The organism is Pseudomonas sp. SK3(2021), assembly GCF_016772375.1.
Classification (GTDB): domain Bacteria; phylum Pseudomonadota; class Gammaproteobacteria; order Pseudomonadales; family Pseudomonadaceae; genus Aquipseudomonas; species Aquipseudomonas chlororaphis_I.
The window spans coordinates 1,460,097-1,517,485 of record NZ_CP061943.1 but is presented as its reverse complement, the minus strand read 5'-3'; the positions used below and the strand labels follow the sequence as shown (position 1 = coordinate 1,517,485).

Sequence of the window (57,389 nt, the reverse complement as noted above, 5' to 3'; positions counted from 1 at the left end):
CGCTGGCGGGCGAAACGCCGGATCTCACCTTCGTATTCGTCGATCGGGTGCCCGGTCAGGTACAGGCCGAGGGTATCTTTCTCCCCTTTCAGGCGCTCCTTGAGGGTCAGTTCCTTGGCCTTGCGATGATTGGCGTAGACATCCGCATCCTCTTCGACGAAGACCCCGCCGAACAGGTCGGCGTGGCCACTGTCGGCGGTTCGCGCGGTCTGCTCGGCCGCCTTGACCGCTTCCTCCAGGGCCGATAACAGCACCGCGCGGTTGCGGTCGATGTTGGCCTGGTAGGCCTTGAGCTCGTCGTGGAAGTAGGGCCCCAGGCGATCCAGGGCACCACTGCGAATCAACGCATCGAGGGTACGCTTGTTGATGCGCTTGAGGTCGACCCGACTGCAGAAGTCGAACAGGTCCTTGAACGGGCCGCCTTCGGCACGGGCCTCGACGATCGCCTCCACTGGCCCCTCGCCCACCCCCTTGATCGCTCCCAGGCCATAGACAATGCGGCCGTCGTTGTTGACGGTGAACTTGAAGTCGGAACTGTTCACATCCGGCGCATCGAGGCGCAGCTTCATGCTGCGCACTTCTTCGATCAGCACCACCACCTTGTCGGTGTTGTGCATATCCGCGGACAGTACCGCCGCCATGAAAGGCGCCGGGTGATGCGTCTTGAGCCATGCAGTCTGGTAGGACACCAGCCCGTAGGCGGCCGAGTGGGACTTGTTGAAACCGTAGCCGGCGAACTTTTCCACCAGGTCGAAGATGTTGCCCGCCAGGTCGGCGTCGATACCGTTGTTGGCGCAACCTTCGATGAAGCCGCCGCGCTGCTTGGCCATCTCCTCGGGTTTCTTCTTACCCATGGCACGACGCAGCATGTCGGCCCCGCCAAGGGTGTAGCCAGCCATCACCTGGGCAATCTGCATCACCTGTTCCTGATACAGGATGATGCCGTAGGTCGGCGCCAGTACCGGCCGCAAGCCATCGTACTGGTAGTCCGGATGCGGATAGGCCAGTTCGGCGCGACCGTGCTTACGGTTGATGAAGTCGTCCACCATGCCCGATTGCAATGGACCAGGACGGAACAACGCTACGAGTGCGATCAGGTCTTCCAGGCAGTCGGGCTTGAGCTTCTTGATCAGCTCTTTCATGCCTCGGGATTCGAGCTGGAACACCGCAGTGGTCTCGGCCTTCTGCAGCAGCTCGTAGGTTTTCTTGTCGTCCAGCGGGATGAAGTCGATGTTGACGTCGGGCAGGTTCTTTTTCGCCTGCTCGCGGTTGATGGTCTCCATCGCCCACTTGATGATGGTCAGGGTCCGCAGGCCGAGGAAGTCGAACTTCACCAGGCCGGCAGCCTCGACGTCGTCCTTGTCGAACTGGGTCACCAGGCCGTCGCCGGCTTCGTCGCAGTAGATCGGCGAGAAGTCGGTCAGCTTGGTCGGGGCGATAACCACGCCACCGGCGTGCTTGCCGACGTTACGCACCACGCCTTCGAGCTTGCGCGCCATCTCCCAGATTTCCGCCGCTTCTTCATCGACCTTGATGAAGTCGCGCAGGATTTCTTCCTGTTCGTAGGCTTTTTCCAGGGTCATGCCGACTTCGAAGGGGATCATCTTCGACAAACGGTCAGCCAACCCGTAAGACTTGCCCTGCACCCGCGCCACGTCCCGTACCACAGCCTTCGCGGCCATGGAACCGAAGGTGATGATCTGGCTTACGGCGTTACGGCCATATTTCTCGGCCACATAGTCGATGACCCGGTCACGACCGTCCATGCAGAAGTCGACGTCGAAGTCGGGCATGGAAACCCGTTCCGGGTTGAGGAAACGTTCGAACAGCAGGTCGTAGGCCAGCGGGTCGAGGTCGGTGATCTTCTGCACGTAGGCCACCAGGGAGCCGGCACCCGACCCCCGGCCGGGCCCTACCGGCACGCCATTGCTCTTGGCCCACTGGATAAAGTCCATAACGATCAGGAAATAACCGGGGAACCCCATCTGGATGATGATATCCAGCTCGAAATTCAGCCGGTCGACATACACCTGGCGCTTGGCTTCATAGTCCTCGGTGGTGTCCTTGGGCAGCAGCACACTGAGGCGCTCCTCCAGGCCGTCGAACGAGACCTTGCGGAAATATTCATCGATCGTCATGCCTTCGGGAATCGGATAGTCAGGCAAGAAGTGCTTGCCCAGCTTCACTTCGATATTGCAGCGCTTGGCGATCTCGACTGTATTTTCCAAGGCCTCGGGCAAGTCGCTGAACAGCTCGGCCATTTCCTCGGCGCTTTTCAGGTACTGCTGGTCGCTGTAGTTCTTCGAACGGCGCGGGTCGTCGAGGGCGCGGCCTTCACCGATGCAGACCCGGGTTTCATGGGCCTCGAAGTCTTCGCGCTTGATGAACCGCACATCGTTGGTCGCCACCAGCGGCGCGCCGATCTTGTCCGCCAGGGCCACGGCTGCGTGCAACTGCTCTTCGTCGTTGGGACGGTTGGTACGCTGGACTTCCAGATAGAAACGGTCCGGGAACACCGCCATCCACTCGCGGGCCAGGGTTTCCGCCTCTTGCAGGTCGCCAGAGAGCAGGGCAAGACCGATCTCGCCCTCTTTCGCGGCCGAGAGCATGATCAGGCCTTCGGCGGCCTCGGCCACCCACTCGCGCTCGATGATGATCTGGCCATTACGCTGGCCATCGATAAAGCCGCGGGAAATCAGCTCGGTCAGGTTGCGATAGCCCACGGCATTCATCACCAGCAAGCTGATGCGGCTCAGTGGATTCTCGGGATCCTTGTTCGACAGCCACAGGTCGGCGCCACAGATCGGCTTGATCCCGGTGCCCATGGCCGCCTTGTAGAACTTGACCAGGGAACACATGTTGTTCTGGTCGGTAACCGCCACCGCGGGCATGCCCATGCCGGCCAACGTCTTGACCAGCGGTTTGATCCGCACCAGACCGTCAACCAGGGAGTATTCAGTGTGCAGGCGTAGATGAACGAATGAAGCCGGCATAGTGATCCTGTAATGAGCGCAAAAACAACAAGGCCCGGATTGTACCGGGCCTTCGCTAAAACATCAGCCTCAGGACTGAATCTCGCCCAGGTTCTCAAGGGCTTCGTAGGCTTGGCGTACCGGCGCGAACGAGCGCCGGTGAATCGGTGTCGGCCCCAGGCGGGCCAGCGCTTCCAGATGAACGGGCGTCGGATAGCCCTTGTGTCCGCCGATGCCATAACCTGGGTAGATCAGCTCGAACGCCGCCATCTCGCGATCCCGGCTGACCTTGGCCAGAATCGACGCCGCGGCGATCGCCGGCACCTTGCTATCGCCCTGGACCACGGCTTCGGCAGGCATGGACAGTTTCGGGCAACGATTACCGTCGATCATTGCCAGTTTCGGGGTCACGCTCAGCCCTTCTACTGCGCGCTGCATGGCCAGCATGGTGGCATGCAGGATATTCAATTCGTCGATTTCCTCGACTTCGGCACGGGCAATGCACCAGCTCAGGGCTTTCTCGCAAATCTCGTCGTAGAGCTTTTCGCGACGGGCCTCGGTGAGCTTCTTCGAGTCGTTCAAGCCAAGAATCGGCCGGCTCGGATCGAGGATGACCGCAGCCGTGACCACCGCGCCGCACAAGGGGCCGCGCCCTACTTCATCGACACCGGCCACCAGGTCTTCGGCATCGGCTACCAGTGAGAAATCCAGTCCCATCTGCATCTTTTCGTTACTCATGCCGGTTTGCCAATCAGGTTCAACACCGCTTCAGCCGCCTGGTTGGAGGCATCCCGGCGCAGGGTGCGATGGATCTCGTCAAAGCCGCGAGTCTGCTCCTGGCCGTCTTCGATCAAGGGCGACAGGGTCTGGGCCAGGGCCTGCGCAGTGGCGTCGTCCTGCAGCAGTTCGGGAACCAGCAGGCGTTGGGCCAGCAGGTTCGGCAGGGAAATATAAGGACTCTTGACCATGCGCTTGAGAATCCAGAAGGTCAGCGGTGCCAGGCGATAGGCGACGACCATCGGGCGCTTGTACAGCAGCGCCTCGAGGGTCGCGGTGCCGGAGGCGATCAATACCGCGTCGCAAGCCGCCAGCGCCTGATGCGACTGGCCGTTGAGCAGGGTCAGCGGCAGGTCGCGACCGGCCAGCAGCTCTTCCAGCTGAGTACGCCGCTCGGGACTCGCACAGGGCATGACGAAACGCACCCCTGGGCGCAAGGCCCGCAGACGTTGTGCCGCGTCGAGGAACAAGGCCCCGAGGCGCCCGACTTCGCCGCCACGGCTGCCCGGCATCAAGGCCACCAGCGGACCATCGGGCAGGCCCAGCTCAGCGCGAGCCGCAGCCCGATCGGCTTCCAACGGAATGGCGTCAGCCAGGGAGTGCCCGACAAACCGAACCGGCACGCCCTTCTCTTCATAGAACCTGGCTTCGAACGGGAACAGCGTCAGCATCAGATCGCAACCTTCGCGGATCTTCAGCACGCGCTTTTGCCGCCAGGCCCAGACCGAAGGGCTGACGTAGTGCACGGTCTTGATGCCGGCCTGGCGCAACTGGAGTTCGATGTTCAGGTTGAAATCGGGGGCGTCGATGCCGATGAACACGTCCGGTTTCTCGGCGATCAGGGTCTGAACCAGCTTCTTGCGCCGGGCCAGCAGCTCGCGCAAGCGCCCCAGGACCTCCACCAGCCCCATGACCGCCAGGCGCTCCATCGGGAAATAGGAAGTCAGCCCTTCGGCCTGCATCAGCGGGCCTCCGACACCGATGAATTCAACGGCGGGATGCTGGGCCTTGAGCGCACGCATCAAACCGGCGCCAAGAATGTCGCCGGAAGCTTCGCCAGCCACCAGCGCAATACGCAGTTTGCTCATGATTAACGAGTGATGCCGCGAGTCGAAGACTGGATCGAGTCACGAAATACCGCAACTTCGGGAAATTGTGCAGCTGCTTCTGCCAGCTCGACGAGCGCCTGATCGACGGTCAAGCCCTGGCGATACACCACTTTATAGGCTCGACGCAGGGCATGAATCGCTTCTTCGCTGAACCCACGACGGCGCATGCCTTCGAAGTTCATGCTGCGCGCTTCGGCCGGGTTGCCAAATACTGTGACAAAGGCCGGAACATCCTTGCCGATCGCCGTACCCATGCCGGAAAAGCTGTGGGCGCCGATATGGCAGTACTGGTGAACCAGGGTGAAACCGGACAGGATCGCCCAGTCATCCACATGTACATGGCCGGCCAACGCCGTGTTGTTGACCAGGATGCAATGGTTGCCGATCACGCTGTCATGACCGATATGGGCATAAGCCATGACCAGGTTGTGATCGCCGAGGGTGGTCTCGGAACGATCCTGGACAGTGCCGCGGTGAATGGTCACGCCTTCACGAATGATGTTGTGGTCACCAATCACCAGGCGGGTTTCCTCGCCTTTGTACTTCAGATCGGGAGTGTCTTCGCCTACCGAGGAGAACTGGTAGATACGATTGTGCTTACCGATCCGGGTCGGGCCCTTGAGCACCACATGAGGCCCGATCACCGTACCCTCGCCGATTTCCACACCGGCGCCAACGATCGACCACGGGCCAACCTCAACGTCGTCGGCCAGAATGGCCGTCGGATCGATGATTGCGCGAGGGTCAATCAAACTCATAGTTTGCGTTCCGCACAGATGATTTCAGCGGAGCAGACCGGCTTGCCGTCGACCGAGGCCTGGCATTCGAATTTCCAGATCTGGCGCTTGCAGCTGATGAACTTGGCTTCCAGGATCAACTGGTCACCCGGCAGCACCGGCTGGCGGAAGCGCAGCTTGTCGGAACCGACGAAGTAATAGAGGGTGCCATCGGCCGGCTTCACGTCCAGCATCTTGAAACCAAGAATACCCGCAGCCTGAGCCATGGCTTCGATGATCAGCACGCCCGGCATGATTGGATGCGCAGGGAAGTGACCATTGAAGAAAGGTTCGTTGATGCTGACATTCTTGTAGGCACGAATGCACTTGCCCTCAACATCCAGGTCCACTACCCGGTCCACCAACAGGAACGGGTAACGGTGAGGCAGGTATTCGCGAATCTCGTTGATGTCCATCATTTCGGGGGGAAGCCTGTAGTAAAGATTGGGAGCGCGCGACTAACGCACACTCCTCTAGCAAATCAAGGAGGCAGTCTAACGGCTGTGCACACTTGATATGGAAATGGTATCAGCCATCTGATGAAGCTTTACCGTCGGGGGTCACGTCCCCTACGCGCTTTTCCAGTTGCCGCAAGCGTCGCGCAAGATCATCGAGCTGACGGATGCGTGCCGCGCTTTTGCGCCACTCGGCAGCAGGCTGCATGGCTGTACCGGAAGAGTAGGAACCCGGCTCGGTAATCGAGTGGGTCACCATGGTCATCCCGGTCAGGAAAACGTTGTCGCAAATATCGATATGGCCAACCAGCCCGACACCGCCGGCGAGCATGCAGTGCTTGCCGATCCGGGTGCTGCCGGAAATACCGACACAAGCGGCCATGGCGGTGTGATCACCGACCTGGACGTTGTGGGCGATCTGAATCTGGTTATCCAGCTTCACGCCATTGCCAATGACGGTATCGGCCAGCGCCCCGCGATCGATAGCGGTATTCACGCCAATCTCGACATCATCGCCAATGGTGACGCCACCAACCTGCGCAATCTTCTGCCAGATGCCTTTCTCGTTGGCGAAACCGAAACCTTCGCCGCCCAGCACCGCGCCGGACTGAATGACTACACGCTTGCCGATACGCACATCGTGGTAAAGCGTCACGCGCGGAGCCAGCCAGCCGCCCTCGCCAATCTGGCAACGGGCACCGATAAAACAATGAGCACCGACCGTGACACCCGCGGCGATCTGCGCGCCGCTCTCGATGACCGCAAACGCACCAATACTGGCAGTTGCGTCGACCACAGCATCCTCGGCGATGACCGCAGTCGGATGAATACCGGCAGCCGACTTGGGCTTGGGATCGAACAGGTGGGAAATCCGTGCGTACGACAGGTAGGGGTCGGCCACTACCAAGGCATCACCGGCATAACCTTCGGCATCCGTCGCCTTCAGCAGCACGGCGCCTGCCTGGCTGTCAGCCAGATACTTACGGTATTGGGGATTTGCCAAAAAGCTCAACTGAGCTGGGCCAGCCTCCTGCAAGGTGGCCAGCCCAGTAATTTCTTTCTCTGCGGAGCCACGCAGGGTGGCTCCGAGGAACTCGGCCAACTGGCCGAGCTTTATAGTCGCTGTCATGGGTTACTTCAGCTGATTCATGCGCTCGATAACCTGGCGAGTGATGTCGTACTGAGGCTTGACATCAATCACTGCACCACGCTCGAACACCAGGTCAAAACCACCTTTCTTGATGACTTCTTCCACGGCGCTGTCGAGCTTCGGCTTCAGTTGCTTGAGCATTTCACGATCGGCAACGGCCTTGGCTTCGTTCAGTTCCTTGGACTGGAACTGGAAGTCGCGGGCTTTCTGCTTGAATTCGAGCTCCAGGCGCTCACGCTCGCCTTGCTGCATCTTGTCGCCACCGGCCACCAGACGATCCTGGATGCCCTTGGCACTGCTTTCCAGGGCTTTCAGCTTGTTCAACTGCGGGCCGAACTTCTTCTCGGCATCCACTGCGTATTTCTTCGCAGCATCGGATTCCAGCAGTGCCATCTGATAGTTCAGCACAGCGATTTTCATGTCGGCGAAGGCCGGACCTGCTACCAGGACAGTCGCCAGGAGAACCAATTGAGTCAACTTACGCACGATGCACTCCTACAAAATCCATTGTCGTTATCTTGGGTCAGACTCTTAGAAAGTCTGGCCGAGGGAGAATTGGAACACCTGGGTTTCAGCGTCGTCAGGTTTCTTGATCGGCATCGCCAGAGCAAAACTCAGCGGGCCCAGAGCGGTTACCCATGTCACGCCGACACCCACGGAACTGGCCAGATTGCTCAAGCTGATGTCGTTACACTGTGTATTGGACGATGTGCCATTGGTGTTGGTGGTCTTCTCGCACTTGGAGTCGAATACGTTACCCACGTCCCAGAACACGGAAGTCCGCAGCGAACGTTGATCCTTGACGAACGGCATCGGGAACAACACCTCGACACCACCCTGGATCAGAACGTTGCCACCGAATGGCAGGGCATCCTGGTCCGGATCAAGCGAGGTACCGGCGTTGCCCGTCACACCTACACCGCGACTCGGAGTACTGCGAGGCCCCAGGGTGCTGTCCTTGAAACCACGGACCGAGTTGAAACCACCAGCATAGTAGTTTTCATAGAACGGCAAGCCGTCGGTCGAACCATAACCGTCGCCATAACCCAGCTCGGTGTGCAGGCGCATGGTGTAGGTGTCGGTCAGCGGCTGGAACAACTGGCCGCGGTAGTCGAGCTTGAAGAACGACAGGTCGCTGCCCGGAGTAGTGGCTTCCAGCACCAGGCTCTGGGAATGACCACGGGTCGCCAGGACACCTTTGTTCAGGGTCGACTCGGACCAGCCGGCCGAAGCCTTGAAGTTCAGGTAGTTGTCGCCTTCGCGGTTCACGAAGTCGAAGATTTCGTCGACGGTATAACGACCGGTCTTGATCTTGTCCTGCTGCGCGGTCAGGCCGAAGGTCAGACGCGAAGTCTCGCTGATCGGGTAACCGACGCTGACGCCGGCACCCAGGCTGTCTACCGCATAGCTCGCCACGTCGACATCGAGGTCGTCGTAGTCGGTGGTGCGATAGAACGCGTTGTAACCCAGGCTCACGCCATCGGCAGTCCAGTAGGGGTCGACATAACCGAAGTTGTAACGGCTTTGGTATTCGCTGCGGGTCAGGCCGATGCTGACCTTGTTACCGGTGCCCAGGAAGTTGTTCTGGGTGATCGAGCCACCGAGGATCAGGCCGGCGCTCTGGGCAAAACCGACGCTGGCGGTAATCGAACCGGAAGCCTGTTCTTCTACTGCGTAGTTGACGTCTACCTGGTCGTCGACACCTGGCACGGCCGGGGTTTCGACGTTGACTTCCTTGAAGAAGCCCAGGCGCTCCAGACGGGTCTTGGACTGGTCGATCAGGTAGGTCGAAGCCCAGCCACCTTCCATCTGGCGCATTTCACGGCGCAACACTTCGTCTTCGGACTTGGTGTTGCCGCGGAAGTTGATACGGTTCACGTAGGCACGCTTGCCGGGATCGACCACGAAGGTGATATCGACCGTGTGATCGTCGTGAGGCTGTGGCACGCCGTTGACGTTGGCGAAGGTATAACCCTCGTTGCCCAGGCGGCGGGTGATCAGTTCGGAAGTGGTGGTCATCAGCTTGCGCGAGAACACCTGGCCCTTCTCGACCAGCAGCAGCGACTTGACCTGGTCTTCAGGCACTTTCAGGTCACCGCTGAGCTTCACGTCACGAACGCTGTATTTCTCGCCTTCGTTGACGTTCACAGTGATGTAGACGTGTTTCTTGTCCGGAGTGATCGAAACCTGGGTCGACGCGATATCCATGTTGATATAGCCACGATCCAGATAGTAGGAACGCAGGCGCTCCAGGTCACCGGAGAGTTTCTCACGGGCATACTTGTCGTCGTTCTTGAAGAACGACAGCCAGTTGGTGGTTTTCAGTTCGAACAGATCAACCAGGTCTTCGTCCGGGAACACGGTGTTGCCCACGACGTTGATGTGCTGGATGGCCGCGACTGTGCCTTCGTTGATATTGACCTTCAACGCCACGCGGTTGCGCGGCTGCGGGACCACTTCGGTATCGACGGTGGCCGAGTAGCGGCCCTGAGCGACATATTGGCGCTGCAGTTCGTTACGAACACCTTCAAGGGTCGCACGCTGGAAGATCTCGCCTTCCGCGAGACCGGATTGCTTGAGGCCTTTCATCAGGTCTTCAGTGGAAATCGCCTTGTTGCCTTCGATTTCGATACTGGCGACGGATGGACGCTCGACTACCGTGATGACCAGGACATTGCCATCGCGGCCCAGCTGGATATCTTGAAAGAAGCCGGTTTTGAACAGCGCACGAGTGGATTCCACGAGGCGACGATCGTCCGCCTGCTCGCCGACGTTCAGCGGCAAGGCCCCAAAGACGCTACCCGCGGAGACCCGCTGGAGGCCATTGACGCGGATATCGGAGATAGTGAAGGACTCGGCGTGAACTTCGGCGATCATCAATACGGAGAGAACCGCAGTTAGCAGCAGACGTTTCATGAAGTCCTTTCTTATTCCAACTGGCAATAAAGAAACTGCCGCAAAATGCGGCAGATTCGCAATTCAGCGAAGCGTTACAGACGACCCAGATCGTTGACCAAGGCAAGCAACATCACCCCGACCACCAAGCTGATACCGATCTGTATCCCCCAACCTTGCACCCGATCCGACAAGGGACGACCACGCGCCCACTCGATCAGATAAAACAACAGATGCCCCCCATCCAGTACAGGAATGGGCAGCAAGTTCAGAACCCCTAGGCTAATACTCAGATAAGCAAGGAAATTCAAGAAATCAGCAACGCCCGACTGGGCAGAAGCGCCCGCCACTTTAGCAATGGTTATCGGTCCACTCAAGTTTTTTACCGAGAGCTCGCCGAACAACATTTTCTTCAGTGAGTCGAGGGTCAGCACGCTCATGGTCCAAGTACGCCGGGCACCTTCGCCAATAGCAGCCAGCGGACCATAACTGACCTCGCGAAGCATTTCCGGCGGCCAATCGACGGCCTTCACCCCAGCCCCCAGATAACCACTGGCAACCTTCTCTTTACCCCGCGCGGCCAAGGTCACCGGGACGTCGATTTGAGCACCCTCACGCTCGACGCGCAGCACAATTTTGGTATCAGGACGTACACGCACCCAGTCGACGACCTGCTGCCAATCGGTCAGCACCTGGCCATCCAGCGCCAGCAAGCGATCGCCGGTTTTCAGGCCCGCCGCCTGGGCCGGGCCCTTCGGGTCGAGCTCGGCCAGAACGGGAGCGAGCGCCGGACGCCAGGGGCGAATCCCCAGGGAACGAATAGGATCTGGCTCATCGGTGCCCTTGAGCCAGTTATCGAGCACCAGTTCGCGGGGCGATTCGGCGGTCGAACCCTGCTCGCGAACCAACAACTGCAAGGTGCCGCTTTCGCCCAGACGCCGAACCAGCTGCAAGTTGACCGCCGACCACCCCACGGTGGGCTCGCCATCGATCGCAACGATTTCCTGGCCGGAACTCAGGCCAGCCTTGGCGGCAATGCTTCCAGACTCGACACTGCCGATGACCGGACGCACCTGCTCGGTACCGAGCATTGCCAGCCCCCAGAAGAACACCAACGCGAGCAGGAAGTTGGCGACAGGACCGGCGGCAACGATGGCGATACGCTGGCGTACCGACTTGCGATTGAACGACTGACCGAGCTGGTCGACGGGCACCTCACCTTCGCGCTCGTCGAGCATCTTCACGTAGCCACCCAGCGGAATGGCGGCAATCACGAATTCGGTACCTTGCCGGTCATACCAACGCAGCAGCGGCATGCCGAAGCCCACGGAGAAACGCAGAACCTTGACGCCGCAACGGCGCGCCACCCAGAAGTGACCGAATTCATGGAAGGTGACCAGCACACCCAGGGCGATCAGGGTGCCGACAATCATATAGAGCGCGCTCATCTACTTTCTCCGCAATCCTATCCAGTACCGATACGCTCGGGCTTGTCGCAACTTTACCGGCCGTTGCGACCCAGCCACTGCTCAGCCAGGGCACGGGCTTTGGCGTCCGCCGCGAACACGGCGCCCAGTTCATCGACTGCGACAACCGGTTCAAGGCTTAAAACTTCTTCGATGATACTCGCGATCTCGGGGTAGCGGATGCGCCGTTCGAGAAACGCGGCGACAGCTACCTCGTTGGCGGCATTCAACATGGCCGGGGCGCTGTTGCCAGCCTCCGCGGCCTGGCGCGCCAGGCGCAAGCACGGGAACCGCTCCTCATCAGGCGCCTGGAAGTCCAGGCGCGCCACAGCGAACAGATCCAGCGGCGGCACGCCGGAGTCGATCCGCTCCGGCCAGGCCAGGGCATTGGCGATCGGCGTGCGCATATCCGGGTTGCCCAACTGGGCCAGCACCGAACCGTCCACATAATCGACGAGCGAGTGAATCACGCTCTGAGGATGAATCACCACCTCGACCTGGGCAGGCTTGGCATCAAACAGCCAGCACGCCTCGATCAGCTCAAGGCCTTTGTTCATCATGCTGGCCGAATCGACGGAAATCTTGCGCCCCATGGACCAGTTGGGGTGGGCACACGCCTGCTCGGGCGTTACCCGCTCCAGCTCGGCCAGCGGAGTTTGGCGGAATGGGCCACCGGATGCAGTCAGCAAAATACGCCGCACCCCCACATGGCTTAACCCACGGGAAAAGTCCGCAGGCATGCACTGGAAGATGGCGTTGTGCTCACTGTCGATGGGCAGCAATACCGAACCACTCTTGCCCACCGCCTGCATGAACAGCGCGCCGGACATGACCAGCGCTTCTTTATTGGCCAGGAGAATTTTCTTGCCGGCCTCGACGGCAGCCAGGGTCGGACGCAAGCCCGCGGCACCGACGATAGCCGCCATGACCGCGTCGACTTCAGGGGCGGACGCCACTTCACACAAGCCCTCCTCGCCCACCAGTACACGGGTGCGCGAACCGGCATTGCGCAAGTCTTCCTGCAAGCTGCGCGCGGCAGCGATATGCGGGACGACAGCAAAACGGGGAGCGTGATGAATACACAGCGCCAACAACTCGGCCAGACGACTGAAACCACTCAGGGCAAAGACCTGATAACGCTCGGGATGGCGGGCAATGACATCCAGCGTGCTGAGGCCGATAGAACCGGTGGCCCCGAGAACCGTAACCTGCTGTGGGCGGCTCACAACGCAGCCATCCACAACAGTACGGCGAATACCGGAATGGCCGCGGTCAGGCTGTCGATACGGTCGAGCACGCCACCATGACCCGGCAGCAGGTTACTGCTGTCCTTGATCCCGGCCTGGCGCTTGAACATGCTTTCGGTCAGGTCGCCGACCACCGAGATGAACACCACGATAGCCGCTCCGAGCAAGCCAAGGATGATCTGCCCGAAGGACCAGCCCGCAACCAACCCCACCACTGCCGCGATCGCCAGGCTCAGCAGCAGACCACCGTACACCCCTTCCCAGCTCTTGCCCGGGCTGACCTGCGGCGCCAGCTTGCGCTTGCCGAACGCCTTGCCGGAGAAGTAGGCACCGATATCAGCGCCCCAGACCAGCACCATCACCGCCATGATCAACCAGTTGCCCAAAGGCTGCTGCTTGATGAAGACCAGGCCCTGCCAGGCCGGCAACAGAATCAGCAGACCGATCACCAGCTTGGCCGCGGCACCGGCCCAATGCTCGCTGGTACGCGGATAGGTGAGCACCAGGAAAGTCGCCAGCCCCCACCAGAGCACCGCTGCACCAAGCACCCAAGGCGCGATACCCGGCAACAGCTGCATCAGGAACAACAGCGCAGCGACCACTACTGCGTAGGCAATACGGGTCGGCTGAGCCTCGAAACCCGCCAGGCGCGCCCACTCCCAGGCCCCGAGGGTCACCACCAGCCCGATAAACAGGGCGAAGGCGGAACCTTCGAGCAGGAAAAAACCGCACAAGGCGATCGGCAGCAGGATCAGCGCAGTAATGATTCGTTGTTTGAGCATTAAACCCGGGCTCCAGCTTCGACCTGTTCGCTCGTTTTACCGAAGCGGCGCTGGCGAGAAGCGTAATCGGCCAGCGCGGCGCGCATGGCATCGTGTTTGAAGTCCGGCCAGAACAGGTCGGAGAAGTACAGCTCGGCATAAGCCAGCTGCCAGAGCAGGAAATTGCTGATGCGGTGCTCGCCCCCCGTGCGAATGCACAGGTCCGGCAACGGCAGGTCGCCAGTCGCCAGGCAGGTTTGCAACAACTCGGGGGTAATGTCGTCAGGGCGCAGGTGCCCTGCCTGAACTTCCCGCGCCAGGCGCTGAGCGGCCTGGGCGATATCCCACTGACCGCCATAGTTGGCGGCGATCTGCAGAATGAAGCGGTCACTGCCCGCGGTCAATGCCTCTGCCTCGCGCATCGCCGCCTGCAACTCAGGATGGAAACGCGAACGATCGCCAATGATGCGCAGACTGATGTTGTTCTCGTTGAGGCGCTTGGCCTCGCGACGCAACGCCTTGAAGAACAGGTCCATCAAGGCACTGACCTCATCGGCCGGCCGCTGCCAGTTCTCACTGGAGAAGGCAAACAGGGTCAGCACCTCGACCCTGGCCTCGGCACAGACCTCGATCACCGCCCGCACGGCATCCACACCCGCCTTGTGCCCGGCAACACCGGGCATGAAGCGTTTTTTCGCCCAGCGATTGTTGCCATCCATGATGATCGCGACATGGCGCGGCACCGAGGACGGCGCACTCTGCTTGGTCTTGTCCATTTAAAGCCCGACCCTTATACGGCCATCAGGTCCTTTTCTTTTTCGTCAGTTGCCTTAGCGATCTGAGCCTCGAACTCTTTGATCAGCTTGTCGATCTCAGCACCGGCGCGACGCTCTTCGTCTTCACTGATTTCCTTGTCCTTGGACAGTTTTTTCAGTTCACCCAAGGCATCGCGGCGAATATTGCGCACAGCAACACGGGCATCTTCAGCAGCGGCACGCGCCTGCTTGGTGAAGCCTTTGCGGGTTTCTTCAGTCAGCGGCGCCATTTTGATCAGCAGCAGCTCGCCAAGATTGGTCGGATTGAGGTTCAGGCCAGCACTGCCGATGGCCTTGTCGATTGCCCCAAGCATGTTGCGCTCGAATGGCACCACCTGCAGGGTCTGAGAGTCTTTCACGGTAACACTGGCCACACCGCTCAACGGAGTGTCAGTGCCATAGTAAGGCACCATCACGCTACCCAGAATGCTCGGGTGCGCCTTGCCAGTGCGGATCTGGCCGAACGCATGAGCCAGCGACTCCAGGGACTTCTTCATGCGCTCTTGGGCGTCTTTCTTGATTTCGTTGATCATTGTTCGCCTTCCTCGATCAGGGTTCCTTCAGCGCCGCCATGCACAATGTTCAGCAGGGCGCCGGGCTTGTTCATGTTGAATACGCGCAATGGCATCTTATGGTCGCGGCACAGGCAGATCGCCGTCAGATCCATGACACCCAGCTTGCGATCCAGTACTTCATCGTAGGTCAGATGATCGAACTTCTCGGCATGCGGGTCTTTGAATGGGTCTGCGGTGTACACGCCGTCAACCTTGGTTGCCTTGAGCACTACGTCGGCATCGATCTCGATCGCCCGCAAACATGCCGCGGAGTCGGTCGTGAAGAACGGGTTGCCGGTACCGGCAGCGAAGATCACCACTTCCTTGGAGTTCAGATGACGCATCGCCTTGCGACGGTCATAGTGATCGGTCACACCGACCATGGAAATGGCCGACATGACGATCGCCGAGATGTTCGCACGTTCCAGCGCGTCGCGCATGGCCAGGCCGTTCATCACAGTGGCCAGCATGCCCATGTGGTCGCCTGTTACCCGATCCATGCCGGCCGCGCTGAGCGCCGCGCCACGGAACAGGTTGCCACCGCCGATGACCAGGCCGACCTGAACGCCGATACCCACCAGTTGGCCGACTTCCAGCGCCATGCGATCCAGCACCTTAGGGTCGATCCCGAACTCTTCCGAGCCCATCAGGGCCTCGCCGCTAAGCTTGAGTAGAATGCGTTTATAGCGAGCTTGATAACCACTGCCCTGCTGAGCCATTGCGAATCTCTCCTGCGGCGTATTTTAAAAATTCTCTGCAGGCTGTTTGCAGCCTGCGTTCACTCTAGCTTGACGCTGTCACAGCGCCATCAGAACACGACTTTGTAAACCGGTTCCGAAGGCAACCAATTAAATTGGCTACCCCATTTGAAAAGAGGCTGCGCGCGTGAGCGGGCAGCCTCTTTCGGCGACAGTTGAAAAACCGTCTTACTGTTGCTTGGCAGCAGCCAGTTGTGCAGCAACTTCTTCAGCGAAGTTGTCTTCTTTCTTCTCGATGCCTTCACCTACCGCGAAGCGGGTGAACGAAACGATTTCAGCGCCGCCTTTCTTGGCCAGGGCACCTACGGTGATTTCTGGATCCTTGACGAAAGCTTGCTCAACCAGGCTGGCTTCGGCCAGGAACTTGCTGATACGGCCACCGATCATTTTTTCAACGATTTCGGCTGGCTTGCCTTTCATCTTGTCTTCGTTCAGCTGCAGGAACACGGCCTTCTCGCGCTCGATGGCTTCAGCGGAAACTTGCGATGGCAGCAGGAACTCAGGGTTGCTTGCAGCCACGTGCATGGCGATGTCCTTGGCCAGCTCCACGGAACCGCCTTTCAGGACAACCGCAACACCGATCTTGTTACCGTGCAGGTAAGTACCGACCACGTCACCTTCAACGCGAGCCAGACGACGGATGTTGACGTTCTCGCCAGTCTTGCCAACCAGCACCAGGCGATCGGCTTCTTGAGCTTCGATCAGCGGAGCGGCGTCGGTCAGCTTGTCAGCGAAAGCTTTTTCCACGCTGGCAGCAACGAATGCCTTGAAGTCATCCTGCAGAGCCAGGAAGTCGGTCTGCGAGTTGACTTCCAGCAGAACGGCGGCTTTACCGTCGTCCTTGATGGCGATGGCGCCTTCAGCAGCGATGTTGCCTGCCTTCTTGGCAGCCTTGATGGCGCCCGAAGCACGCATGTCATCAATGGCTTTCTCGATGTCGCCGCCAGCCTTAGTCAAGGCTTTCTTGCAGTCCATCATGCCTTCGCCGGTACGCTCGCGCAGTTCTTTAACCAACGCTGCAGTAATCTCTGCCATTTTCAAATTCCTCTTGGATAGGTTTTCAACCATTCCACCCGACTCAACGGGCGATCAATTCTTGAGCTGCGCTCTCGAAAACCCTTGATAGCCGCCGCACATGACAAGAACTGCAGGGGCGCCATCGGTAAATGATTTCCGAGGTGGCAAAAAGGGGGCCTAGCCCCCTTTTTGCGTACTGAGTAAACGCTAAGCGTCAGTTACTCAGGCTTCAGCTGCCGGCGCTGGAGCGTCTTCAGCGAATACTTCGGTGCCGCCAGCAACGTTGTTGCGGCCACGGATCACGGCGTCAGCCATCGAACCCATGTACAGCTGGATGGCGCGAATGGCGTCATCGTTGCCTGGGATGATGTAGTCAACGCCTTCCGGGCTGCTGTTGGTATCGACAACGCCGATGACCGGGATACCCAGCTTGTTGGCTTCGGTGATCGCGATGCGCTCGTGGTCAACGTCGATCACGAACAGCGCGTCAGGCAGACCGCCCATGTCCTTGATACCACCCAGGCTACGATCCAGCTTTTCCAGATCGCGAGTGCGCATCAGCGCCTCTTTCTTGGTCAGCTTGGCGAAGGTGCCGTCTTCCGACTGAACTTCCAGGTCACGCAGACGCTTGATGGAAGCACGGATGGTCTTGTAGTTGGTCAGCATGCCGCCCAACCAGCGGTGATCGACGTACGGCGAACCGCAACGTGCTGCTTCTTCAGCAACGATCTTGCCAGCGGAACGCTTGGTGCCGACGAACAGAATCTTGTTTTTGCCCTGGGCCAGACGTTCTACGAAAGTCAGAGCTTCGTTGAACATTGGCAGGGTTTTTTCAAGGTTGATGATGTGAATCTTGTTACGCGCGCCGAAAATGTACTTGCCCATTTTCGGATTCCAGTAACGGGTTTGGTGACCGAAGTGCACACCGGCCTTCAGCATATCGCGCATGTTGACTTGGGACATGATAGTTCCTTAATAAGTCGGGTTAGGCCTCCACGTATCCCAATGACCAACCAACAGCTTGTGCTGAGGGCACCCAGGTCATCGTGTCGACACGTGTGTGGGTTTAGGCTTTTCGGGGCATCCCCGGAAAGCGGCGCATTTTATACCACAAGAAGGGTAAAAACGGAACCCGGATTCTCATTTCCCCCGGAGCGCTTTTTGCGCCCCCCCTTGGAATCGGACCAGAATGCTCCACTGTTATAGAAAGAAGCGACGCACAGAGCCTCAGATTTGCCCCTGGGCTCTGTTAGAATCGCACCTTTGAGGCTTTTGAAAGCGCGGCGACCCCACAGCGGGCTCTGCCTTCGACACACCGTTTTCAAGCCATTCCGTGTTTATCCGCGCCACTGAGCGTCAAGAGAGCCTGTATGACCGTCACCCTCAAAACTCCCGAGGACATCGCAAAAATGCGTGTCGCCGGCAAACTGGCCGCCGAAGTGCTGGAAATGATTGCCGAGCATGTCAAACCCGGTGTAACCACCGAAGAGCTGGACCGCATCTGCCACGACTACATCGTCAATGTGCAGCACGCGATTCCCGCGCCTTTGAATTACAAGGGTTTCCCCAAATCCATCTGCACCTCGATCAACCACGTGGTGTGCCACGGCATCCCGAACGAGAAGCCACTGAAGGATGGCGACACCCTGAACATCGACGTCACCGTCATCAAGGACGGCTACCACGGCGATACCAGCCGCATGTTCCACGTCGGCACCGTGCCGGTCTGGGCCGAGCGCCTGTCGCAGATCACCCAGGAATGCATGTACAAGGCCATCGAGCTGGTCAAGCCGGGCTGCCGCCTGGGCGACATCGGCGAAGTCATCCAGAAGCACGCTGAAAAAAATGGCTTCTCGGTAGTTCGCGAGTTCTGCGGCCACGGTATCGGCAAGGTGTTCCACGAAGAGCCGCAGATCCTGCACTACGGCCGCGCCGGCACCGGCATGGAACTGAAAGCCGGCATGACCTTCACCATCGAGCCGATGATCAACCAGGGCAAGGCCGACACCAAGGTGCTGGGCGACGGCTGGACCGCGATCACCAAGGACCGCAAGCTCTCCGCGCAGTGGGAACACACCCTGCTGGTGACCGAGACCGGCTACGAGATCTTCACCCTGCGCAGCGATGACACCATCCCCCGCGTCTCGGCCTGATCCACGCAACTGCGCCCTTACCTATAGATAGAAAGGAAAGCCAATCGATGCCGCAGGTGGATCCCGAATTGTTCGACCGCGGCCAGTTCCAGGCGGAACTGGCACTGAAGGCAAGCCCTATCGCCGCCTTCAAGAAAGCCATTCGTCAGGCACGTGAAGTGCTCGACGAGCGCTTTCGCAGCGGACGGGATATCCGCCGGCTCATCGAGGACCGCGCCTGGTTCGTCGATAACATCCTGCAAAAGGCCTGGGACCAGTTCGACTGGAGCGAAGACGCCGACATCGCCCTGGTGGCGGTCGGCGGCTACGGTCGTGGCGAGCTGCACCCCTACTCGGACATCGACCTGCTGATCCTGCTGGACAGCGCCGACCACGAGGTTTTCCGCGATTCCATCGAGCGCTTCCTGACCCTGCTCTGGGACATCGGCCTGGAAGTCGGGCAAAGCGTGCGCTCGGTGGAGGAGTGCGCCGAAGAGGCCCGCGCCGACCTGACGGTGGTTACCAACCTGATGGAAAGCCGCACCATCTGCGGCCCCGAACGCCTGCGCCAGCGCATGCTCGACGTCACCAGCACCGCGCACATGTGGCCGAGCAAGGACTTCTTCCTGGCCAAGCGCGCCGAACAGAAGGCGCGGCACCACAAGTACAACGACACCGAATACAACCTGGAACCCAACGTCAAAGGCTCGCCCGGCGGCCTGCGGGACATCCAGACCATCCTCTGGGTCGCCCGTCGCCAGTACGGCACGCTGAACCTGCGGGCCCTGGCCGGCGAAGGTTTCCTGGTGGAAAGCGAGAACGCGCTGCTGGCCTCGTCCCAGGAGTTCCTGTGGAAGGTCCGCTACGCCCTGCACATGCTCGCCGGGCGCGCCGAAGACCGCCTGCTGTTCGATCACCAGCGCTCGATCGCCAAGTTGCTGGGGTTCGAAGGCAACGACGCCAAGCAGGCCATCGAAAGCTTCATGCAGCAGTACTACCGGGTGGTGATGAGCATCGCCCAGCTCAGCGACCTGATCATCCAGCATTTCGAGGAAGTCATCCTCGCCCCGGAAGACGAAGCACCGCCGCAGCCGATCAACTCGCGCTTCCAGCTGCACGACGGCTACATCGAGGCGATCAACGCCAACGTGTTCCGCCGCACGCCGTTCGCCATGCTGGAAATCTTCGTGCTCATGGCCCAGCACCCGGAGATCAAGGGCGTACGCGCCGACACCATTCGCCTGTTACGCGAAAATCGCCACCTGATCGACGACGATTTCCGCCATGACATCCGCAATACCAGCCTGTTCATCGAACTGTTCAAGTGCGAGATCGGCATTCACCGCAACCTGCGGCGGATGAATCGTTACGGCATTCTCGGGCGTTACCTGCCGGAGTTCGGCCATATCGTCGGGCAGATGCAACACGACCTGTTCCACATCTATACGGTCGACGCCCACACCCTGAACCTGATCAAGCACCTGCGCAAACTGCAGTACACCCAGGTTTCGGAGAAATTCCCGCTGGCCAGCAAGCTCATGGCCAAGCTGCCCAAGCCCGAGCTGATCTACCTGGCCGGGCTCTACCACGACATCGGCAAGGGCCGGCACGGCGACCACTCGGACATCGGTGCCGTGGACGCGGAAGCCTTCTGCATCCGCCACCAGTTGCCGCTGTGGGACACCCGCCTGATCGTCTGGCTGGTACAGAACCACCTGGTCATGTCGACCACCGCCCAGCGCAAGGACCTGTCCGACCCGCAGGTGATCCATGATTTCGCCCAGGTCGTGGTCGACCAGACCCGCCTGGACTATCTGTACGTGCTGACGGTTTCCGACATCAACGCGACCAACCCGACGTTGTGGAACTCCTGGCGCGCCAGCCTGTTGCGCCAGCTCTACACCGAGACCAAGCGTGCCCTGCGCCGCGGCCTGGAAAACCCGGTGGACCGCGAAGAGCAGATCCGCCAGACACAAAGCGCGGCCCTGGACATCCTGGTCCGCGCCGGCACCGACCCGGACGATGTCGAGCAGCTCTGGGCGCAACTGGGCGACGACTACTTCCTGCGCCACACCGCCGGCGACGTAGCCTGGCACAGCGACGCGATCCTCCAGCAGCCGGCCGACGGCGGCCCGCTGGTGCTGATCAAGGAAACCACCCAGCGCGAATTCGAGGGTGGCACGCAGATCTTCATCTATGCCCCGGACCAGCACGACTTCTTCGCCGTGACCGTGGCCGCGATGGACCAGTTGAACCTGAACATCCACGACGCCCGGATCATTACCTCGAGCAGCCAGTTCACCCTCGACACCTACATCGTGCTCGACAACGACGGCGGCTCGATCGGCAATAACCCGCAACGCGTCAAGCAGATCCGCGACGGCCTTACCGAGGCCCTGCGCAACCCTGACGACTACCCGACCATCATCCAGCGTCGGGTACCGCGTCAGCTCAAGCACTTCGCCTTCCCGCCGCAAGTGACTATCCACAACGACGCCCAGCGCCCGGTCACCGTGCTCGAACTGAGCGCTCCCGATCGCCCCGGCCTGCTGGCGCGCATCGGCAAGATCTTCCTGGAGTTCGACCTGTCGCTGCAAAACGCCAAGATCGCCACCCTGGGCGAGCGCGTGGAAGACGTGTTCTTCATTACCGACGCGAACAACCAGCAACTGTCCGATCCCCAGCTGTGCAGCCGACTGCAGGACGCCATCGTCGAACAGCTGAGCGTCAGCCACGAACCGCCTACCGCCTTGACGCGCCTGAGCATCTGACCACGCGCCACGACCCGCTTTGAGTGAGACACCGCACCGATGAACAACGCTCTGAACCAGCTGCAGCCCTACCCGTTCGAGAAACTCCGCGCCCTGCTCGGCGGCGTCCAGCCGAACCCGGCCAAGCGCCCTATCGCGCTGTCCATCGGCGAACCCAAGCACCGCTCGCCGAGCTTTGTCGCCGAGGCCCTGGCCAACAACCTCGACCAGATGGCGGTGTATCCGACGACCCTGGGCCTTCCAGCCCTGCGCGAAGCCATCGCCAACTGGTGCGAACGACGTTTTGGCGTACCCGGCGGCTGGATCGACCCGGCGCGCAACGTGCTGCCGGTCAACGGCACTCGCGAGGCGCTGTTCGCCTTCACCCAGACCGTGGTCAACCGTGGCGACGACGCGCTGGTGGTCAGCCCGAACCCCTTCTATCAGATCTACGAAGGCGCGGCCTTCCTCGCCGGGGCCAAGCCGCATTACCTGCCGTGCCTGGATGAAAACGGCTTCAACCCGGACTTCGACGCGGTACCGGCCGAGATCTGGCAGCGTTGCCAGATCCTGTTCCTGTGCTCGCCAGGCAACCCGACCGGCGCGCTGATCCCGATCGAAACCCTGAAGAAACTCATCGCCCTGGCCGACCAGTACGATTTCGTGATCGCCGCCGACGAGTGCTACAGCGAGCTGTACTTCGACGAGCAGACCCCGCCTCCCGGCCTGCTCACTGCCTGCGCCGAGCTGGGACGCCAGGACTTCAAGCGTTGCGTGGTGTTCCACAGCCTGTCCAAGCGCTCCAACCTGCCGGGCCTGCGCTCCGGCTTCGTGGCCGGCGACGCGGACATCCTCAAGGGCTTCCTGCTGTACCGCACCTACCATGGTTGCGCCATGCCGGTTCAGACCCAACTGGCCAGCATCGCCGCCTGGAACGACGAAGTGCATGTGCGCGCCAACCGCGCGCTGTATCGCGAAAAGTTCGATGCGGTGCTGGAGATTCTGGCGCCGGTGCTCGATGTGCAGCGCCCGGATGGCAGCTTTTACCTGTGGCCGAACGTGGCGGGCGACGATACCGCGTTCTGCCGTGACCTGTTCGAACAGGAGCATGTGACCGTGGTGCCGGGCTCTTACCTGTCGCGTGATGTCGACGGCAGCAACCCGGGCGCCGGTCGAGTGCGCATGGCCCTGGTAGCACCTTTGGCCGAATGCGTGGAAGCCGCCGAGCGGATCCGGGATTTCGTTCAGCGCCGTAAATAACCCACGCTGGCCTGTAGGAGCGAAGCTTGCTCGCGATGAACGATAACGCGGTGCATCAGGTGTACTGCGTCGTCTTCATCGCAGGCAAGCCTCGCTCCTACGACAGGGCTGACGTTATTTCACCTGCCCCAGATTGGCCTCGCTGAGGTCCAGCTCACCCAATACCTCGCGCAATACGTCGTCGCCGATCTGGTGCTGGCGGCTCAACCGATACAACTCCAGCCGCTGCGCCCGCAGCGCCTTCAAACGCAATTTGCGCTCCAGCAAGTCCATCTGAAACGCCAGCGCCTGGGCTTCGGCGGAATCGTTGAACACCTCCAGTTGATGACGATACTCCGACATCAGCCGCCCCTTGAGCTCGGTGGCCAGCGCTGCCTGGGCCGCATCCGGTGAATTGGCCGCATCGGCCACTTCCTCGGCCTCCAGGGCATGGATCGCCGCCTCGGCGGTTTTGCGCCAGGCGTCGCGCACTTCGGCATGGCGCTTCTCGTCAGGGCTCTTCTGGATGCCCCGCAGCAACAGCGGCAAGGCGATACAGGCGGCCACCAGGGACAACAGGATCACCCCGGCGGCAATGAAGATCAGCAGGTCGCGCTCGGGGAAGGCCTCGCCCGCCCCCAGCAACAGCGGGACCGACATGACGCCCGCCAGGGTCACCGCCCCGCGCACCCCGCCCAGCGTCAGCAACCAGCAGGAACGCGCGGTCGGCACCAGCGTCAGCTCGCCCTTGCCACGCCAGCGGCGCAACAGCCCGGACAGGCGCCAGATGCTTTGCACCCAGATGAAACGCAGCACCAGCAGCACCAGGAAGATCGCCCCGACATCCAGGCAGCGATAGAACAGGGTCGGCCACAAGGTGGTTTCGTGGCTGACCACCGCCTTGATGATGTCGGGCAGTTGCAGGCCCAGCAGCAGAAAGATCAGGCCGTTGAAGGCGAACTCCAGCAGCGACCAGACACTGCGGTTGAGCAAGCGGCTGCTGGTCTGCCGGGGCAACAGGTCGAGCCAGCTCTGCATCATCCCCGCCGCCACCGCCGAGAGGATACCCGAGGCCCCCAGGCGCTCGGCCAGCACGTAGGCGGCGAACGGCAGCAACAGCATGAACACCACATGGGTCGCCGGGTCATCCCAGCCGCGGGCGATCATCCAGGCACGCAGGCGCCCCACCAGCCAGCTCAGGGCCACGCCGACCGCCAGGCCACCCACGGCCACCAAGACAAAGGTCAGGCTGGCATTGGCCAGGGAAAACACCCCGGTCACGGCCGCCGCCAGGGCGAACTTGAAGGTCACCAGGCCGGAGGCGTCGTTCATCAGCGCCTCGCCCTGGAGCATGTGCATCAAGGGCGTCGGCAGGCGGTTCTGGGAAATCGCCGAGACCGCCACGGCGTCGGTGGGCGACAGCACTGCCGCCAGGGCAAAGGCCACCGGCAAGGGAATGGTTGGCAGCAACCAGTGAATGAAATATCCGGCACCCACCACGGTGAACAACACCAGGCCCACAGCCAGGGTCAGGATCGGGCCACGCAAGCGCCACAGGTCGCGCTTGGGCATGCGCCAGCCATCGGAGAACAGCAGCGGCGGCAGGAACAGAAACAGAAACAATTCCGGGTCCAGGGCCACGTGCAGCCCCAGGGTGGGCCAGGCCAGCAGGGCCCCGGCGGCGATCTGCAACAGCGGCAACGGCAACGGAATCACCCGTCCGACCAGCCGCGAGAGACTCACCAGCATCAGCAGGATAAGGACGGTATAAGCGGTTTGCATAAAGCGGTTTTCCCAATCGATCAGCAGCAGACTTCAGGCAACAGGTTACCGTCGAAGTGCCATATTAGCCGCTTAAGCTCGGGCCTCGCCGCTGCACAAAAGTCGCAAGCGGCCCATGCCGCTGTCACACAAAGCTACAAAGCCGGGCCTTCGCCGACGCCGAACCAGCGCGGGCATGGCATAATCCGTGACCTTTAACTCCAGCATCTCAAAAGGGGGCAATTCCTTGACCGCTTCAAGCAAAACGTTGCACCTTTTCGGCATCAAAGCCTGCGACACCATGAAAAAGGCGCGCACCTGGCTCGATGAACACGCTGTCAGCTATGACTTCCATGACTACAAAGCGGTTGGTATCGACCGTGAACACCTGGCCCAGTGGTGCAACGAGCACGGCTGGCAGGTGGTGCTGAACCGTGCGGGCACGACCTTTCGCAAACTCGACGACGAACGCAAAGCCGATCTCGACCAGGCGAAAGCGATCGAACTGATGCTCGCGCAACCCTCGATGATCAAGCGCCCGGTGCTCGATCTCGGTGACCGAACCCTGATTGGCTTCAAGCCCGATATCTACGCGGCAGAAATCAAATAACGCCTGCCCGTTCAATTTTGTAAGAGGTAACAGCATGTCCACTACCCTGTTCAGCCTGGCCTTTGGTGTCGGCACTCAAAACCGTCAAGGCGCGTGGCTGGAAGTGTTCTACGCCGCCCCCCTGGTCCAGCCATCCGCGGAAATCGTTGCCGCCATCGCCCCGGTACTGGGCTACAGCGAAGGCAACCAGGCCATCGCCTTCACCACCGCCCAGGCGGCGCAATTGGCCGAAGCACTGAAAAGCATCGACGCCACCCAGGCCGCGCTGCTGACCCGCCTGGCCGAGAGCCACAACCCGCTGGTCGCCACCCTGCTGGCCGAAGACGCCCAACTGACCTCCACCCCGGAGGCCTACCTGAAGCTGCACCTGCTGTCCCACCGCCTGGTCAAGCCCCACGGCCTGAACCTGGCCGGGATCTTCCCGCTGCTGCCGAACGTGGCCTGGACCAACCAGGGCGCGGTCGACCTTGGCGAGCTGGCCGAGCGTCAACTGGAAGCGCGCCTGCGCGGCGAGCTGCTGGAAGTGTTCTCGGTGGACAAGTTCCCGAAAATGACCGACTACGTGGTACCGAGCGGCGTGCGTATCGCTGACAGCGCGCGCATTCGCCTGGGCGCCTACATCGGCGAAGGCACCACCGTGATGCACGAAGGTTTCGTCAACTTCAACGCCGGCACCGAAGGCCCGGGCATGATCGAAGGCCGGGTTTCCGCGGGCGTATTCGTCGGCAAGGGCTCCGACCTGGGCGGCGGTTGCTCGACCATGGGCACCCTGTCGGGCGGCGGCAACATTGTGATCAAGGTCGGCGAAGGCTGCCTGATCGGCGCCAACGCCGGTATCGGTATCCCGCTGGGCGACCGCAACACCGTGGAATCGGGCCTGTACGTGACCGCCGGGACCAAGGTGGCGCTGCTGGACGAGAACAACCAGCTGGTCAAGGTGCTCAAGGCCCGCGAACTGGCCGGCCAGCCGGACCTGCTGTTCCGCCGCAATTCGGAGACCGGTGCCGTGGAGTGCAAGACCCACAAGTCGGCCATCGAGCTGAACGAAGCGCTGCACGCTCACAACTAAGCAGCGATTCGGTTCCACTGCAACCGGCCGGGCGCTTATCATCGGCGCCCGGCCTGTTCAAACGAGTTCTGCCACCATGCTTGTACCCTCCCCCTGGCGCGCTGACTTTCCGGCCATCGCCGCCCTGCAACGGCAGGACCAGACCTACCTGGACAACGCCGCCACCACGCAAAAACCCCAAGCCCTGCTGGACGCCCTGGCGCACTACTACGCCAATGGCGCGGCCAATGTGCATCGCGCGCAACACCTGCCCGGCGCTCACGCCACCCAGGCGTTCGAAAACAGCCGGCACAAGGTGGCGCAATGGCTGAATGCCGGTAACAGCGGGCAGATTATCTTCACACACGGCGCGACCTCCGCGCTGAACCTCCTGGCCTATGGCCTGGAACACCAATTCAACCCGGGCGACGAGATCGTCATCAGCGCTCTGGAGCATCACGCCAACCTGCTGCCCTGGCAGCAGTTGGCGCACCGTCGCGGCCTCAACCTGGTGGTTCTGCCACTGGACGACGACGGCCTGATCGATCTCGACGCCGCCGCTCGCCTGATCGGCCCGCGCACCCGGTTGCTGGCCGTCAGCCAGCTGTCCAACGTGCTCGGTGCCTGGCAACCCCTGCCGCAGCTGCTGGCCCTGGCCAAGGCGCACCATGCCCTGACCGTGGTCGACGGCGCCCAGGGCGTGGTCCACGGCCGCCACGATGTGCAGGCGCTGGGCTGCGATTTCTATGTGTTCTCCAGCCACAAGCTCTATGGCCCGGACGGCGTCGGCGTGCTCTACGGGCGCACCGAGGCGTTGCCAGGCCTGCGTCACTGGCAGTTTGGCGGCGAGATGGTCCAGCAGGCCGAATACCAGCACGCCAGCTTCCGCCCCGCCCCGCTGGGTTTCGAGGCCGGTACGCCGCCGATCGCCAGCGTGATCGGCCTGGGCGCGACCCTGGATTACCTCAGCGGCCTGGACCAGGACGCCGTCAGCGCCCATGAAGCTGCGCTGCACGACTACCTGCTGCATGGCCTGCTGGCCCGCAAAGGCCTGCGCCTGCTGGGCAAGCCGCAGCTGGCGCTGGTCAGTTTCGTAGTCGACGGCGTGCACAACGCCGACCTGGCGCATCTGCTGACCGAACAGGGCATTGCCGTGCGCGCCGGGCATCACTGCGCCATGCCGCTGCTGCAAAGCTTCGGCCTGGCCGGGGCGATCCGTGTGTCGCTGGCGCTGTACAACGACTCCGAGGACCTGGAGCGCTTCTTCGAGGCCCTCGATCAGGCCCTGGAGCTGTTGCGATGAGCCTGCCCGCCGAAGCCCTGGCCGCCCTCGACAGTTTTCAGGGCGCTCCCGGCTGGGAACAGCGTGCACGCTTGCTGATGCAATGGGGCGATCGCCTGGCGCCGCTGGCTGAAGCCGACAAGGTCGAGGCCAATCGGGTGCATGGCTGTGAAAGCCAGGTCTGGCTGGTGGGCACCTTGCAAGACGGTCACTGGCAGTTCGCCGCCAGCAGCGATGCGCGCTTGATCCGTGGCCTGGTGGCCCTGCTGCTGGCGCGGGTCAACGGTCTGTCCGCCGAGGAGCTGCAACGGGTGGATTTGCCGGACTGGTTCAATCAATTGGGCCTGTCGCGCCAGCTGTCGCCCTCGCGTAGCAATGGGCTGAATGCGGTATTGCAGCGGATGCGCGAGCTGGCCGGCACAACCGCTGAGCCTGGATGAGACACGGACCTGTGTAGCCGCTGCCGCAGGCTGCGATCGACTCCGCAGGAGACGTGCTCTTCAGGGCCTCGAAGCCCCTTCGGGCCTTATCGCAGCCTGCGGCAGCGGCTACAGGGGCTTGACCCGATCCGCCGGGCGCCGCACGCCAGCCACCAGCTTGTCCACCGCCTTGGTTGCCGCGACCATGCCGAAGGTCGCGGTCACCATCATCACCGCGCCAAAACCGCCGGCGCAGTCGAGTTTCACGCCATCGCCGACAAAGCTCTTCTGCAGGCAGATGCTGCCGTCCGGTTTCGGGTAACGCAGCTGCTCGGTGGAAAACACGCAAGGCACGCTGTAGTGACGGGTCACGGTGCGGGAAAAACCGTAGTCGCGACGCAGGGTCGAGCGCACTTTCGAAGCCAGCGGGTCGTTGAAGGTCCGGTTCAGGTCACAGACCTGGATCAGCGTCGGGTCGATCTGCCCGCCCGCGCCGCCGGTGGTGATGATCTGGATCTTGCGCCGCTTGCACCAGGCGATCAGCGCCGCCTTGGCATTGACGCTGTCGATGCAATCGATCACGCAGTCGATGTCCGGCGTAATGTACTCGGCCATGGTCTCGCGGGTGACGAAGTCCGCCACCGCATGCACGGTACAGGCCGGATTGATCCCACGCAGGCGCTCGGCCATGACCTCGACCTTGGCCTTGCCCACCGTGCTGTCCAGGGCGTGCAGCTGCCGATTGCTGTTGCTGACGCAGACATCGTCCAGGTCGAACAGCGAAATCTCCCCCACGCCGCAACGGGCAATGGCTTCCGCCGCCCAGGAACCGACACCGCCGACACCGACGATCGCCACATGGGCGGCGCGCAAGCGTTCCAGTCCCTCGATGCCATACAAACGGGCGACGCCAGCAAACCGCGGATCTTCTGTACTCATGACCATTACCCCAAAAACCGGCGCGCATTATAGGGCCGATGTCCGCCAAGAGCATCTTTGCCCTATGAATGGCGGTCAGGGCTGCTTTAATGAGGGAACAATCTGAAAACTCCAGCGCCTCGAACTTAAATCGAGTTGGATTGCCCAACCTGCGGCCTTCTCTTGTGCGCTGTACGCTCAGTCGAAGGCCAGTGTAGGATGCGCGCCGCTTGGCGCACGCCGACCGTTCCTCCGTTCCACACCCTTTGGAACCCGAAATAGCTATGTCATCGCGTAAATTTGGACTCAACCTGGTGGTGGTTCTGGCAATCGCCGCCCTGTTCACCGGCTTCTGGGCACTGGTCAACCGCCCGGTTTCCGCCCCCAATTGGCCCGCACAAATCTCCGGTTTTTCCTACTCGCCTTTCCAGCTGGGCCAGTTCCCGCAGAAAGACCAGTTCCCGACCGACGACGAAATGCGTCGCGACCTGGAGATCATGAGCAAGCTGACCGACAACATTCGGACCTACTCGGTCGACGGCACGCTGGAGAACATCCCCAAGCTGGCGGAAGAGTTCGGCCTGCGCGTGACCCTGGGGATCTGGATCAGCCCGGACCTGGAGCGCAACGAGCGTGAAATCACCCGTGCCATCGACATCGCCAACACCTCGCGCAGTGTGGTGCGCGTGGTGGTCGGCAACGAAGCGATCTTCCGCAAGGAAATCACCGCCGACCAGTTGAGCGTCCTGTTAGATCGCGTGCGGGCAGCCGTCAAGGTACCGGTCACCACCTCCGAACAGTGGCATGTCTGGGAAGAACACCCGGAACTGGCCCAGCACGTCGACCTGATCGCCGCCCACGTCCTGCCCTACTGGGAATTCATCCCGATGGACAAGGCCGGGCAGTTCGTCCTCGACCGTGCTCGCGACCTGAAGAAGATGTTCCCGAAAAAACCGCTGCTGCTGTCCGAGGTGGGCTGGCCGAGCAACGGTCGCATGCGTGGCGGCGCCGACGCCAGCCCGGCGGATCAGGCGATCTACCTGCGTAACCTGGTCAACAAGCTCAACCGCCAGGGCTACAACTACTTCGTGATCGAAGCCTTCGACCAGCCGTGGAAGGCCAGCGACGAAGGTTCGGTGGGCGCCTACTGGGGCGTGTTCAACGCGGCGCGCCAGCAGAAGTTCAACTTCGAAGGCCCGGTAGTGGCGATCCCGCAATGGCGCGTGCTGGCCATCGGTTCGGTGGTCCTGGCGCTGCTGTCCCTGACCCTGCTGATGATCGACGGCTCGGCCCTGCGCCAGCGCGGCCGGACCTTCCTGACCTTCATCGCCTTCCTCTGCGGTTCGGTGCTGGTGTGGATCGGCTACGACTACAGCCAGCAATACAGCACCTGGTTCAGCCTGACGGTGGGCTTCCTGCTCGCCCTGGGTGCGCTCGGGGTGTTCATCGTGTTGCTCACCGAGGCCCATGAGCTGGCCGAGGCAGTCTGGGTGCACAAGCGCCGGCGCGAGTTCCTGCCGGTCGAAGGCGACTCCAATTACCGGCCGAAAGTCTCGATCCACGTGCCCTGCTACAACGAGCCGCCGGAGATGGTCAAACAGACCCTCAACGCCCTGGCCAACCTCGACTATCCGGACTTCGAAGTCCTGATCATCGACAACAACACCAAGGACCCGGCGGTCTGGGAACCGGTGCAGGCCTATTGCGAGACCCTCGGCCCGCGCTTCAAGTTCTTCCACGTCGCGCCGCTGGCCGGTTTCAAGGGCGGCGCGCTGAACTACCTGATCCCGCACACCGCCAAGGACGCCGAAGTGATCGCGGTGATCGACTCGGACTACTGCGTCGACCGCAACTGGCTCAAGCACATGGTGCCGCACTTCGCCGACCCGAAAATCGCCGTGGTGCAATCGCCGCAGGATTACCGCGACCAGAACGAAAGCACCTTCAAGAAGCTCTGCTACGCGGAATACAAAGGCTTCTTCCATATCGGTATGGTCACCCGCAACGACCGTGACGCGATCATCCAGCACGGCACCATGACCATGACCCGTCGTTCGGTCCTGGAAGAACTGGGCTGGGCCGACTGGTGCATCTGCGAAGACGCCGAGCTGGGCCTGCGGGTGTTCGAGAAAGGCCTGTCGGCAGCGTACTACCACGAAAGCTACGGCAAGGGCCTGATGCCGGATACCTTCATCGACTTCAAGAAACAGCGTTTCCGCTGGGCCTATGGGGCGATCCAGATCATCAAGCGCCACACCGCCAGCCTGCTGCGCGGCAAGGACACCGAGCTGACCCGTGGCCAGCGCTACCACTTCCTCGCGGGCTGGTTGCCGTGGGTGGCGGACGGCATGAACATCTTCTTCACCCTCGGCGCCCTGCTCTGGTCGGCGGCGATGATCATCGTGCCGCAGCGCGTCGATCCGCCATTGCTGATCTTCGCGATCCCGCCCCTGGCGCTGTTCGTGTTCAAGGTCGGCAAGATCATCTTCCTCTACCGCCGGGCGGTCGGGGTCAACCTCAAGGATGCGTTCTGCGCGGCCGTGGCGGGCCTGGCGCTGTCCCACACTATCGCCAAGGCGGTGCTGTACGGCTTCTTCACCAGCAGCATTCCGTTCTTCCGCACGCCGAAGAATGCCGACAACCACGGTTTCTGGGTGGCGATCTCGGAAGCCCGGGAAGAGCTGTTCATCATGCTGCTGTTGTGGGGCGCGGCGCTGGGCATCTACCTGGTGCAGGGTGGCCTGCCGAGCAACGACATGCGCTTCTGGGTGACCATGCTGCTGGTGCAGTCGCTGCCGTATGTGGCGGCGCTGGTCATGGCCTTCCTGTCGTCGTTGCCAAAACCGCTTGCCGAAAGCGCGCCGGTGGCGGCTGCATAAATCGCTGCAAAGCACTAAACGGCGGCCTCTGGCCGCCGTTTTGCTTTAAGATATCCGCCATTTTGCGCGCCTTGCCCGCCGCCGCCTCTGCAGGAGCGAGCTTGCTCGCGATAGATAGCAAGAATAACGCGCAGCCCCTGATGCACTGCGCCGCTCTTGCGTCCATCGCGAGCAAGCTCGCTCCTGCAGAGAAAGAGCAGCGCCTGACCTTGCCCCAGCTTCGGAGTTTCCCCATGACGGCCCACGCCGACCTTTCGCCGACCCTGCAACTCGCCTGTGACCTGATCCGCCGCCCGTCGGTGACGCCGGTCGACGCCGACTGCCAGAAGCTGATGATGCAGCGCCTGGGCGATGCCGGCTTCAAGCTGGAGCCGATGCGCATCGAGGATGTGGATAACTTCTGGGCCACCCACGGCAAGCACGAAGGTCCGGTGCTGTGTTTCGCCGGCCATACCGACGTGGTGCCGACCGGCCCGGTCCAGGCCTGGCAGAACGATCCGTTCGACGCGCTGATCGACGAGCACGGCATGCTCTGCGGGCGCGGCGCGGCGGACATGAAAGGCAGCCTGGCGGCGATGCTGGTGGCGGCCGAGCGTTTCGTCGCCGACTACCCGGACCACAAAGGCTCGGTGGCCTTCCTGATCACCAGCGACGAAGAAGGCCCGGCGCACCACGGCACCAAGGCGGTGGTCGAGCGCCTGGCGGCGCGCAAGGAGCGCCTGGACTGGTGCATCGTCGGCGAGCCGTCGAGTACCAGCCTGGTCGGTGACGTGGTCAAGAACGGCCGTCGCGGCTCCCTCGGCGCCAAGCTCACGGTGCGCGGCGTACAGGGCCACGTGGCCTACCCACACCTGGCCAGGAACCCGATCCACCTGGCCGCAGCCGCCCTGGCCGAACTGGCCGCGGAACATTGGGACGACGGCAATGCCTTCTTCCCGCCCACCAGCTTCCAGATTTCCAACCTGAACTCCGGCACCGGCGCGACCAACGTGATCCCCGGCGAGCTGGTAGCGGTGTTCAACTTCCGCTTCTCCACCGAATCCACGGTCGAAGGCCTGCAACAGCGCGTGGCCACCATCCTCGACAAGCACGGCCTGGACTGGCATGTGGAGTGGGCGCTGTCGGGCCTGCCGTTCCTCACCGAGCCGGGCGCCCTGCTCGACGCGGTGTCGGCCAGCATCAAGGACGTCACCGGTCGCGAGACCCAGGCGTCCACCAGCGGCGGCACTTCCGACGGGCGCTTCATCGCCACCCTCGGCACCCAGGTGGTCGAGCTGGGCCCGGTCAACGCCACCATCCACCAGGTCAACGAGCGAGTGCTGGCCAGCGACCTCGACGTGCTGACCGAAATCTACTACCAGACCCTGATCAAGTTGCTCGCCTGATGCTTGCCTGCCCTATCTGCGCGGCGCCCCTGAGCGCCGTCGACAACGGTGTCGTGTGCCCGGCCGGGCACCGCTTCGACCGCGCCCGCCAGGGTTACCTGAACCTGCTGCCGGTGCAGCACAAGAACAGCCGCGACCCGGGCGACAACCAGGCCATGGTCGAAGCCCGCCGTGACTTTCTCAATGCCGGCCATTACGCCCCGGTGGCCAGGCGCCTGGCCGAACTGGCCGTCGAGCGCGCCCCGCGGCGCTGGGTCGATATCGGTTGCGGCGAGGGTTACTACACCGCACAGATCGCCCAAGCGCTGCCCCAGGCGGACGGTTATGCCCTGGACATCTCCCGGGAAGCGGTCAAGCGCGCCTGCCGTCGTGCCCCGCAGCTGACCTGGTTGATCGCCAGCATGGCCCGGGTGCCCCTGGCCGACGCCAGCTGCCAGTTCCTCGCCAGCGTCTTCAGCCCGCTGGACTGGCAGGAAGCCAAGCGCCTGCTCAGCCCAGGCGGCGGCCTGATGAAGGTCGGACCGACCAGCGGTCACCTGATGGAACTGCGCGAACGCCTGTACGACGAGGTCCGCGAATACACCGACGACAAGCACCTGGCGCTGGTGCCCGCGGGCATGGCGCTGCAACACAGTGAAACCCTGGACTTCAAGCTGACGCTGAGCCATCCGCAGGATCGCGCCAACCTGCTGGCCATGACGCCCCACGGCTGGCGCGCCAGTGCCGAACGCCGGGCCAGCGTGATCGAGCAGGCCGAGCCCTTCGAGGTCAGCGTATCGATGCGCTACGATTACTTCGTTCTGCAATAACCCATTAATCCACGACTCGAGCAGCGACTCGAGGCCGAATAAATCCGCGAATGGATTTTTCAGACCCGCAGTGAGGACATCCATGCGCCAACCGGATATCGAGATTTACCTGAAAGACGCCGACGTCGACCACAAGGCCATCGCCGCCTGGCTCGGCGCGGCCCTGGGCCCATGCAGCGAATGGGTGCAGAAAGGCCAGACCTACAAATGCAAGGCCGGCGGCGTGCCGGTGACCTGGCTGCCGAAAGCCGTGGGCAAGTGGAACAGCCTGTACCTGGAAAGCGACCAGACGCCGTGGGACGACGACATCGCCTGCGCCCGCGCCGCCTTCGCCGCGCTGAATGTCGAAGTGCGCTGCGCGCCGGGTAGCTGGGTCGAGGAAGAAGGTGAAGAATCGGCCGACCGCTGGATTCGCATCAGCGCCGACGGGGAAGAAGAGATTACCTGGCGTACCGCCTGATTTGCCCTGATCAAACCTGTAGGAGCGAGGCTTGCCCGCGATAGCGTTTAACCTGACACAACGCTATCGCGAGCAAGTCGGAACGCCGCCCGCTCGCTCCTACAAGGCACAGCGCTTACAAGCCCACTACATCCTCAGCCTGCAAACCTTTCTGCCCCTCTACCACGGCGTATTCAACCTGCTGCCCTTCGGTCAGCGAGCGGTGGCCTTCACCACGAATAGCACGGTAGTGGACAAATACATCGGCACCACCTTCACGCTGAATGAAGCCGTAGCCCTTGGCGTCGTTGAACCACTTCACGCTGCCGGTCTCGCGAGTTGCCATCAATCCATCCTCCGTCTTTTTATTATCAATCGGCTTACTGAAACGCAGCCGTGAGAACTTTCGCCTGGACCTGGGTTTCTATTGATGGGCCCCGCATGCCCAGGCGTCAGTCGGGCGAGTATATGACAGGCACAAAAACTCTCAACTCAATCTTGTTTGCCGCTTTTTTGCCGATTTTCGGTGAATCCGGCACACTAGCCGCCCCGAGCAACTGCTCGGTTTTTCCCACTAAAGCAGAAGCCGTATGACCCGCTCCCCGTTCCGCCGTCTTGTGTTTGGCACCTTGCGCCGACTGTTGTACCTCTGGGTTCGCTCGGAGACGATCAACCAGTCGTCCTTCACCCTCAACCTCGACCGCAGTCGCCCGGTGTTCTACGTCCTGCAAAACCCTTCGCTCACCGACCTCGCCGTGGTCGATACCGAGTGCACCAAGGCCGGGCTGCCGCGCCCGGTGCTACCGGTCTCGGTGGGCAACCTGCTGGAACCCGCCGCGTTCTTCTACCTGACCCCGGCCCCCGACTGGCTCGGCCGCCAGGACAAGCGCGGCGCGCCACCGACCCTGACCCGCCTGGTCAGCGCCCTGAGCCAGAATGCCGCCGAAGACGCGCAGATCATTCCGGTCAGCGTGTTCTGGGGCCAGTCGCCAGACAGCGAATCGAGCCCGTGGAAACTGCTGTTCGCCGACAGCTGGGCAGTCACCGGGCGCCTGCGCCGGCTGTTGAGCATCATGATCCTGGGCCGCAAGACCCGGGTGCAATTCTCCGCGCCGATCCACCTGCGCGAGCTGATCGAGCACAACAAGGGCCACGAACGCACCGTGCGCATGGCCCAGCGCATCCTGCGGGTGCACTTTCGCAACTTGAAGGCCGCGGTGATCGGCCCGGACATTTCCCACCGCCGCAACCTGGTCAAGGGCCTGCTGAACCAGCCGCTGGTCAGGCAGGCGATCCTCGACGAAGCCGAACGGGAAAAGATCTCCCCGGAAAAAGCCAAGGCCGTGGCCCTGCGTTATGGCAACGAGATCGCCTCGGACTACACCTTCACCGCGATCCGCTTCCTCGAAGTGGTGCTGAGCTGGTTCTGGAACAAGATCTACGACGGGATCAAGGTCAACCACATCGAAAGCGTGCAGAAAGTCGCCCCGGGCCACGAAGTGATCTACGTGCCCTGCCACCGCAGCCATATCGACTATCTGCTGCTGTCCTACCTGCTGTTCCGCAACGGCCTGACCCCGCCGCACATCGCCGCCGGGATCAACCTGAACATGCCGGTGATCGGTAGCCTGCTACGCAGGGGTGGAGCCTTCTTCATGCGCCGCACCTTCAAGGGCAACCCGCTCTACACCTCGGTGTTCAACGAATACCTGCACACCTTGTTCACCAAGGGTTTCCCGGTGGAGTACTTCGTCGAGGGCGGGCGCTCGCGCACCGGGCGCATGCTGCAACCAAAAACCGGGATGTTGGCCATCACCCTGCGCAGCTTCCTGCGCTCCTCGCGCATGCCGATCGTCTTCGTGCCGGTGTACATCGGCTACGAACGCGTGCTGGAAGGCCGTACCTACCTGGGCGAACTGCGCGGCGCGAGCAAGAAGAAGGAGTCGATCTTCGACATCTTCAAGGTCATCGGCGCCCTCAAGCAGCGCTTCGGCCAGGTGGCGGTGAACTTCGGCGAGCCGATCAAGCTGGCCGAGTTCCTCGACCAGGAACAGCCGGGCTGGCGCGCCCAGGAGCTGGGCCCGCAGTTCAAGCCGGCGTGGCTCAACGAAACCACCAACCGCCTGGGGGAAAAGGTCGCCCAGCACCTGAACGAGGCGGCGGCGATCAACCCGGTCAACCTGGTGGCCCTGGCGCTACTGTCCACCAGCCGCCTGGCCCTCGACGACCGCGCCATGGCCCGGGTCCTGGACCTGTACCTGGCACTGCTGCGCAAAGTCCCCTATTCGCCCCATACCACCCTGCCGGAAGACGATGGCCGGGCCCTGATCGAGCACGTGAAGGACATGGACCTGCTGTCCGAGCAGAGCGATGCCCTGGGCAAGATCCTCTACCTGGACGAGCAGAACGCCGTCCTGATGACCTACTACCGCAACAACGTGCTGCACATCTTCGCCCTGCCGGCGTTGCTGGCGAGCTTCTTCCAGAGCTCGTCGCGCATGAGCCGCGAACAGATCCTGCGTTACACCCGGGCGCTGTACCCCTACTTGCAGTCGGAGCTGTTCATCCGCTGGTCCCTGGACGAACTGGACGGGGTGATCGACCAATGGCTCGACGCCTTCGTCGAGCAAGGCCTGCTGCGCTTCGAGAAGGACCTGTACCTGCGTCCGGCGCCGAGTTCGCGACACTTCGTGCTGCTGACCCTGCTGTCCAAGAGCATCGCCCAGACCCTGCAGCGTTTCTACATGGCCATCTCGCTGCTACTCAACAGCGGCCAGCGCAGCATCAGCGCCGAAGAGCTGGAAGACCTGTGCACGGTCATGGCCCAGCGCCTGTCGATCCTGCACGGCCTGAATGCCCCGGAGTTCTTCGACAAGAGTCTGTTCCGCCACTTCATCCAGACCTTGCTGGAGCAGGACGTGCTGCGCCGCGACGAGGCCGGCAAGCTGAGCTACCACGAACTGCTCGGCGAGCTGGCCGAAGGCGCGGCCAAGCGCGTGCTACCGGCGGAGATTCGCCTGTCGATCCGCCAAGTAGCCCTGCACCGCAGCGAAGATGCCGCCGAGCAGGTCGCCGCCCCGCAACAAAGCGACTAGATTCTTATCGGCGCCAGGCGGTTTCTGGCGCCCCCGATACGGAGATCCATCATGAAGAAGCTCACCCTGCTCGCCCTTACCACCCTGCTCGGGGCCTGTAACAGCATGCAACCTGCCAGCAACGCCAGCCTCGACGGCGAAGTCTTCTACCTGCAACGCATCGCCCTGCCGCCAGCCGCCACCCTGAGCGTCAGCCTGCAGGACGTGTCGCTGGCCGACGCCCCCGCGGTGGTGCTGGCCGAACAGAAAGGCCCGGTCAAAGGCCAGGTGCCGCTGCCCTTCCACCTCAGCTACGACCCGGCCCAGGTCAAACCCGGGCACCGTTATTCGGTCAGCGCACGGATCGAAATGGCCGGCAAACTGCTGTTCGTCACCACCGAGCACAACGGGGTGAAACTCGACGGCAGCGACCCGCAACCGCTGAAAATCCGCGTCGACGCGGTTCGTTAATCCCTTTTCTCGAACAAGGAAGCTGCCATGCTCCGTTCCTCCCTTCGCTTCACCAGCCTGTGCGCCGGCCTGCTGATCTCTGCCAGCGCCTTGGCGCTGTCGCTCGGCGACCTGTCGCAGCAAGACGCCACCGGCGGCCTCAAGGACGCCCTGACCCAGGGTGCCCAGGTCGCGGTCAAGCAGCTGGGCACCGCCGGCGGTTTCAGCAATAACCCGGACGTGCGTATCGAGTTGCCGGGCAACCTCGGCAAAGTGGCGAAGAAAATGAAGCAGTTCGGCATGGGCGCCCAGGTCGAGGAACTCGAGACCAGCATGAACAAGGCCGCCGAGGCCGCCGTGCCACAGGCCCAGGCGCTGTTGGTGGATGCGGTGAAGAAGATGAGCGTGGAGGACGCCAAGGGCATTCTCGGCGGCGGCAAGGACTCCGCCACCCAGTACCTGAGCAAGACCAGCCGCGAGCAGATCCGCGTGAAGTTCCTGCCAATCGTCAAGCAGGCCACCGACCAGGTGGGCCTGGCCAAGCAGTACAACGCCTTCGCCGGCCAGGCCGCCACCTTCGGCGTGCTGGATGCGAAGAACGCGAATATCGAAAGCTACGTGACCGAACAGGCGCTCAACGGCCTGTTCGAGATGATCGGCAAGCAGGAAGCGACCATTCGCGAGAACCCGGCGGCAGCGGCCACCAGCCTGGCGAAGAAGGTGTTCGGTACCCTCTAACCCCTACCTGTAGGAGCGGCCGGTCGACGCTCGATTGCCCGCGATGGCCTCACTGCGGTGTGTCTGGCACACCGTGGCGTCTAGATCGCGGGCAAGCCTCGCTCCTACAGGCGAATCAGGTTTTCTTGACCCTGAACCACGCCGCATACAACGCCGGCAAGAACAGTAGGGTCAGCGCTGTCGCCACAATCAGCCCCCCCATGATCGCCACCGCCATCGGCCCGAAGAACACGCTGCGCGACAGCGGGATCATCGCCAGCACCGCCGCCAGGGCAGTCAGCACGATCGGTCGGAAGCGCCTTACCGTCGCCTCGATGATCGCCTGCCACGGCTTGAGCCCGGCGGTGATGTCCTGCTCGATCTGATCCACCAGGATCACCGAGTTGCGCATGATCATCCCCGACAGCGCGATCGTACCGAGCATCGCCACGAAGCCGAACGGCTGGCGGAACACCATCAGGAACAGGGTCACCCCGATCAGCCCCAGCGGCGCGGTGAGGAACACCATCGCCGTGCGTGAGAAGCTGCGCAGTTGCAGCATCAGCAGGGTCAGCACCACCACGATGAACAGCGGCACGCCGGCCTTCACCGAGTTCTGCCCGCGGGCCGAGTCTTCCACGGTGCCGCCGACATCCAGCAGGTAACCGTCCGGCAGTTCGGCGCGAATCGGCTCCAGGGTCGGCAGGATCTGCTGCACCAGGGTCGCCGGTTGTTCCTTGCCGTAGATATCGGCGCGCACGGTGACGTTCGGCAGGCGGTTGCGGTGCCAGATGATGCCTTCCTCGAAGCCGTACTCCAGGGTCGCGACCTGCGACAGCGCCACGCTCTTGCCGTTGTCGGTGGGCACCGCCAGGCTCGACAGCAGCGACAGCTCGGTACGTTCATGCAAGGTCCCGCGCAGCAGGATTTCGATCAACTCGTTGTCTTCGCGGTACTGGCTGACACTGGAACCGGTCAGCGAGCTTTGCAGGAACTTTGCCAGGTTGGCCGTGCTCACGCCCAGGGCCCGCGCACGGTCCTGATCGATATTGAGGTAGACCACCTTGCTCGGTTCTTCCCAGTCCAGGTGCACGTTGGTCACATGGGGGTTCTCGCGCACTTTGGCCGCGACCTTGCGCGCCAGGGCCCGCACTTCCTCGATGTGCTCGCCGGTGACGCGGAACTGCACCGGGTAACCCACAGGCGGGCCGTTCTCCAGGCGAGTGACCCGCGAGCGCAGGGTCGGGAACTGTTCGTCGAGGGTTTCGATCAGCCAGCTGCGCAGGCTTTCCCGCTCCTCGATGGTCTTGGCCAGCACCACGAACTGGGCGAAGCTCGCCGCCGGCAGTTGCTGGTCCAGGGGCAGGTAGAAACGTGGCGAACCGGTGCCGACGTAAGCCACGTAGTTATCGATGCCGGCGTGCTCCTTGAGCATCGCCTCCAGGCGCTTGACCTGGTCGGCGGTGTTGCTCAGGGACGCGCCCTCGGCCAGCTTCAGGTCGACCATCAGTTCCAACCGCCCGGAAGCCGGGAAGAACTGCTGCGGCACGAAACGGAACAGCATCACCGAGGCAATGAACAGCAGCACGGTCAGGGCGATCACGGTCTTGCGCCGGCGCACGCACCATTCCACCATCCGCCGCACCCGCTGATAGAACGGCGTGCCGTACGGATCGGGCTGGCCGTCACCGTTGCCGTGCTTGGCCGCATGCAGCTTGGCCAGGTCCGGCAGCAGCTTCTCGCCCAGATAGGGCACGAACACCACCGCGGCGATCCATGAAGCCAGCAGGGCGATGGTCACCACCTGGAAGATCGAGCGGGTGTATTCGCCGGTGCCGGACTGCGCCGTGGCGATCGGCAGGAAACCCGCGGCGGTGATCAGGGTACCGGTGAGCATCGGGAACGCGGTGCTGGTCCAGGCGTAGCTGGCGGCCTTGAGCCGGTCGTAGCCCTGCTCCATCTTGATCGCCATCATCTCCACCGCAATGATCGCGTCGTCCACCAGCAGGCCCAGGGCCAGCACCAGCGCGCCGAGGGAAATCTTGTGCAGGCCGATCCCCAGGTAATACATGGTGGCGAAGGTCATCGCCAGCACCAGCGGAATCGCCAGGGCCACCACCATGCCGGTGCGCACGCCGAGGGAGAAGAAACTCACCAGCAGCACGATCGCCAGGGCTTCCACCAGCACCTGGACGAACTCGCCGACGCCGGTCTTCACCGCGGCCGGCTGGTCGGAAACCTTGCGCAGTTCCATGCCGGCGGGAAGGGTTTTCTGGATCCGGGCGAACTCCAGCTCCAGCGCCTTGCCCAGCACCAGGATGTCGCCGCCGTCCTTCATCGCCACCGCCAGGCCGATTGCGTCCTGGCCCATGAAGCGCATGCGCGGCGCCGGTGGATCGTTGAAGCCGCGGCGTACGTCCGCCACATCGCCGATCCGGAAGGTGCGGTCGGCCACCCGGATCGGGAAATTGCCGATCTGCTCGACGCTCTGGAAATTACCGGACACGCGCAATTGCAGGCGCTCGCTGCTGGTCTCGAAGAAACCGGCGGTGGACACCGCGTTCTGCTCCTCCAGGGCCTGTTGCACCGCCGTCAGCGGCAGACCAAGGGTTGCCAGCTTGACGTTCGACAGCTCGATCCAGACTTTCTCGTCCTGCAAGCCCAGCAGCTCGACCTTGCCCACGTCCTTGACCCGCTGCAGCTGGATCTGGATGCGGTCGGCGTAATCCTTGAGCACCGCGTAGTCGAAACCGTCGCCGGTCAGCGCGTAGATATTGCCGAAGGTGGTGCCGAACTCGTCGTTGAAGAACGGGCCCTGGATACCCGGCGGCAAGGTATGGCGGATATCGCTGATTTTCTTGCGCACCTGATACCAGAGCTCGGGGATCTGGTTGGAGTGCATCGAGTCGCGCGCCATGAAGGTCACCTGGGACTCGCCCGGGCGGGAAAACGAGACGATGCGCTCGTACTCGCCGGTTTCCATCAGCTTCTTTTCAATACGCTCGGTGACCTGCCGGGAAACCTCCTGGGCCGTGGCGCCCGGCCAGTTGGTGCGGATCACCATGGCCTTGAAGGTGAAGGGTGGGTCTTCGCTCTGGCCCAGCTTGGTGTAGGACAACGCCCCGACAATGGCCAGCAACAGCATCAGGAACAACACGATCTGGCGGTTGCGCAACGCCCATTCGGAAAGATTGAAACCCATCGGGGATTACTCCTTGGCCGCCAGGTTGACCACGCGGTTGGAGCGATCCACCGGGCGTACCTGCTGCCCCTCATGGAGCACATGCACACCCGCCGCCACTACCCAGTCACTGACCCCGAGGCCTTCGAGCACCGGTACGCTCTTCTCGCCGAAGGCACCGAGACGCACCGGGGTCTTTTTCAGGGTGTTGTTGGCGTCGACCCGCCAGACATAGGCGGCACCGTTTTCCGCGGTCACCGCCGACAGCGGCACCGACAGCGGCACACTGGCCGCGGTCTGGATGAATACCCGGGCGCTCTGCCCCAGTTCGGCCGGAACCTTGCCGGCGGTAAAGGCGATGCGGGCGGCGAAGGTGCGCGAACGTGGGTCGGCGGCCGGCGACAACTCACGGATCTGTCCGGCGAAGCGCTGGTCGGGCTGGCTCCACAACTCCACCGACACCGGCTGGCCGATGCGAAAGCGGCCGAAACCCTGCTCCGGCAGGCTGATCAGCACTTCCCGCTCGCCGTCGGTGGCCAGGGTAAAGACGGTCTGGCCGGCGGCAACCACCTGGCCGACCTCGACCGTACGCCGGGCCACGACGCCATCCTGGGGCGCGCGCAGCACGGCGTAGCCGGCCTGGTTGCTGGCCACGTCGAACTCGGCCTTGATCTGCTTGAGCCGGGCCAGGCCCGAGCGATACAGGTTCTCGGCGTTGTCGTACTGGGAACGGCTGACCAGTTGCCGGTCCATCAGGGTCTTGTAGCGGTCGCGCTCGGAGCGCACCAGGTTCAGGTTGGCTTCGGCCGCTGCCACCTGGGCCCGGGTGGCTTCCAGTTGCAGCCGCACGTCCTGCGGATCGAGCTCGGCCAATGGCTGGTCGGCTTTCACCCGCTGCCCCTCATCGACCAGTCGTCGGCTGACCTTGCCCCCAATCCGGAACGCCAGGTCCGGTTCGTAACGCGCGCGGACCTCGCCGGGGTAGCTGTCCATGGCCTGTGCCGCGGGCTCCGGTTGCACCACCATGGCTGGGCGAACGGTAGTTTGCGCCGTTTCTTCATGCCCGCACGCGGACAGCAGAACGGCCAGGCTGACGGGCAACGCGAGGGGTAAGGCATAGCGGAACATGGTGAGGGACCTTTCGCTAAGGGTGCTTCGAATAATTATACTGGCGGGTATGTTATTAATAGCAAACTCACCAGTCCAGTATTAAAGCGAAGAATGTCCGACAATCTTTCCACCCCAAACGGCCCCGGCCGCCCCAAGGACCTGGCAAAACGCCAGGCCATCCTCGAAGCCGCGAAAGCGCTGTTTCTGAGCAATGGCTACGCCAACACCAGCATGGACGCGGTGGCCGCCGAAGCCGGTGTTTCCAAGCTGACGGTGTACAGCCATTTCAACGACAAGGAGACACTCTTCTCCTCCGCGGTAATGGCCAAGTGCGAGGAGCAACTGCCGACGCTGATCTTCGAGCTGCCTGCCGGCATGCCGATCGAAAGCGTGTTGCTGAACATTGCCCGGGGCTTTCACCTGCTGATCAACAGCGAAGAATCCTTGAACCTGCATCGCCTGATGCTGGCCCTGGGCAGCCAGGACCCGAAGCTCTCGCAGATCTTCTTCGAGGCCGGCCCCCTGCGCATGCTGCAAGGCATGGAGCGGCTGTTGGCCCGGATCGACCAGAGCGGTGCCCTGAGCATCGACAAACCGCGCAATGCCGCCGAGCATTTCTTCTGCCTGCTCAAGGGCACGGCGAACTTTCGCCTGCTCTACGGCTGCGGCGAGCCTCTGAGCGACGAAGCCGCCGAAGAGCATGTGCGGGAAGTGGTGGGGTTGTTCATGCGCGCGTATCGGCCGGAGTCGGCCTGAGGGCGGGTGGCGACGCAGCGAGCGGGACGCCCGGTCCCTGCTCGCTACAAAGGCCCGAAAGCCCCGATGAAGATCAGGCCTTGAGCGCCTTCTTCGGATAGATATCGTAGCGGCTGGACTTGCCGTCCAGCGCATGGCTCGGCTTGGGGCCGGCGATGCACGGCGCCTTGCGCGGGCGCTTGACCACCACCCGGTGGCTGGCCAGGGCCAGGGCGGCCTCCAGCAGCGCCGGGGCATCCGGGTCGTCCCCGACCAGCGGGCGGAACAGGCGCATTTCCTTCTTCACCAGCGCGGTCTTTTCCCGATGCGGAAACATCGGGTCCAGGTAGATCACCTGAGGCGGCTCGCCCTCCCAGTTGCGCATGACCTCGATCGAGTTGCCCTTGAGCAGGCGCATGCGCGCCACGATCGGCGCCACTTCGAAATCCTCTCCGGCCCGGGCCAGGCCATCCTCCAGCAAGGCACCGATCAATGGCTGGCGTTCGATCAGGCTCATCTCGCAACCCAGGCTGGCCAGGACGAACGCATCCTTGCCCAGCCCCGCCGTGGCATCCAGGATCCGCGGACGCACGCCCTGGGCGATCCCCACCGCCTTGGCGATCATCTGCCCGCTACCGCCACCGTACAGCCGCCGATGCGCCGCGCCGCCTTCGACAAAGTCTACGCGCACCGGTCCTGGTGCATCGGCGCCGAGCTGTTGCAGTTGCAAGCCCTGCTCACCGACCTGCAGGGCGAACTCCGCGTCGTCGATCTGCAAGGGCAGCCCCAGTCGCTCGGCCCAGTGCGCCGCCTGCGGCTGGAATGCATCGGCCAAGGCCTCGACTTTGATGCGGCAGGCCGCTGGTTGCTCACTCATCTGAAAACACGCTCAAAAAATTAATGATCGGCAAAAACTGCCGATAAAAGAACTATCCGGCATTTTGCCAGAGCTGAGCGTCGACCCGAGAGAAATGTCAGACATTCGAAGCCTATCCATTGGCGTCATATCGCCCCACGGCGATTACGGCCTCAAAAATTCCCAGGCACTGAGCGGCGTCAGCCATCTGTGGCAGGATTTTTTTGCCCAGGCGCTGGCCGAGCAGCGCGGCGATGGCACGAAGGTCACTGACGACAGCTCTCGGGTGGCCGTGGACGGCCCGACCGAACCCCATGGCGGCAGCGACCTACTGACGCAAATCGTTACCCAGCGCCATTGCGACGTCCAGGACACCGAGATCCGCCCGCCGGAGCCGCTGTTCCTGCCGATCGCCGAGTTCGAACTGGAGCTGCTGGACAAACCCTTTGCGCCCTTCCCACCAGAAGAAATCGTCGCCCAGCAACGCCAGCAAGACTTCGAAAGCGGCTGGGTACGCCCCATTGTCCTCAATGCCGGCCAGCCCCTGCCCGAGCCGAGCCCGGCGCCGCAACCACGGCCGTTGCACCTGCCGATCGCCGAATTCGAAATGGACCTGCTGGACAAACCGTTTCCGCCCTTCCCGCCGGAAGAGCTCATCGAGCAGCAGAAACAGTTCGATTTCGATACCGGCTGGGCGCGTCCGCTGATCCTGCAGAACCTGCGGATCGCCGCCTGACCTTCAACCGGCCGCGTCAGGCACTCATTAGCCTGAGCGCAGTCAGCAACGACACTTTCCCGTCCCGCTCAACCCTTGAACAACTGGTTGATCTGCCCGAACGGCATGGCCTGGTCGGCAAAGTCGAAGCTGCCGTGCTCGCGAATTTCCTGCGCCGCCTGGTAGAAGGCGCCGTAGGCGGCCCGCGCCAGGGTCGAGCCGACGCTGATCCGTCTCACCCCCAGCTCGCTCAGTTGCGACACGGTCAATTTCAGGCCGCCCGACATCAGCACGTTGACCGGCTTCGGCGCCACCGCGCGGACCACGGCGATGATTTCCTCGGCCGAGCGCAGCCCGGGCGCATACAACACATCGGCGCCGGCCTCGGCATAGGCTTGCAGGCGGCGAAGGGTGTCCGGCAGATCCTGCCGGCCATGCAGCAGGTTCTCCGCCCGCGCCGTGAGTACAAAGGGAAAAGGCAATTGCCGCACCGCGGCGACCGAGGCCTCGATACGCTCGACCGCCAGCTTGAAGTCATAGATCGGATCATCGGCCCGGCCCGTGGCGTCTTCGATGGAGCCGCCCACCGCCCCGCAAGCGGCCGCTTGGCGCAGGGTCCGGGCACAACCTTCGGGGCTGTCGGAAAAACCGTTTTCCAGGTCCACCGCCACCGGCAGATCGCTGGCCCCGACTATGGCGCGAACGTTGCCCAGGGTGTCGTCCAGGGACAAGGCGCCTTCAGCGTCGGGGCGGCCCAGGGAGAACGCAAAACCGGCGCTGGTGGTCGCCAGGGCCTCGAAACCGAGGCTGGCCAGCATCTTGGCGGAGCCCGCGTCCCAGGGGTTGGGAATCACGAAGGCCCGATCACGTTCATGCAGGGCCTTGAAGGTTTGGGCTCGAAGGGTTTGCGCATCCATTGGCGGACTCCTGGGCAGGGACATGATCCCGCCTCAGAGCAAGCCGAGTTGCTCCGCGGCGGGCTCTCTGTATAGCTCAGGCAAGGCCGGCAATCCAGGCAGGCGCTCCATCAGGCGCGCGTGGAAACGCCGCGCCAGCTCGGCGGCCAGGCGGTTGTCGGCGGTGTGCAGGAAGATGTAGGGGGTTCGCCCTTCCTCGATCCAGCCGGCGACCTTGTCGATCCAGGGCACCAGGAACGGATCATTGGCCTCGAGCTGCGGATGACCGATAAAGCGTACCTGGGGAAACTGGGTGAAGGCCGCAGGGCGCGGCGGCACCTTGGGTTTCTTCGATTGCGCATGGAGCACCGACGGCTCGCTGGAAGTGCAACTGAACAAGGCGCGCGGGTCGAGGCAGATGCGCTCCACGCCGCGATCCAGCAGCAGGCGATTGAGCATGCGCTCGGCATCGCCCTTGGCGAAGAAGTCCCGATGCCGGACTTCCACCGCCAGCGGCCGCTCCAGGCCATCGATAAAGCCCGCCAGCTCGGCCAGGCGTTGTGGCGTGAAGCTCGCAGGCAGTTGCAGCCACAACGGCGAAACCCGCTCGCCCAGTGGGCTGAGCAACTGCAGGAAACTCTCGGCCGCGCCCAGCTGCTCGCGCAGGTCGCCGCCATGGCTGATGTCGCCGGGAAACTTGGCGGTGAAGCGGAAATGTTCCGGCATGGTCTGCGCCCAGCGCTGCACCGTGGCCTCGGCCGGGCGCGCGTAGAAGGTGGTATTGCCTTCCACGGCATTGAAGACCTGGCAATACAGGCCGAGAAAATCCGTCGGCCGCGCACTTTCCGGGTACAGGTACTCACGCCAGGCGTTTTCGCTCCAGGAGGGACAACCGAGGTAGTAAGGCAGCAACATCAGATGTGCAGGTCGAGACCCACCACTTCCATATCCCAATCGACGAAACCGGCGGTGGTCAGGTAGCTGGCCAGGGCGTTGGCGACGCTTCTTTTCATGGCGCGCTGGAAGATCATGTCCTGTGGACGGGCGGGAAGATTGCCGGTGCGCCCGGCAGAAGCCTGGGAGCGCGCCTGGGCAGGAGGCTCGGGTGGGACGTCGACGGCATCTGCGTCCTCGAGGGAGTCGTCCAGCAGCACACTGCCTTTGCGAGGCTTGCGCTTGATGGGGTAGGACTGAGAGGAAATGCCGTCTATGCGCATAAATACATGCCCGATATCAATGATGGCAATTTAGCGGCACCCAGCCGACTACGCAAATGCCCGAGTGATAACTAGAACACAGAAAATGCAAAAGGTTTAAAAGCCGCCGGAAACTGCCGCGAAAACCTGACGATTGGCACGTTCATCGCTGGGATTCATGCTGGCAAACGGCCCTGTAGCGCAGTCAGCGCGCCTTGGGCGTGGCCACCTTGTCCCGCAGGTACACCGGTTGCGCCTCGTCCGCCGGGATCGCCTCGCCGCGTTCCCAGGCAAAGCGCGCCAGGGTCAGCAAATCTTCGGCGTGGGGCAACATGCCCGCGTCCTGGCCGCTGAGTTCGACGCCGATACGCTCGGCGTAGCCCCAGCCGGTGCCCGCGCCGAACCAGGCGCCGCTGGCGTCCGCCGGCAATGCGACGGCTTCCGGCGGCAGCACCGCTTCGGCCCCGGCCAGGCGCATCTCGCCAGCCACTTCGCGGTAGCAGCCCCAGTAGACTTCATCCATCCGCGCATCGATGGCGGCGGCCACCTGGGTCGCGCCGTGTTCGCGCAAGGCCCGCTGCGCCAGCACCGCCAGGTTCGACACCGGCAGCACCGGGCGCTCCAGGGCGAAGGCCAGGCCCTGCACCACGCCAATGGCGATCCGCACCCCGGTGAAGGCCCCCGGGCCACGACCGAAGGCAATGGCATCGACGGCCTGCAGGCTGGTGCCAGCATTGGCCAGCAGCTTCTGGATCATCGGCAGCAGCTTCTGCGCATGCAGGCGCGGGATCACCTCATAGTGGCTCGTCACCTTGCCGTCGTGCAGCAAGGCAACCGAGCAGGCTTCAGTCGCGGTGTCCAGGGCCAGCAAGGTGCTCATCGATGTTTCCATAAGGCAGAGGGAATTGAAAAAGTGACGCATTATAAACAGCAACGGCCCGCAAGCGGGCCGTTGAAGATGAAGCCGGTACGACAGGTCAGTTCAGCGCTTCGAGCACCTTGCTGGTGATCGACTCGACCGAACCGACGCCGGCGATGTGGCTGTACTTCGGCTTGCCCTGATTGGCGGCCAGGCCTTGGTAGAACTCCACCAGCGGCTTGGTCTGGGAGTGGTAGACCGACAGGCGATGACGCACGGTTTCTTCGGTGTCGTCTTTACGCTGGACCAGGTCTTCACCGGTGATGTCGTCTTTACCGGCGATTTTCGGCGGATTGTAGACAGTGTGGTAGACGCGGCCCGAGGCCTCGTGTACACGGCGACCGGCAATACGCTGGACGATCTCTTCGTCGTCGACGGCGATTTCGACCACGTTGTCCAACTCGACACCGGCCTTGACCAGCGCTTCGGCCTGAGGAATGGTGCGCGGGAAGCCGTCGAACAGGAAACCCTTGGCACAATCGGCCTGGCTGATGCGTTCCTTGACCAGGTTGATGATCAGGTCATCGGAGACCAGGCCACCGGCGTCCATCACGCTCTTGGCTTTCAGGCCCAGCTCGGTGCCAGCCTTGACCGCTGCGCGCAGCATGTCGCCGGTGGAGATTTGCGGAATGCCGAATTTTTCAGTGATGAACTTTGCCTGAGTACCTTTACCGGCCCCGGGAGCTCCCAGCAGAATTACGCGCATCGATGTGCTCCTCAATTTTTTATTTAGAAACGCTCGGATTCGCCTCGTGGGGCCAATCTCGGAAATGGGATAGTGGCCGCCCAAACGGCCAAAGGCTGATCAAGATACACAGCCGACACAGCGCACACAAGCAGCCGAAAGTCGGAGCAACCCGCCGACTTTATGCCCTGGCGACAGGGTGTTGCTGGTCGCAACCCCATAACAAAGTGTCGCCTGGCGACGGTCGCCAGCCCTTTCGGGCCAGCGCTCGAAGTACCGCGCCAAGCCACTGAAAACCCCGGCAATTACCTTAGCCGGTATTACGCAAACCGGCGGCAATCCCCGCCACAGACACCAGCAGCGCCCGTTCCACCGGGCTGTCCTGCGCGCCGTCCTGGCGCCGCGAACGGGCCAGCAGTTCGGCTTGCAATAGATGGAGCGGATCCAGGTAGGTATTGCGCAGGCGAATGAACTCCAGGGTGTCAGGGCTATGTGCCAGTAACTGCGACTGACCGGTCAGCCCCAAGACCACCGAACACGCCTGCGACAATAAGTCGCGTAAATGCGCACCCAATGGCAGCAGCGCCGGTTCGACCAATCGCTCGTCGTAGGAACGGGCGATATCCGCGTCGGCCTTGGCCAGCACCATCTCCAGCATGTCGATGCGCGTGCGGAAAAACGGCCACTGTTCGCGCATCTGCCCCAGCAACTCGCCCTCCCCGCGCTCCAGGGCCTTGCTCAAGGCGGTTTCCCAGCCCAGCCAGGCCGGCAGCATCAGGCGTGTCTGGGTCCAGCCGAATATCCACGGGATGGCCCGCAGGCTTTCGATGCCGCCGGCGCGCCGCTTGGCCGGCCGGCTGCCCAGTGGCAGGCGCCCCAGTTCCTGCTCCGGCGTGGACTGGCGGAAATACTCGACGAACTGCGGGTTCTCCCGCACTACCGCGCGATAGGCCTTCACCCCATCGTCGGCCAACTCGTCCATCAGGTCGCGCCATGCCGGCTGAGGCAATGGCGGCGGCAACAAGGTCGCCTCCAGCACCGCCGCCAGGTAGAGATTGAGGTTCTGCTCGGCGATGTCCGGCAGGCCGAATTTGAAACGAATCATTTCCCCTTGCTCGGTGGTGCGGAAACGCCCCGCCACCGATCCCGGCGGCTGCGACAGGATCGCCGCGTGGGCCGGGCCGCCACCACGTCCCACGGTACCGCCGCGACCGTGGAACAGCAGCAGCTCGACCTGCTGCTCGCGGCAGATATCCACCAGTTTTTCCTGGGCCCGGTACTGCGCCCAGGCGGCGGCGGTGGTGCCAGCATCCTTGGCCGAGTCGGAATAACCGATCATCACTTCCTGTGGGCCCTGCAGGCGCGAACGATAGCCCGGCAGAAGCAGCAACCGCTCGATCACCGGGCCGGCGTTGTCCAGGTCGGCCAGGGTTTCGAACAGCGGTACCACGCGCATCGGCCGCAGCACACCCGCTTCCTTGAGCAGCAGTTGCACGGCGAGCACATCGGAAGCCGCGCCGGCCATGGAGATGACGTAGGAGCCCAGCGAAGCCGCCGGGGCCGCGGCGATTTCCCGGCAAGTCGCCAGGACTTCCGCGGTGTCGGCCGATGGCTTGAAGTAACCGGGCAGCAGCGGACGGCGGCTGCCCAGTTCGCGCATCAGGAACTCGATGCGCTCTTTCTCACTCCAGTCGCCGTAGCGGCCCAGCCCCAGGTAGTCGGTGATCTCGGTCATGGCCGCGGTGTGCCGCGAGGAGTCCTGACGCACATCCAGGCGCACCAGGAACAGGCCGAAGGTCACCGCACGGAGCAGGCAGTCGAGCAGCGGACCGTCGGCGATCACGCCCATGCCACATTCATGCAGGGACTGATAGCAGAGTTCCAGCGGGTCCAGTAACTCGCGGTTGTTCTGCAAGACCTGGGCAGTCGCCGCCACGCTACCGCTCAACGAGGCCTGGGCCCAGTTGCGGGTGGCCCGCAGGCGCTCGCGCAGTTGCTTGAGCACCGCGCGATAGGGTTCGGCGCTGTCGCCGGCCAGGGTCCGCAGCGCCGCGTTGGCCTGCTGCATGGACAGGTCGGCAGCCAGTTGATCGACATCGCGCAGATACAGGTCGGCCGCCATCCAGCGCGCCAGCAACAGCACCTCGCGGGTCACCGCCGCGGTGACATTGGGGTTGCCGTCACGGTCGCCGCCCATCCACGAAGCGAAGCGGATCGGCGCCGCCTCCAGCGGCAGGTGCATGCCGGTGGCCGCATGCAGAGCCTGGTCGGCCTTGCGCAAATAGTTGGGGATGGCCTGCCACAGCGAGTGTTCGATCACCGCGAAGCCCCACTTGGCTTCGTCCACCGGGGTCGGCCGGGTACGGCGGATTTCTTCGGTGTGCCAGGCCTCGGCTATCAGCCGCTGCAAGCGGGTCTGGATCTGCGCGCGCTCGGCCGAGGTCAGGTCGCGATGGTCCTGGGCGGCCAGTTGCGCGGCGATGGCATCGTATTTCTGGATCAACGTGCGGCGGGCGACTTCGGTAGGGTGGGCGGTCAGCACCAGTTCGATTTCCAGCCGCCCCAATTGCCGGGCCAGTGCCTCGGCGCCATGGCCTTCGGCCCGCAGGCGCGCCAGCAGTTCCGGCAGCACCCGCGACTCGAACGGCGCCGGCTGCGACTCCTCGCGACGGTGAATCAACTGGTACTGCTCGGCGATATTCGCCAGGTTGAGGAACTGGTTGAACGCCCGCGCCACCGGCAGCAACTCGTCCTCGCTGAGCTGGTTGAGGCTGGCCCTGAGTTCGGCATCCAGCGAACCGCGCCGATCGGCCTTGGCGCCCTTGCGAATCTGTTCGATCTTGTCGAGGAAACCCTCGCCATACTGTTCACGAATGGTGTTGCCCAACAGCTCACCCAGCAGGTGAACATCTTCGCGCAAGCGCGCATCAATATCGGTCATCTACCTGTTCTCCAGCGGACTCGGGGCTCCTGGTAAGCCCCAAGAGTGCCGCCAGCGCATGATTTTTAGCAAGGGCGGGCTTGGCGCGAACGGCTCCGGGCAAGGCCGGCGTACGACGAAGCGCCTTTAAACCTTGTGCGATGGAGCTAGTCTCAAGAGTAAGCCGCACAACGGCTTAGCGCCGGCACAGGCCGGTCACTCACCAGGCCCTGCCACAAGCAGGTGTTCATTGAGGTTGCCATGAAAATCCGTGAGCTCGCGCAACACTGGGAAGAAAACGCCAAGGGTCGCCTGACCAAGACCGGCTACACGATCTACCTGGATGTCGAAGCCGCCGCACGCCTGGCGGCAATTTCCGAGATGTACCCCAAGCGCCGGACCGAGGAACTGCTCGGCGAACTGATCGGGGCCGCCCTGGAGGAACTCGAAACCAGCTTCCCTTATGTCCAGGGCCAGCATGTGGTCGCCACCGACGAGGAAGGCGATCCACTCTACGAAGACATCGGCCCTACCCCGCGTTTTCTCGCCCTGTCGCGGCGTTATCTGCATGATCTGTCGGCTCAGGCAGACGAGCAGACACACTGATCCACTCCTGCATTTCTCACCGATAAAAGCGTTATTCCTGACCCCGGATCGGGTCAGGAGTACCCCTGCGCGTGGCAAAAGTTCCTTATTTAGAGCCTTGTCCGCGCGGTCAGAAAACTTCCGGGCGATGGGCCATATTCTCTGAACTATTCAAAAAAGCCTCAGGTCACAGCCAATAACCATCACTGGAACGGCCGTTTCATTTTCAACGCCCTCAGCCTTGTCGTCACTCAGCGTTACGGCGTCGGAACCGGGATGGATTTTGATGTTTTTCAGGAGAGAAGACCATGAAGATCAGCACTGCCAAATCCTCGTCCACCCCTCTGCGCGGGCTGAAACTGGCCGCGCTGGCTCTCGGTAGCAGCCTGGTCCTGGCCGGTTGCGCCGGTAATCCGCCGAGCGAGCAATACGCGGTGACGCAATCTGCGGTCAATAGCGCAGTCAGCGCAGGCGGTACCGAATTTGCCGCCGTGGAAATGAAATCGGCTCAGGACAAGCTCAAGCAAGCCGAGCTCGCCATGCACGACAAGCACTACGACGAAGCCCGGCGCCTGGCCGAGCAGGCCGAATGGGACGCCCGCGTCGCCGAGCGCAAGGCTCAGGCAGCCAAGGCCGAACAGGCATTGAAGGACTCTCAGAAAGGTGTTCAGGAACTACGTCAGGAAGGCATGCGCAGCGTGCAATGAGCCGCGGGCGCCGATTCCCACGTATTCGCCATCGATAAAAGGACGAAACCATTATGCGTACACAACTGATGATCCCTGCCTTGTTGGCCCTGAGCGTGGCGCTGGCGGCATGTTCCACCCCGCCTAACGCCAACCTGGAAAACGCCCGGACCAACTACTCCGCCCTGCAGGCCAATCCGCAAGCCACCAAGGTGGCGGCCCTGGAAACCAAGGACGCCAGCGAATGGCTGGACAAGGCCGACAAGGCCTACCTGAACAAGGAGGACGAAAAGAAGGTCGACCAACTGGCCTACCTGACCAACCAGCGGATTGAAGTGGCCAAGCAGACCATCGCCCTGCGCACTGCGGAAACCCAGCTCAAGGACGCCGGCGACCAGCGCGCCAAGGCGCTTCTCGATGCCCGCGACGCGCAGATCAAGCAACTGCAATCGAGCCTCAACGCCAAGCAGACCGACCGCGGTACCCTGGTGACCTTCGGTGACGTGCTGTTCGCCACCAACAAGGCCGACCTGAAATCCAGCGGTCTGGTCAACATCAACAAGCTGGCCCAGTTCCTGCGCGACAACCCTGACCGCAAGGTGATTGTCGAAGGCTACACCGACAGCACCGGCAGCGCCGCTTACAACCAGTCGCTGTCCGAGCGTCGCGCCACTTCGGTACAGGTCGCCCTGATCAAGATGGGTGTCGATCCGGCACGCATCGTCGCCCAGGGTTACGGCAAGCAATACCCGGTTGCCGATAACGGCAGCGTTTCCGGGCGCGCCATGAACCGTCGCGTGGAAGTCACCATTTCCAACGACAACCAGCCGGTCGCGCCACGTTCGACCGTCAGCGCCAACTAAGCCCGACCCCGCGCGATAAACCGTGCAGCCAATAAAAAGCCCCGCCTTGATCGGCGGGGCTTTTTATTGCGGCAAACGGATCGCGGCTTGCGCTGGCAAGCCTTTCGGTCACTGCTCCAGCTGCGGGGTTTCCTGGCCCATGCAACGCACGGCGCGCTTCTTGTTATTGACCAGCACGCCGGTCAGGCCTTTCTGCTCGGTATCGAACAGCACCAGCACGCCATCGATGCATTGCGCCACCTCGGCGGCCGGCTCCAGGGACACCTTGTAGTCCTCGCCGGGCACGGTCTTGAGCATGGTGAAATCGTTGAGCAGCAACGCATCCTCTGGCTTGGCGAAATGCAGGTAGCCGTAGTACCACAGGCACGCCACGGTGCCGAGGATGCTGCAGATACCGGTGATGATCATGGGGATGGCGTTACGTTCTTCGCTCATTGCGGACTCTCTGGAGGTTCTACGACTGGATTCAAAGGTGCGGGGTAATTCGGGATTTCGCCCAGGCGGCGCAGGCCGTTGAAGTGCTGCGGATCCTCAAGGTAACGCAACATCACTTGGCGCCAGACCGGGTCGGCGAAGGTCTGCACATGCCCGCCGCGGGTCAGCTGCAACACCCTGGGCGGGGGCGCAGCTTGATACAGACGGATGCCGTTGGAAAGCGGTACGAGGGGATCGTCGATGCTGTGGTAGATCAGCTTGGGTACGCCATCCAGGCGCGCAATGGCCTTGATCGCACTGTCGCCATCCGGCACCAGCCAGGACAGCGGCACCTGGAACGGCCAGGTCATCCAGGACGTACTGAGGGCAAAACGACCCACCTCGCGGTAACTGGCCGGCACCCCGTCGAAGATGATGGCCTTGAGCTGGCGCTGGCGCTCCGGGTGCTGCTCCACCAGATAGTGGATGGCCAGGGCACCGCCCAGGCTCTGGCCCAGGACGATCAGCGGCTTGCCCTGGGCCTCGGGCGCCCGGTCCAGCCACTGGAAGGCCGCGTCGACGTCCTGGTAGATCGCCGGCAGGCTCGGTTTGCCTTGTGACACCCCGTAGCCACGGTAGTCCACCAGCAGCACCTGGTAACCCTGCTCCGGCAACCACCAGCTGCCGCCAAGGTGCCCGGACAGGTTGCCGCCGTTGCCGTGCAGGTGCAGCACCGTGCCCTTGACCGGCACCCCGGCCTTGGCCGGCAGCCACCAGCCGTGCAGGCGCGTGCCATCGGCAGCGCTCAGGGTGACGTCGCGGTAGTCGAGCCGGGCCTTGTCCGGGGTGAACGGCAAACCGCGCTCGGGATAGAACAGCAGCGAACTGCAACCGCTCAGGGTCAGTAGCAGGCAGACAATGCCGAGGACTCGCATCCGTTTGAAGCCTTTTGCTGAGGGTGAAAAATTACCTCTTTTCTGTAGGAGCGAGCTTGCTCGCAATAGCGTTCCGTCAGTTGCGACGCCATCGCGAGCAAGCTCGCTCCTGCATGAGAAAGGGTTACAGGATGTTCGAGTAATCCGCCTCGATCCGGTCCAGGCTCAGGTGGTTGAGGAAGTTGGAGAAACACATCCAGGCCGACAGCGCATTCATGTCGCGGAACTGGTCCGGCAGGTACTTGGGCGGCACCACCAGGCCTTCGTCGACCAACTGGCGCAGGGTACGCATGTCCTCCAGGGTGGTCTTGCCGCAGAACATCAGCGGTATCTGCTCGAGCTTGCCCTTGCGCACGGCCAACTGAATGTAGTTGTAAACCATGATGAAGCCCTTGAGGTAGGACAAGTCTTTGGTGAATGGCAGGCCCGTCGGCACCGAACCGCGGAACACCCGGCTGGCGTTGCCATAACTTTCGGCCATTTCGAAACCCTGCTCGCGGAAGAACGCGAACACCTGCATGAAGTCCGCGCCCTCCTCCACCATGTGAATGGCGCGGGTGCGGTTGGTCAGCTTGCGCAGGCGGCTCGGGTAGGAGGCAAAGGTGATGATCTCCATCAGGATCGCCAGGCCTTCCTGGGTCACGGTCGACGAGGGCGGCCCCTTGGACAGGAAGGTGCAGATCGGCTGGTTCAGGCCGTTGAGGGTAGTGCCCACATGCACCAGGCCTTCGTGGACCTCCAGGGCCCGCACATCGCGCTCGTTGAACAGGGCGTCGGCGCGGATCTTGATGTAGTCGGCGCCGGCCGCCGCGTCGGCGACGATGCCGTCGGACTCGAAGACCCGGATGGTTTCCTCGGCCTCGCCGAACACCTTGTTCAGCCGGCTTTGCAGCAGGCTCACGGCTTCCTTGGCGCTCAGGGTCTTGGGTTCGTCCTTGAGATCGCCACGGCCGTCGATGTTGTTCAGGTAATCCGAGAGCATCAGGCCCAGGTCGGCCAGGGTCGGGTCGCCGGCATGAAAGGCGTCGGAGGCCGCGCCGTAGAGCTCCTGGGAAATCAGCCCGAAATCCTCGGTGCCACGGGCCTCGAGCATCCGCACCACCATGCGGTACTCCTTGCACATGCGCCGCATGATCTGCCCCACCGGGTTGAACTGGCCCAGTTGCCGGGTGATGTCACGCTCGATGTTCTGGAACTCCAGCTTCACCGCGCTGGAGTCGAACGACAGCGGCCGGCCTTCGTAATAGGCGCGATCCACCGCCGGCATTTCCTTGCCCTTGGCCTTGAGGAAACCTTTGCGGATGTTGTCATCCCACTTCACCGCATCCAGCACGCGGATCGGCGTCTGTGCCAGCACAATGCGATCGGACAAGGTGCGTATCGTCTGCTGGTAATCGTCCACCCCAAACTCCTGTTAAAACGTCTGTACTGCGTTTACTTGCCTGCCCGCTGGAAACGCGCCGCCTCGACGAACACGTCGGAGTTGGCGGGGTCGTCCAGATAGGCGAAAACCTGTGGCAGCGCACTGTCGATCAGCACGCCCTCGCCGTCCTTGGTGTCGAACGGCTCGCCTCGCAGGGCGTTCTGCCCGCGGGCCTGATTGATCTGCTCGAGATCGAGCTGGTAGAGCACCAGTTCGTGGTCGTCGGTCAACTCGAAACCGGCGATGGTGAAGTGCCCGCCCAGCGCCTGGGGCACCGCCGCCGAGAGATACCAGCGGCTGCCATGGCGGGAAACGGTGAATTCGTAGGTGTCGTGTTGTTGCGGCCTGGCCTTGACGGAAGTGACGGCCTTGTAGCGGTTGTTGCCGATGCGGCTCAGTTGCAGGGTAAGCGGTTCGCCCCAGGCATTCTTGCTGGTCCATTTGCCCAGCAACGCCGCGGGCGCGGCCTGATCCGCCGGCAAGGGTTCCTTGAAGGACACCAGGCAGCCGCTGAGCAGCAGGAACGACAAGGCGATCACAACGCGCCAGGCTTTCATTCAACACTCCCTATCAGCAGTCGACTCAAACACGCGTAGCAGCTGATGA

The 57,389-nt window shown here is 62.6% G+C and carries 51 protein-coding genes (1 of these 51 only partly in view); 19 read left to right on the top strand and 32 right to left on the bottom strand.

The annotated features are described in order from the left end of the window. The 16 genes from dnaE to rpsB all read right to left on the bottom strand — a co-directional run. Positions 1-2,993 carry the 5' portion of a DNA polymerase III subunit alpha gene (gene dnaE, locus IF690_RS06750; RefSeq protein ID WP_202699410.1) on the bottom strand. It extends 532 nt beyond the left edge of the window, so the window shows 2,993 of its 3,525 coding nt (coding positions 1-2,993); the start codon lies at positions 2,991-2,993; its stop codon lies beyond the left edge, outside the window. Positions 2,994-3,062: 69 nt separating this feature from the next. Further along, on the bottom strand, positions 3,063-3,695 hold the full coding sequence (rnhB, locus tag IF690_RS06745) for a ribonuclease HII (protein ID WP_202701344.1): 633 nt from the start codon (positions 3,693-3,695) through the stop codon (positions 3,063-3,065). 11 nt (positions 3,696-3,706) lie between these two features. Beyond that, positions 3,707-4,837 carry a lipid-A-disaccharide synthase gene (gene lpxB / locus IF690_RS06740; protein WP_502710164.1) on the bottom strand — a complete coding sequence of 377 codons (1,131 nt, stop codon included), beginning with the start codon at positions 4,835-4,837 and terminating at the stop codon, positions 3,707-3,709. A gap of 2 nt (positions 4,838-4,839) precedes the next feature. Next, positions 4,840-5,616, bottom strand: coding sequence for an acyl-ACP--UDP-N-acetylglucosamine O-acyltransferase (gene lpxA / locus IF690_RS06735; RefSeq protein WP_202699408.1), 777 nt, complete (start codon positions 5,614-5,616; stop codon positions 4,840-4,842). Further along, the gene (gene fabZ, locus IF690_RS06730; RefSeq protein ID WP_007924058.1) at positions 5,613-6,053 is read right to left on the bottom strand and encodes a 3-hydroxyacyl-ACP dehydratase FabZ; all 441 of its coding nucleotides are present in this window, start codon (positions 6,051-6,053) and stop codon (positions 5,613-5,615) included. The genes lpxA and fabZ overlap by 4 nt, the downstream gene beginning before the upstream one ends. A 109-nt stretch (positions 6,054-6,162) precedes the next feature. Continuing rightward, positions 6,163-7,218 (bottom strand): UDP-3-O-(3-hydroxymyristoyl)glucosamine N-acyltransferase, encoded by a 1,056-nt coding sequence (lpxD, locus tag IF690_RS06725; protein WP_202699407.1) that lies wholly within the window; start codon positions 7,216-7,218, stop codon positions 6,163-6,165. A 3-nt stretch (positions 7,219-7,221) separates the two neighbouring features. Continuing rightward, positions 7,222-7,725: an OmpH/Skp family outer membrane protein gene (locus tag IF690_RS06720; protein ID WP_202699405.1), complete on the bottom strand. Its 504-nt coding sequence runs from the start codon at positions 7,723-7,725 to the stop codon at positions 7,222-7,224. 45 nt (positions 7,726-7,770) lie between these two features. Then, positions 7,771-10,155: an outer membrane protein assembly factor BamA gene (bamA, locus tag IF690_RS06715; RefSeq protein ID WP_202699403.1), complete on the bottom strand. Its 2,385-nt coding sequence runs from the start codon at positions 10,153-10,155 to the stop codon at positions 7,771-7,773. A gap of 74 nt (positions 10,156-10,229) precedes the next feature. Beyond that, on the bottom strand, positions 10,230-11,582 hold the full coding sequence (rseP, locus tag IF690_RS06710; RefSeq protein WP_202699401.1) for a sigma E protease regulator RseP: 1,353 nt from the start codon (positions 11,580-11,582) through the stop codon (positions 10,230-10,232). A gap of 53 nt (positions 11,583-11,635) precedes the next feature. Next, positions 11,636-12,826, bottom strand: a complete 1,191-nt coding sequence (ispC, locus tag IF690_RS06705) for a 1-deoxy-D-xylulose-5-phosphate reductoisomerase (RefSeq protein WP_202699400.1) — start codon at positions 12,824-12,826, stop codon at positions 11,636-11,638. Next, positions 12,823-13,629, bottom strand: a complete 807-nt coding sequence (locus IF690_RS06700; RefSeq protein ID WP_202699398.1) for a phosphatidate cytidylyltransferase — start codon at positions 13,627-13,629, stop codon at positions 12,823-12,825. Before IF690_RS06700 ends, ispC begins: the two co-directional genes overlap by 4 nt. Then, the gene (gene uppS / locus IF690_RS06695; protein WP_202699396.1) at positions 13,629-14,384 is read right to left on the bottom strand and encodes a polyprenyl diphosphate synthase; all 756 of its coding nucleotides are present in this window, start codon (positions 14,382-14,384) and stop codon (positions 13,629-13,631) included. The genes IF690_RS06700 and uppS overlap by 1 nt, the downstream gene beginning before the upstream one ends. A 14-nt stretch (positions 14,385-14,398) precedes the next feature. Beyond that, positions 14,399-14,956: a ribosome recycling factor gene (gene frr, locus IF690_RS06690; RefSeq protein ID WP_202699388.1), complete on the bottom strand. Its 558-nt coding sequence runs from the start codon at positions 14,954-14,956 to the stop codon at positions 14,399-14,401. Then, entirely contained in the window at positions 14,953-15,696 is a 744-nt protein-coding gene (gene pyrH / locus IF690_RS06685) for a UMP kinase (RefSeq protein ID WP_007924076.1), read from the bottom strand. The genes frr and pyrH overlap by 4 nt, the downstream gene beginning before the upstream one ends. Before the next feature lie 207 nt (positions 15,697-15,903). Beyond that, complete coding sequence (tsf, locus tag IF690_RS06680; protein WP_009042383.1) at positions 15,904-16,770, bottom strand: translation elongation factor Ts; 867 nt, start codon at positions 16,768-16,770, stop codon at positions 15,904-15,906. A 204-nt stretch (positions 16,771-16,974) separates the two neighbouring features. Beyond that, entirely contained in the window at positions 16,975-17,715 is a 741-nt protein-coding gene (gene rpsB / locus IF690_RS06675) for a 30S ribosomal protein S2 (protein WP_007924078.1), read from the bottom strand. Positions 17,716-18,122: 407 nt separating this feature from the next. Between rpsB and map the strand changes: the two genes are divergently transcribed. Genes map through dapC form a run of 3 tightly spaced genes read left to right on the top strand, consistent with a single transcriptional unit; the run spans position 18,123 to position 22,894 of the window. Next, entirely contained in the window at positions 18,123-18,905 is a 783-nt protein-coding gene (gene map, locus IF690_RS06670; RefSeq protein WP_009047211.1) for a type I methionyl aminopeptidase, read from the top strand. Between the two features lie 47 nt (positions 18,906-18,952). Continuing rightward, complete coding sequence (locus tag IF690_RS06665) at positions 18,953-21,655, top strand: [protein-PII] uridylyltransferase (protein WP_202699374.1); 2,703 nt, start codon at positions 18,953-18,955, stop codon at positions 21,653-21,655. 39 nt (positions 21,656-21,694) lie between these two features. Then, positions 21,695-22,894: a succinyldiaminopimelate transaminase gene (gene dapC, locus IF690_RS06660; protein WP_202699372.1), complete on the top strand. Its 1,200-nt coding sequence runs from the start codon at positions 21,695-21,697 to the stop codon at positions 22,892-22,894. 114 nt (positions 22,895-23,008) lie between these two features. Here dapC and IF690_RS06655 read toward each other — a convergent pair whose 3' ends face one another. Continuing rightward, the gene (locus IF690_RS06655) at positions 23,009-24,655 is read right to left on the bottom strand and encodes a Na+/H+ antiporter (RefSeq protein ID WP_202699370.1); all 1,647 of its coding nucleotides are present in this window, start codon (positions 24,653-24,655) and stop codon (positions 23,009-23,011) included. A 280-nt stretch (positions 24,656-24,935) separates the two neighbouring features. Here IF690_RS06655 and IF690_RS06650 point away from each other — a divergent pair, with 280 nt between their 5' ends. The 4 genes from IF690_RS06650 (at position 24,936) to IF690_RS06635 (ending at position 28,014) form a co-directional block, all read left to right on the top strand. Beyond that, positions 24,936-25,244 carry an arsenate reductase gene (locus tag IF690_RS06650; protein ID WP_231999350.1) on the top strand — a complete coding sequence of 103 codons (309 nt, stop codon included), beginning with the start codon at positions 24,936-24,938 and terminating at the stop codon, positions 25,242-25,244. A gap of 34 nt (positions 25,245-25,278) precedes the next feature. Further along, positions 25,279-26,313, top strand: coding sequence for a 2,3,4,5-tetrahydropyridine-2,6-dicarboxylate N-succinyltransferase (dapD, locus tag IF690_RS06645; protein ID WP_202699368.1), 1,035 nt, complete (start codon positions 25,279-25,281; stop codon positions 26,311-26,313). 76 nt (positions 26,314-26,389) lie between these two features. Then, on the top strand, positions 26,390-27,595 hold the full coding sequence (locus tag IF690_RS06640) for an aminotransferase class V-fold PLP-dependent enzyme (RefSeq protein WP_202699366.1): 1,206 nt from the start codon (positions 26,390-26,392) through the stop codon (positions 27,593-27,595). Then, the gene (locus tag IF690_RS06635; protein WP_202699364.1) at positions 27,592-28,014 is read left to right on the top strand and encodes a SufE family protein; all 423 of its coding nucleotides are present in this window, start codon (positions 27,592-27,594) and stop codon (positions 28,012-28,014) included. The genes IF690_RS06640 and IF690_RS06635 overlap by 4 nt, the downstream gene beginning before the upstream one ends. Positions 28,015-28,122: 108 nt before the next feature. On the opposite strand, the gene tcdA is transcribed toward IF690_RS06635, so the two are convergent. After that, a complete protein-coding gene (tcdA, locus tag IF690_RS06630; RefSeq protein ID WP_202699360.1) occupies positions 28,123-28,932 on the bottom strand; it encodes a tRNA cyclic N6-threonylcarbamoyladenosine(37) synthase TcdA in 810 nt (269 codons plus the stop codon). Between the two features lie 263 nt (positions 28,933-29,195). Here tcdA and IF690_RS06625 point away from each other — a divergent pair, with 263 nt between their 5' ends. The 4 genes from IF690_RS06625 (at position 29,196) to IF690_RS06610 (ending at position 34,444) form a co-directional block, all read left to right on the top strand. After that, entirely contained in the window at positions 29,196-31,790 is a 2,595-nt protein-coding gene (locus IF690_RS06625; protein WP_202699343.1) for a glycosyltransferase, read from the top strand. Between the two features lie 233 nt (positions 31,791-32,023). Further along, positions 32,024-33,175 (top strand): succinyl-diaminopimelate desuccinylase, encoded by a 1,152-nt coding sequence (dapE, locus tag IF690_RS06620; RefSeq protein WP_202699340.1) that lies wholly within the window; start codon positions 32,024-32,026, stop codon positions 33,173-33,175. Then, entirely contained in the window at positions 33,175-33,984 is an 810-nt protein-coding gene (locus tag IF690_RS06615) for a putative RNA methyltransferase (RefSeq protein WP_202699339.1), read from the top strand. The genes dapE and IF690_RS06615 overlap by 1 nt, the downstream gene beginning before the upstream one ends. 82 nt (positions 33,985-34,066) lie before the next feature. Beyond that, on the top strand, positions 34,067-34,444 hold the full coding sequence (locus IF690_RS06610) for a hypothetical protein (protein ID WP_202699338.1): 378 nt from the start codon (positions 34,067-34,069) through the stop codon (positions 34,442-34,444). 115 nt (positions 34,445-34,559) lie between these two features. On the opposite strand, the gene IF690_RS06605 is transcribed toward IF690_RS06610, so the two are convergent. Then, a complete protein-coding gene (locus tag IF690_RS06605; RefSeq protein ID WP_007927922.1) occupies positions 34,560-34,769 on the bottom strand; it encodes a cold-shock protein in 210 nt (69 codons plus the stop codon). A 244-nt stretch (positions 34,770-35,013) separates the two neighbouring features. Between IF690_RS06605 and plsB the strand changes: the two genes are divergently transcribed. The 3 genes from plsB to IF690_RS06590 are packed head-to-tail and all read left to right on the top strand — an operon-like array spanning position 35,014 to position 38,685. Beyond that, the gene (gene plsB / locus IF690_RS06600) at positions 35,014-37,518 is read left to right on the top strand and encodes a glycerol-3-phosphate 1-O-acyltransferase PlsB (RefSeq protein WP_202699337.1); all 2,505 of its coding nucleotides are present in this window, start codon (positions 35,014-35,016) and stop codon (positions 37,516-37,518) included. Positions 37,519-37,569: 51 nt separating this feature from the next. Further along, positions 37,570-37,968, top strand: a complete 399-nt coding sequence (locus IF690_RS06595) for a YbaY family lipoprotein (protein WP_038581806.1) — start codon at positions 37,570-37,572, stop codon at positions 37,966-37,968. Positions 37,969-37,995: 27 nt separating this feature from the next. Continuing rightward, complete coding sequence (locus IF690_RS06590) at positions 37,996-38,685, top strand: DUF4197 domain-containing protein (protein ID WP_202699336.1); 690 nt, start codon at positions 37,996-37,998, stop codon at positions 38,683-38,685. 115 nt (positions 38,686-38,800) lie between these two features. Here the strand turns inward: IF690_RS06590 and IF690_RS06585 are convergent, their stop codons facing one another. Next, positions 38,801-41,866 (bottom strand): efflux RND transporter permease subunit, encoded by a 3,066-nt coding sequence (locus tag IF690_RS06585; protein ID WP_202699335.1) that lies wholly within the window; start codon positions 41,864-41,866, stop codon positions 38,801-38,803. Between the two features lie 6 nt (positions 41,867-41,872). Further along, positions 41,873-42,973 carry an efflux RND transporter periplasmic adaptor subunit gene (locus tag IF690_RS06580; RefSeq protein WP_202699334.1) on the bottom strand — a complete coding sequence of 367 codons (1,101 nt, stop codon included), beginning with the start codon at positions 42,971-42,973 and terminating at the stop codon, positions 41,873-41,875. Between the two features lie 93 nt (positions 42,974-43,066). Between IF690_RS06580 and IF690_RS06575 the strand changes: the two genes are divergently transcribed. Next, positions 43,067-43,711: a TetR/AcrR family transcriptional regulator gene (locus IF690_RS06575; protein ID WP_202699333.1), complete on the top strand. Its 645-nt coding sequence runs from the start codon at positions 43,067-43,069 to the stop codon at positions 43,709-43,711. A 73-nt stretch (positions 43,712-43,784) separates the two neighbouring features. Here the strand turns inward: IF690_RS06575 and IF690_RS06570 are convergent, their stop codons facing one another. Further along, positions 43,785-44,567 carry a class I SAM-dependent methyltransferase gene (locus IF690_RS06570; RefSeq protein ID WP_202699332.1) on the bottom strand — a complete coding sequence of 261 codons (783 nt, stop codon included), beginning with the start codon at positions 44,565-44,567 and terminating at the stop codon, positions 43,785-43,787. A 94-nt stretch (positions 44,568-44,661) separates the two neighbouring features. On the opposite strand from IF690_RS06570, the gene IF690_RS06565 reads away from it, so the two are divergent. Continuing rightward, the gene (locus IF690_RS06565) at positions 44,662-45,282 is read left to right on the top strand and encodes an energy transducer TonB (RefSeq protein WP_202699331.1); all 621 of its coding nucleotides are present in this window, start codon (positions 44,662-44,664) and stop codon (positions 45,280-45,282) included. A 68-nt stretch (positions 45,283-45,350) separates the two neighbouring features. On the opposite strand, the gene IF690_RS06560 is transcribed toward IF690_RS06565, so the two are convergent. From IF690_RS06560 to ppc, 6 genes are all read right to left on the bottom strand, one after another. Next, complete coding sequence (locus IF690_RS06560; protein ID WP_202699330.1) at positions 45,351-46,178, bottom strand: isocitrate lyase/PEP mutase family protein; 828 nt, start codon at positions 46,176-46,178, stop codon at positions 45,351-45,353. 33 nt (positions 46,179-46,211) lie between these two features. Beyond that, complete coding sequence (locus tag IF690_RS06555; RefSeq protein WP_202699329.1) at positions 46,212-47,072, bottom strand: DUF72 domain-containing protein; 861 nt, start codon at positions 47,070-47,072, stop codon at positions 46,212-46,214. Then, positions 47,072-47,374 (bottom strand): hypothetical protein, encoded by a 303-nt coding sequence (locus IF690_RS06550; RefSeq protein WP_202699328.1) that lies wholly within the window; start codon positions 47,372-47,374, stop codon positions 47,072-47,074. The genes IF690_RS06555 and IF690_RS06550 overlap by 1 nt, the downstream gene beginning before the upstream one ends. A gap of 184 nt (positions 47,375-47,558) precedes the next feature. Next, positions 47,559-48,233 (bottom strand): tRNA (adenosine(37)-N6)-threonylcarbamoyltransferase complex dimerization subunit type 1 TsaB, encoded by a 675-nt coding sequence (gene tsaB / locus IF690_RS06545; RefSeq protein ID WP_202699327.1) that lies wholly within the window; start codon positions 48,231-48,233, stop codon positions 47,559-47,561. A gap of 97 nt (positions 48,234-48,330) precedes the next feature. After that, complete coding sequence (gene adk / locus IF690_RS06540; RefSeq protein ID WP_023969765.1) at positions 48,331-48,978, bottom strand: adenylate kinase; 648 nt, start codon at positions 48,976-48,978, stop codon at positions 48,331-48,333. Positions 48,979-49,267: 289 nt separating this feature from the next. Then, on the bottom strand, positions 49,268-51,898 hold the full coding sequence (gene ppc / locus IF690_RS06535) for a phosphoenolpyruvate carboxylase (RefSeq protein WP_202699326.1): 2,631 nt from the start codon (positions 51,896-51,898) through the stop codon (positions 49,268-49,270). A 240-nt stretch (positions 51,899-52,138) separates the two neighbouring features. Between ppc and IF690_RS06530 the strand changes: the two genes are divergently transcribed. The 3 genes from IF690_RS06530 (at position 52,139) to lptF (ending at position 54,011) form a co-directional block, all read left to right on the top strand. Next, the gene (locus IF690_RS06530; protein WP_202699325.1) at positions 52,139-52,483 is read left to right on the top strand and encodes a pilin assembly protein; all 345 of its coding nucleotides are present in this window, start codon (positions 52,139-52,141) and stop codon (positions 52,481-52,483) included. Positions 52,484-52,770: 287 nt separating this feature from the next. Continuing rightward, on the top strand, positions 52,771-53,169 hold the full coding sequence (locus tag IF690_RS06525) for a DUF4398 domain-containing protein (protein ID WP_023969763.1): 399 nt from the start codon (positions 52,771-52,773) through the stop codon (positions 53,167-53,169). A 53-nt stretch (positions 53,170-53,222) separates the two neighbouring features. After that, entirely contained in the window at positions 53,223-54,011 is a 789-nt protein-coding gene (gene lptF, locus IF690_RS06520; RefSeq protein WP_202699324.1) for a lipotoxin F family OmpA-related lipoprotein LptF, read from the top strand. 108 nt (positions 54,012-54,119) lie between these two features. On the opposite strand, the gene IF690_RS06515 is transcribed toward lptF, so the two are convergent. The 4 genes from IF690_RS06515 to IF690_RS06500 all read right to left on the bottom strand — a co-directional run bounded on the left by IF690_RS06515 (position 54,120) and on the right by IF690_RS06500 (position 57,340). Further along, complete coding sequence (locus IF690_RS06515) at positions 54,120-54,446, bottom strand: PA3694 family proteiin (RefSeq protein WP_202699323.1); 327 nt, start codon at positions 54,444-54,446, stop codon at positions 54,120-54,122. Then, entirely contained in the window at positions 54,443-55,360 is a 918-nt protein-coding gene (locus IF690_RS06510) for an alpha/beta hydrolase (protein ID WP_202699322.1), read from the bottom strand. The genes IF690_RS06515 and IF690_RS06510 overlap by 4 nt, the downstream gene beginning before the upstream one ends. Positions 55,361-55,484: 124 nt before the next feature. Further along, positions 55,485-56,762: a flavohemoglobin expression-modulating QEGLA motif protein gene (locus IF690_RS06505; protein ID WP_202699321.1), complete on the bottom strand. Its 1,278-nt coding sequence runs from the start codon at positions 56,760-56,762 to the stop codon at positions 55,485-55,487. Positions 56,763-56,794: 32 nt separating this feature from the next. Continuing rightward, positions 56,795-57,340, bottom strand: a complete 546-nt coding sequence (locus IF690_RS06500; RefSeq protein ID WP_009047177.1) for a hypothetical protein — start codon at positions 57,338-57,340, stop codon at positions 56,795-56,797. Positions 57,341-57,389 lie beyond the last annotated feature (49 nt).

Coding starts and splice junctions, on each gene's coding strand:
- IF690_RS06625 (WP_202699343.1), top strand. CDS start 29,196: ATGTCATCGCGTAAATTTGGACTCAACCTGGTGGTGGTTCTGGCAATC.
- IF690_RS06565 (WP_202699331.1), top strand. CDS start 44,662: ATGTCAGACATTCGAAGCCTATCCATTGGCGTCATATCGCCCCACGGC.
- adk (WP_023969765.1), bottom strand. CDS start 48,978: ATGCGCGTAATTCTGCTGGGAGCTCCCGGGGCCGGTAAAGGTACTCAG.
- plsB (WP_202699337.1), top strand. CDS start 35,014: ATGACCCGCTCCCCGTTCCGCCGTCTTGTGTTTGGCACCTTGCGCCGA.
- lpxA (WP_202699408.1), bottom strand. CDS start 5,616: ATGAGTTTGATTGACCCTCGCGCAATCATCGATCCGACGGCCATTCTG.
- rpsB (WP_007924078.1), bottom strand. CDS start 17,715: ATGTCCCAAGTCAACATGCGCGATATGCTGAAGGCCGGTGTGCACTTC.
- IF690_RS06635 (WP_202699364.1), top strand. CDS start 27,592: ATGAGCCTGCCCGCCGAAGCCCTGGCCGCCCTCGACAGTTTTCAGGGC.
- fabZ (WP_007924058.1), bottom strand. CDS start 6,053: ATGATGGACATCAACGAGATTCGCGAATACCTGCCTCACCGTTACCCG.
- IF690_RS06595 (WP_038581806.1), top strand. CDS start 37,570: ATGAAGAAGCTCACCCTGCTCGCCCTTACCACCCTGCTCGGGGCCTGT.
- IF690_RS06555 (WP_202699329.1), bottom strand. CDS start 47,072: ATGTTGCTGCCTTACTACCTCGGTTGTCCCTCCTGGAGCGAAAACGCC.
- tcdA (WP_202699360.1), bottom strand. CDS start 28,932: ATGAGTACAGAAGATCCGCGGTTTGCTGGCGTCGCCCGTTTGTATGGC.
- IF690_RS06610 (WP_202699338.1), top strand. CDS start 34,067: ATGCGCCAACCGGATATCGAGATTTACCTGAAAGACGCCGACGTCGAC.
- dapC (WP_202699372.1), top strand. CDS start 21,695: ATGAACAACGCTCTGAACCAGCTGCAGCCCTACCCGTTCGAGAAACTC.
- IF690_RS06615 (WP_202699339.1), top strand. CDS start 33,175: ATGCTTGCCTGCCCTATCTGCGCGGCGCCCCTGAGCGCCGTCGACAAC.
- dapE (WP_202699340.1), top strand. CDS start 32,024: ATGACGGCCCACGCCGACCTTTCGCCGACCCTGCAACTCGCCTGTGAC.
- IF690_RS06530 (WP_202699325.1), top strand. CDS start 52,139: ATGAAAATCCGTGAGCTCGCGCAACACTGGGAAGAAAACGCCAAGGGT.
- IF690_RS06515 (WP_202699323.1), bottom strand. CDS start 54,446: ATGAGCGAAGAACGTAACGCCATCCCCATGATCATCACCGGTATCTGC.
- IF690_RS06585 (WP_202699335.1), bottom strand. CDS start 41,866: ATGGGTTTCAATCTTTCCGAATGGGCGTTGCGCAACCGCCAGATCGTG.
- rseP (WP_202699401.1), bottom strand. CDS start 11,582: ATGAGCGCGCTCTATATGATTGTCGGCACCCTGATCGCCCTGGGTGTG.
- lpxD (WP_202699407.1), bottom strand. CDS start 7,218: ATGACAGCGACTATAAAGCTCGGCCAGTTGGCCGAGTTCCTCGGAGCC.
- pyrH (WP_007924076.1), bottom strand. CDS start 15,696: ATGGCTCAGCAGGGCAGTGGTTATCAAGCTCGCTATAAACGCATTCTA.
- tsf (WP_009042383.1), bottom strand. CDS start 16,770: ATGGCAGAGATTACTGCAGCGTTGGTTAAAGAACTGCGCGAGCGTACC.
- dapD (WP_202699368.1), top strand. CDS start 25,279: ATGTCCACTACCCTGTTCAGCCTGGCCTTTGGTGTCGGCACTCAAAAC.
- IF690_RS06570 (WP_202699332.1), bottom strand. CDS start 44,567: ATGAGTGAGCAACCAGCGGCCTGCCGCATCAAAGTCGAGGCCTTGGCC.
- IF690_RS06575 (WP_202699333.1), top strand. CDS start 43,067: ATGTCCGACAATCTTTCCACCCCAAACGGCCCCGGCCGCCCCAAGGAC.
- frr (WP_202699388.1), bottom strand. CDS start 14,956: ATGATCAACGAAATCAAGAAAGACGCCCAAGAGCGCATGAAGAAGTCC.
- IF690_RS06580 (WP_202699334.1), bottom strand. CDS start 42,973: ATGTTCCGCTATGCCTTACCCCTCGCGTTGCCCGTCAGCCTGGCCGTT.
- IF690_RS06500 (WP_009047177.1), bottom strand. CDS start 57,340: ATGAAAGCCTGGCGCGTTGTGATCGCCTTGTCGTTCCTGCTGCTCAGC.
- map (WP_009047211.1), top strand. CDS start 18,123: ATGACCGTCACCCTCAAAACTCCCGAGGACATCGCAAAAATGCGTGTC.
- IF690_RS06550 (WP_202699328.1), bottom strand. CDS start 47,374: ATGCGCATAGACGGCATTTCCTCTCAGTCCTACCCCATCAAGCGCAAG.
- lpxB (WP_502710164.1), bottom strand. CDS start 4,837: ATGAGCAAACTGCGTATTGCGCTGGTGGCTGGCGAAGCTTCCGGCGAC.
- IF690_RS06655 (WP_202699370.1), bottom strand. CDS start 24,655: ATGCAAACCGCTTATACCGTCCTTATCCTGCTGATGCTGGTGAGTCTC.
- IF690_RS06640 (WP_202699366.1), top strand. CDS start 26,390: ATGCTTGTACCCTCCCCCTGGCGCGCTGACTTTCCGGCCATCGCCGCC.
- lptF (WP_202699324.1), top strand. CDS start 53,223: ATGCGTACACAACTGATGATCCCTGCCTTGTTGGCCCTGAGCGTGGCG.
- IF690_RS06605 (WP_007927922.1), bottom strand. CDS start 34,769: ATGGCAACTCGCGAGACCGGCAGCGTGAAGTGGTTCAACGACGCCAAG.
- rnhB (WP_202701344.1), bottom strand. CDS start 3,695: ATGCAGATGGGACTGGATTTCTCACTGGTAGCCGATGCCGAAGACCTG.
- bamA (WP_202699403.1), bottom strand. CDS start 10,155: ATGAAACGTCTGCTGCTAACTGCGGTTCTCTCCGTATTGATGATCGCC.
- IF690_RS06590 (WP_202699336.1), top strand. CDS start 37,996: ATGCTCCGTTCCTCCCTTCGCTTCACCAGCCTGTGCGCCGGCCTGCTG.
- uppS (WP_202699396.1), bottom strand. CDS start 14,384: ATGGACAAGACCAAGCAGAGTGCGCCGTCCTCGGTGCCGCGCCATGTC.
- IF690_RS06560 (WP_202699330.1), bottom strand. CDS start 46,178: ATGGATGCGCAAACCCTTCGAGCCCAAACCTTCAAGGCCCTGCATGAA.
- IF690_RS06665 (WP_202699374.1), top strand. CDS start 18,953: ATGCCGCAGGTGGATCCCGAATTGTTCGACCGCGGCCAGTTCCAGGCG.
- IF690_RS06700 (WP_202699398.1), bottom strand. CDS start 13,629: ATGCTCAAACAACGAATCATTACTGCGCTGATCCTGCTGCCGATCGCC.
- tsaB (WP_202699327.1), bottom strand. CDS start 48,233: ATGAGCACCTTGCTGGCCCTGGACACCGCGACTGAAGCCTGCTCGGTT.
- IF690_RS06650 (WP_231999350.1), top strand. CDS start 24,936: ATGAAAAAGGCGCGCACCTGGCTCGATGAACACGCTGTCAGCTATGAC.
- ppc (WP_202699326.1), bottom strand. CDS start 51,898: ATGACCGATATTGATGCGCGCTTGCGCGAAGATGTTCACCTGCTGGGT.
- IF690_RS06510 (WP_202699322.1), bottom strand. CDS start 55,360: ATGCGAGTCCTCGGCATTGTCTGCCTGCTACTGACCCTGAGCGGTTGC.
- IF690_RS06525 (WP_023969763.1), top strand. CDS start 52,771: ATGAAGATCAGCACTGCCAAATCCTCGTCCACCCCTCTGCGCGGGCTG.